Origin of the sequence: Methanolobus chelungpuianus, from assembly GCF_024500045.1 — an archaeon.
GTDB classification, from domain to species: Archaea; Halobacteriota; Methanosarcinia; order Methanosarcinales; family Methanosarcinaceae; genus Methanolobus; species Methanolobus chelungpuianus.
Genome location: NZ_JTEO01000006.1, coordinates 1 through 57,671 on the forward strand (window position 1 = coordinate 1; position 57,671 = coordinate 57,671).

53 protein-coding genes, 2 tRNA genes and 2 pseudogenes are annotated in these 57,671 nt (G+C 44.3%); 30 read left to right on the forward strand and 27 right to left on the reverse strand.

Going from position 1 to position 57,671, the window contains the following annotated elements; translation table 11 throughout:
* Window positions 1-229: 229 nt before the first annotated feature.
* The 4 genes from PV02_RS10265 to PV02_RS10280 form a co-directional block, all read right to left on the reverse strand.
* On the reverse strand, window positions 230-1,894 hold the full coding sequence (locus PV02_RS10265) for a PGF-pre-PGF domain-containing protein (RefSeq protein WP_256623328.1): 1,665 nt from the start codon (window positions 1,892-1,894) through the stop codon (window positions 230-232).
* A 65-nt stretch (window positions 1,895-1,959) separates the two neighbouring features.
* On the reverse strand, window positions 1,960-2,406 hold the full coding sequence (locus PV02_RS10270; protein WP_256623329.1) for a hypothetical protein: 447 nt from the start codon (window positions 2,404-2,406) through the stop codon (window positions 1,960-1,962).
* A 1,286-nt stretch (window positions 2,407-3,692) separates the two neighbouring features.
* Window positions 3,693-3,980, reverse strand: a complete 288-nt coding sequence (locus PV02_RS10275) for a hypothetical protein (RefSeq protein WP_256623330.1) — start codon at window positions 3,978-3,980, stop codon at window positions 3,693-3,695.
* Window positions 3,981-4,103: 123 nt separating this feature from the next.
* Window positions 4,104-4,778 (reverse strand): C39 family peptidase, encoded by a 675-nt coding sequence (locus PV02_RS10280; RefSeq protein WP_256623331.1) that lies wholly within the window; start codon window positions 4,776-4,778, stop codon window positions 4,104-4,106.
* 117 nt (window positions 4,779-4,895) lie between these two features.
* On the opposite strand from PV02_RS10280, the pseudogene PV02_RS10285 reads away from it, so the two are divergent.
* A pseudogene (locus PV02_RS10285) lies at window positions 4,896-5,338 on the forward strand (IS5/IS1182 family transposase); the annotation flags it as partial.
* A 1,307-nt stretch (window positions 5,339-6,645) separates the two neighbouring features.
* Here PV02_RS10285 and PV02_RS10290 read toward each other — a convergent pair.
* Entirely contained in the window at window positions 6,646-7,668 is a 1,023-nt protein-coding gene (locus tag PV02_RS10290; RefSeq protein WP_256623332.1) for a class I SAM-dependent methyltransferase, read from the reverse strand.
* 106 nt (window positions 7,669-7,774) lie between these two features.
* On the opposite strand from PV02_RS10290, the gene msvR reads away from it, so the two are divergent.
* Complete coding sequence (gene msvR / locus PV02_RS10295) at window positions 7,775-8,509, forward strand: transcriptional factor MsvR (RefSeq protein ID WP_256623333.1); 735 nt, start codon at window positions 7,775-7,777, stop codon at window positions 8,507-8,509.
* Window position 8,510: 1 nt separating this feature from the next.
* Here msvR and PV02_RS10300 read toward each other — a convergent pair whose 3' ends face one another.
* From PV02_RS10300 to PV02_RS10325, 6 genes are all read right to left on the reverse strand, one after another.
* Window positions 8,511-9,197, reverse strand: a complete 687-nt coding sequence (locus tag PV02_RS10300) for a DUF2110 family protein (protein WP_256623334.1) — start codon at window positions 9,195-9,197, stop codon at window positions 8,511-8,513.
* Window positions 9,197-9,778, reverse strand: coding sequence for a MarR family transcriptional regulator (locus PV02_RS10305; protein WP_256623335.1), 582 nt, complete (start codon window positions 9,776-9,778; stop codon window positions 9,197-9,199). Before PV02_RS10305 ends, PV02_RS10300 begins: the two co-directional genes overlap by 1 nt.
* Before the next feature lie 109 nt (window positions 9,779-9,887).
* Window positions 9,888-11,051, reverse strand: coding sequence for a tRNA (guanine(10)-N(2))-dimethyltransferase (locus PV02_RS10310; protein ID WP_256623336.1), 1,164 nt, complete (start codon window positions 11,049-11,051; stop codon window positions 9,888-9,890).
* 22 nt (window positions 11,052-11,073) lie between these two features.
* The gene (locus PV02_RS10315) at window positions 11,074-11,583 is read right to left on the reverse strand and encodes a cupredoxin domain-containing protein (RefSeq protein WP_256623337.1); all 510 of its coding nucleotides are present in this window, start codon (window positions 11,581-11,583) and stop codon (window positions 11,074-11,076) included.
* Between the two features lie 48 nt (window positions 11,584-11,631).
* Entirely contained in the window at window positions 11,632-12,291 is a 660-nt protein-coding gene (locus PV02_RS10320; RefSeq protein ID WP_256623338.1) for a metallophosphoesterase family protein, read from the reverse strand.
* A gap of 38 nt (window positions 12,292-12,329) precedes the next feature.
* Entirely contained in the window at window positions 12,330-13,082 is a 753-nt protein-coding gene (locus PV02_RS10325) for a TIGR00266 family protein (protein WP_256623339.1), read from the reverse strand.
* Between the two features lie 279 nt (window positions 13,083-13,361).
* Here PV02_RS10325 and PV02_RS10330 point away from each other — a divergent pair, with 279 nt between their 5' ends.
* From PV02_RS10330 to PV02_RS10365, 8 genes are all read left to right on the forward strand, one after another.
* The gene (locus PV02_RS10330; protein ID WP_256623340.1) at window positions 13,362-14,795 is read left to right on the forward strand and encodes an aminotransferase class I/II-fold pyridoxal phosphate-dependent enzyme; all 1,434 of its coding nucleotides are present in this window, start codon (window positions 13,362-13,364) and stop codon (window positions 14,793-14,795) included.
* A gap of 90 nt (window positions 14,796-14,885) precedes the next feature.
* On the forward strand, window positions 14,886-16,379 hold the full coding sequence (gene cobD / locus PV02_RS10335; RefSeq protein ID WP_256623341.1) for a threonine-phosphate decarboxylase CobD: 1,494 nt from the start codon (window positions 14,886-14,888) through the stop codon (window positions 16,377-16,379).
* On the forward strand, window positions 16,376-17,362 hold the full coding sequence (locus PV02_RS10340; RefSeq protein WP_256623342.1) for a cobalamin biosynthesis protein: 987 nt from the start codon (window positions 16,376-16,378) through the stop codon (window positions 17,360-17,362). The genes cobD and PV02_RS10340 overlap by 4 nt, the downstream gene beginning before the upstream one ends.
* 51 nt (window positions 17,363-17,413) lie before the next feature.
* Entirely contained in the window at window positions 17,414-18,010 is a 597-nt protein-coding gene (cobZ, locus tag PV02_RS10345) for an alpha-ribazole phosphatase CobZ (protein WP_256623343.1), read from the forward strand.
* Complete coding sequence (gene cobS / locus PV02_RS10350) at window positions 18,007-18,819, forward strand: adenosylcobinamide-GDP ribazoletransferase (protein WP_256623344.1); 813 nt, start codon at window positions 18,007-18,009, stop codon at window positions 18,817-18,819. Before cobZ ends, cobS begins: the two co-directional genes overlap by 4 nt.
* Before the next feature lies 1 nt (window position 18,820).
* Window positions 18,821-19,444, forward strand: coding sequence for an NTP transferase domain-containing protein (locus PV02_RS10355; RefSeq protein WP_256623345.1), 624 nt, complete (start codon window positions 18,821-18,823; stop codon window positions 19,442-19,444).
* A 76-nt stretch (window positions 19,445-19,520) separates the two neighbouring features.
* Window positions 19,521-19,865 carry a hypothetical protein gene (locus tag PV02_RS10360; protein WP_256623648.1) on the forward strand — a complete coding sequence of 115 codons (345 nt, stop codon included), beginning with the start codon at window positions 19,521-19,523 and terminating at the stop codon, window positions 19,863-19,865.
* A 189-nt stretch (window positions 19,866-20,054) separates the two neighbouring features.
* Complete coding sequence (locus PV02_RS10365; protein WP_256623346.1) at window positions 20,055-20,633, forward strand: GNAT family N-acetyltransferase; 579 nt, start codon at window positions 20,055-20,057, stop codon at window positions 20,631-20,633.
* 150 nt (window positions 20,634-20,783) lie between these two features.
* Here PV02_RS10365 and PV02_RS10370 read toward each other — a convergent pair whose 3' ends face one another.
* Both PV02_RS10370 and PV02_RS10375 read right to left on the reverse strand, forming a co-directional pair.
* Window positions 20,784-21,425 carry a TVP38/TMEM64 family protein gene (locus tag PV02_RS10370; RefSeq protein ID WP_256623347.1) on the reverse strand — a complete coding sequence of 214 codons (642 nt, stop codon included), beginning with the start codon at window positions 21,423-21,425 and terminating at the stop codon, window positions 20,784-20,786.
* Window positions 21,426-21,503: 78 nt separating this feature from the next.
* Window positions 21,504-22,352 (reverse strand): alkaline phosphatase family protein, encoded by an 849-nt coding sequence (locus tag PV02_RS10375; RefSeq protein ID WP_256623348.1) that lies wholly within the window; start codon window positions 22,350-22,352, stop codon window positions 21,504-21,506.
* A gap of 418 nt (window positions 22,353-22,770) precedes the next feature.
* Between PV02_RS10375 and PV02_RS10380 the strand changes: the two are divergent.
* A pseudogene (locus PV02_RS10380) lies at window positions 22,771-23,924 on the forward strand (ISH3 family transposase).
* Between the two features lie 420 nt (window positions 23,925-24,344).
* Here the strand turns inward: PV02_RS10380 and PV02_RS10385 are convergent.
* On the reverse strand, window positions 24,345-24,959 hold the full coding sequence (locus PV02_RS10385) for a hypothetical protein (RefSeq protein WP_256623349.1): 615 nt from the start codon (window positions 24,957-24,959) through the stop codon (window positions 24,345-24,347).
* A gap of 141 nt (window positions 24,960-25,100) precedes the next feature.
* Between PV02_RS10385 and PV02_RS10390 the strand changes: the two genes are divergently transcribed.
* Complete coding sequence (locus PV02_RS10390) at window positions 25,101-25,319, forward strand: hypothetical protein (RefSeq protein WP_256623350.1); 219 nt, start codon at window positions 25,101-25,103, stop codon at window positions 25,317-25,319.
* Between the two features lie 101 nt (window positions 25,320-25,420).
* Here PV02_RS10390 and PV02_RS10395 read toward each other — a convergent pair whose 3' ends face one another.
* The 3 genes from PV02_RS10395 to PV02_RS10405 all read right to left on the reverse strand — a co-directional run bounded on the left by PV02_RS10395 (window position 25,421) and on the right by PV02_RS10405 (window position 28,478).
* Complete coding sequence (locus PV02_RS10395) at window positions 25,421-26,725, reverse strand: ATP-binding protein (RefSeq protein ID WP_256623351.1); 1,305 nt, start codon at window positions 26,723-26,725, stop codon at window positions 25,421-25,423.
* A 441-nt stretch (window positions 26,726-27,166) separates the two neighbouring features.
* Complete coding sequence (locus PV02_RS10400; protein ID WP_256623352.1) at window positions 27,167-27,631, reverse strand: hypothetical protein; 465 nt, start codon at window positions 27,629-27,631, stop codon at window positions 27,167-27,169.
* On the reverse strand, window positions 27,618-28,478 hold the full coding sequence (locus PV02_RS10405; RefSeq protein WP_256623353.1) for a GIY-YIG nuclease family protein: 861 nt from the start codon (window positions 28,476-28,478) through the stop codon (window positions 27,618-27,620). The genes PV02_RS10400 and PV02_RS10405 overlap by 14 nt, the downstream gene beginning before the upstream one ends.
* A 128-nt stretch (window positions 28,479-28,606) precedes the next feature.
* Between PV02_RS10405 and PV02_RS10410 the strand changes: the two genes are divergently transcribed.
* From PV02_RS10410 to PV02_RS10435, 6 genes are all read left to right on the forward strand, one after another.
* Window positions 28,607-29,425 (forward strand): hypothetical protein, encoded by an 819-nt coding sequence (locus PV02_RS10410; protein WP_256623354.1) that lies wholly within the window; start codon window positions 28,607-28,609, stop codon window positions 29,423-29,425.
* A gap of 51 nt (window positions 29,426-29,476) precedes the next feature.
* Complete coding sequence (locus tag PV02_RS10415; protein WP_256623355.1) at window positions 29,477-30,247, forward strand: hypothetical protein; 771 nt, start codon at window positions 29,477-29,479, stop codon at window positions 30,245-30,247.
* 304 nt (window positions 30,248-30,551) lie between these two features.
* Window positions 30,552-33,725: an isoleucine--tRNA ligase gene (ileS, locus tag PV02_RS10420; protein ID WP_256623356.1), complete on the forward strand. Its 3,174-nt coding sequence runs from the start codon at window positions 30,552-30,554 to the stop codon at window positions 33,723-33,725.
* Window positions 33,726-33,754: 29 nt separating this feature from the next.
* Entirely contained in the window at window positions 33,755-34,387 is a 633-nt protein-coding gene (locus PV02_RS10425; RefSeq protein WP_256623357.1) for a 6-hydroxymethylpterin diphosphokinase MptE-like protein, read from the forward strand.
* A 102-nt stretch (window positions 34,388-34,489) separates the two neighbouring features.
* Window positions 34,490-35,614: a DUF373 family protein gene (locus tag PV02_RS10430; RefSeq protein ID WP_256623358.1), complete on the forward strand. Its 1,125-nt coding sequence runs from the start codon at window positions 34,490-34,492 to the stop codon at window positions 35,612-35,614.
* The gene (locus tag PV02_RS10435; RefSeq protein ID WP_256623359.1) at window positions 35,601-36,404 is read left to right on the forward strand and encodes an MTAP family purine nucleoside phosphorylase; all 804 of its coding nucleotides are present in this window, start codon (window positions 35,601-35,603) and stop codon (window positions 36,402-36,404) included. The genes PV02_RS10430 and PV02_RS10435 overlap by 14 nt, the downstream gene beginning before the upstream one ends.
* 55 nt (window positions 36,405-36,459) lie before the next feature.
* Here the strand turns inward: PV02_RS10435 and PV02_RS10440 are convergent, their stop codons facing one another.
* Window positions 36,460-37,290: an RAD55 family ATPase gene (locus tag PV02_RS10440; protein WP_256623360.1), complete on the reverse strand. Its 831-nt coding sequence runs from the start codon at window positions 37,288-37,290 to the stop codon at window positions 36,460-36,462.
* 108 nt (window positions 37,291-37,398) lie between these two features.
* Between PV02_RS10440 and PV02_RS10445 the strand changes: the two genes are divergently transcribed.
* From PV02_RS10445 to PV02_RS10485, 9 genes are all read left to right on the forward strand, one after another.
* Window positions 37,399-39,876 carry a DEAD/DEAH box helicase gene (locus tag PV02_RS10445; RefSeq protein ID WP_256623361.1) on the forward strand — a complete coding sequence of 826 codons (2,478 nt, stop codon included), beginning with the start codon at window positions 37,399-37,401 and terminating at the stop codon, window positions 39,874-39,876.
* A gap of 118 nt (window positions 39,877-39,994) precedes the next feature.
* Window positions 39,995-40,366: a DUF3467 domain-containing protein gene (locus PV02_RS10450; protein WP_256623362.1), complete on the forward strand. Its 372-nt coding sequence runs from the start codon at window positions 39,995-39,997 to the stop codon at window positions 40,364-40,366.
* A gap of 181 nt (window positions 40,367-40,547) precedes the next feature.
* Window positions 40,548-40,772 carry an LSM domain-containing protein gene (locus PV02_RS10455; RefSeq protein ID WP_256623363.1) on the forward strand — a complete coding sequence of 75 codons (225 nt, stop codon included), beginning with the start codon at window positions 40,548-40,550 and terminating at the stop codon, window positions 40,770-40,772.
* A 33-nt stretch (window positions 40,773-40,805) separates the two neighbouring features.
* Window positions 40,806-41,156 (forward strand): helix-turn-helix transcriptional regulator, encoded by a 351-nt coding sequence (locus PV02_RS10460; protein WP_256623364.1) that lies wholly within the window; start codon window positions 40,806-40,808, stop codon window positions 41,154-41,156.
* 66 nt (window positions 41,157-41,222) lie between these two features.
* Window positions 41,223-41,300, forward strand: a tRNA-Glu gene (locus tag PV02_RS10465).
* A gap of 455 nt (window positions 41,301-41,755) precedes the next feature.
* On the forward strand, window positions 41,756-42,538 hold the full coding sequence (locus PV02_RS10470) for a helix-turn-helix transcriptional regulator (protein WP_256623365.1): 783 nt from the start codon (window positions 41,756-41,758) through the stop codon (window positions 42,536-42,538).
* 44 nt (window positions 42,539-42,582) lie between these two features.
* Window positions 42,583-44,109, forward strand: a complete 1,527-nt coding sequence (locus PV02_RS10475; RefSeq protein WP_256623366.1) for a methylamine methyltransferase corrinoid protein reductive activase — start codon at window positions 42,583-42,585, stop codon at window positions 44,107-44,109.
* Between the two features lie 800 nt (window positions 44,110-44,909).
* Window positions 44,910-46,082, forward strand: a complete 1,173-nt coding sequence (locus PV02_RS10480; protein ID WP_256623367.1) for a S1 family peptidase — start codon at window positions 44,910-44,912, stop codon at window positions 46,080-46,082.
* A gap of 55 nt (window positions 46,083-46,137) precedes the next feature.
* Window positions 46,138-46,821 (forward strand): hypothetical protein, encoded by a 684-nt coding sequence (locus PV02_RS10485; RefSeq protein WP_256623368.1) that lies wholly within the window; start codon window positions 46,138-46,140, stop codon window positions 46,819-46,821.
* A 684-nt stretch (window positions 46,822-47,505) separates the two neighbouring features.
* On the opposite strand, the gene PV02_RS10490 is transcribed toward PV02_RS10485, so the two are convergent.
* The 6 genes from PV02_RS10490 to PV02_RS10515 form a co-directional block, all read right to left on the reverse strand.
* Window positions 47,506-48,243: a hypothetical protein gene (locus tag PV02_RS10490; protein WP_256623369.1), complete on the reverse strand. Its 738-nt coding sequence runs from the start codon at window positions 48,241-48,243 to the stop codon at window positions 47,506-47,508.
* Between the two features lie 147 nt (window positions 48,244-48,390).
* Window positions 48,391-49,092 (reverse strand): phospholipase C/P1 nuclease family protein, encoded by a 702-nt coding sequence (locus PV02_RS10495; RefSeq protein WP_256623370.1) that lies wholly within the window; start codon window positions 49,090-49,092, stop codon window positions 48,391-48,393.
* 65 nt (window positions 49,093-49,157) lie between these two features.
* Entirely contained in the window at window positions 49,158-49,523 is a 366-nt protein-coding gene (locus PV02_RS10500) for a hypothetical protein (RefSeq protein WP_256623371.1), read from the reverse strand.
* A 285-nt stretch (window positions 49,524-49,808) separates the two neighbouring features.
* Window positions 49,809-50,087 (reverse strand): type II toxin-antitoxin system RelE family toxin, encoded by a 279-nt coding sequence (locus tag PV02_RS10505; RefSeq protein ID WP_342765640.1) that lies wholly within the window; start codon window positions 50,085-50,087, stop codon window positions 49,809-49,811.
* 8 nt (window positions 50,088-50,095) lie between these two features.
* Window positions 50,096-50,383, reverse strand: a complete 288-nt coding sequence (locus PV02_RS10510; protein WP_256623372.1) for a hypothetical protein — start codon at window positions 50,381-50,383, stop codon at window positions 50,096-50,098.
* Window positions 50,383-50,538: a hypothetical protein gene (locus tag PV02_RS10515; protein ID WP_256623373.1), complete on the reverse strand. Its 156-nt coding sequence runs from the start codon at window positions 50,536-50,538 to the stop codon at window positions 50,383-50,385. Before PV02_RS10515 ends, PV02_RS10510 begins: the two co-directional genes overlap by 1 nt.
* A 411-nt stretch (window positions 50,539-50,949) precedes the next feature.
* On the opposite strand from PV02_RS10515, the gene PV02_RS10520 reads away from it, so the two are divergent.
* Complete coding sequence (locus PV02_RS10520) at window positions 50,950-51,741, forward strand: viperin family antiviral radical SAM protein (RefSeq protein ID WP_256623374.1); 792 nt, start codon at window positions 50,950-50,952, stop codon at window positions 51,739-51,741.
* Window positions 51,742-52,095: 354 nt separating this feature from the next.
* Here the strand turns inward: PV02_RS10520 and PV02_RS10525 are convergent.
* The 3 genes from PV02_RS10525 to PV02_RS10535 all read right to left on the reverse strand — a co-directional run bounded on the left by PV02_RS10525 (window position 52,096) and on the right by PV02_RS10535 (window position 52,978).
* A tRNA-Gln gene (locus PV02_RS10525) sits at window positions 52,096-52,171 on the reverse strand.
* Between the two features lie 67 nt (window positions 52,172-52,238).
* The gene (locus PV02_RS10530; RefSeq protein WP_256623375.1) at window positions 52,239-52,640 is read right to left on the reverse strand and encodes a hypothetical protein; all 402 of its coding nucleotides are present in this window, start codon (window positions 52,638-52,640) and stop codon (window positions 52,239-52,241) included.
* An 11-nt stretch (window positions 52,641-52,651) separates the two neighbouring features.
* Window positions 52,652-52,978 (reverse strand): DUF2551 domain-containing protein, encoded by a 327-nt coding sequence (locus PV02_RS10535; protein ID WP_256623650.1) that lies wholly within the window; start codon window positions 52,976-52,978, stop codon window positions 52,652-52,654.
* A gap of 84 nt (window positions 52,979-53,062) precedes the next feature.
* On the opposite strand from PV02_RS10535, the gene PV02_RS10540 reads away from it, so the two are divergent.
* Complete coding sequence (locus PV02_RS10540) at window positions 53,063-53,635, forward strand: hypothetical protein (RefSeq protein WP_256623376.1); 573 nt, start codon at window positions 53,063-53,065, stop codon at window positions 53,633-53,635.
* Between the two features lie 2,820 nt (window positions 53,636-56,455).
* Window positions 56,456-57,622: an MFS transporter gene (locus tag PV02_RS10545; protein WP_256623377.1), complete on the forward strand. Its 1,167-nt coding sequence runs from the start codon at window positions 56,456-56,458 to the stop codon at window positions 57,620-57,622.
* The last annotated feature ends 49 nt before the right edge of the window (window positions 57,623-57,671 follow it).

The window sequence follows — 57,671 nt, forward strand, 5'->3', positions numbered from 1 at the left end:
TATTTCGGAATCGATTATGAAATTGTGTGGGATGTTGTTGGCAATCGGCTGATTGGTTTAAGGGATTCTATCCAGGTAATTCTGATTGAGATATATGAGCAGGAAAAAACATAACCCATATCAATGGGAATTGAACGAATTATGTTTGCCTGATGGCAACATCTTAACAGAATCCTTCTTCCTTTGCGAAAAGAGTATACTATTCTGCAATGCACCATCTTAAAAAAAGTCACTGCTTCCTCTTCAGGAAGCAGGCAATCGATACTATCAGCAGTGTTACAGTGACCGAAAGACCGCGCAGGCTGTTTTCTGCCTGAGCCTCATTTCCGACTGAGCTCTTACTTTCATCCGCAGTGAATGTAACATTGGATGTACTGCGCAATGCTGTTTCATCCAGATTCACTCCTGTGATGGCGAATGGCGAAAAGCCGGGTGTTTCGGCTTGATAGAAGTAGTAGTTCGCATTATTTCCTGTCTGCGTGGTAGAAAGTGCGTTCCACTTGCCATCACTATATCTGTTAAGGACAACTGGGGCAGGGTTTATGCCCTTGTCGTTTATCCAGTTCCTGTCAACTTTGAACCCAATGACAGGATTTTCTATGTTCGTCTCTGTGGCATACCCTGTTTTACCCAGCCAGATGTTAATATGCCTGTAAATGACTCCCTCCGGGGAAGAGGCTGCAAAGGTGGACTTATCTTTCAGTATTTCTACAGTTGCTGTTATCGTGCCTGAGTTCTTCAGGGAGGTGTACTCGATATACTGAATATCATTGTCAGCATCCTTGAAATCAAACTTGACAGAGCCCTTTCCTACAAATATCGAACTGACATCCTTCAATGCAATGTTCTGGGTCTTCTCACCACTGGAACCGCTTCCTCCACTGCCACCACCGCCACCTCCACTTTTGGAAGATGAGGTTCTGGCTGCAGTTACTGTGATATTGAGTGAATCTTTCACATTTGAGTTCGCCACAGATGTGACCCTTACAGTCACATTCCCTGCTGCTTTTCCTGTCAGCAGTCCGGTCTCGCTGATGACAGCATCCTCTGTAATAGTTTCAACGGACCATATAACATTCTTATTGGTAGCATTCTCCGGGTATATGGTTGCAATCATCTGTAGCGTCTTTCCAGTCTCGACAGTGGTTGTTGCCTCTAATAATGAAATACCTGTTACGGGTATTTCGATTACTGTAACTGCTGAGGAACTTTGTACCCCTGAACCATCCTTGGATGTTGCTTTGACGGTCACAGTCCCTGCCTTTGTTCCGGTCAGGAGCCCTGCCTGATTTACAGTTGCATTACACGTACCAGCCACTACTGACCATGTTACATCTTTGTTAGTTGCATCCGCCGGTATTATTGTTGCAGTCATCTGCAGCGTTTTTCCATTCTCAACAGTGGTTGCTGCTCCCGTGACAGTAATAGATGTGACTGGAACATTCTCACCTGTACAGGTTACTGTTTTTACGGGATTGCCTATTAAGAGTCCAGTAATAATGCCTGTTGTACAGTTGTTGATGGTACCAGCGTTGTTAATGAAAAAATCGCCCTCATAATCCTCCCGCTCAATACCTGAAAGTGTTCCGGCATTATTGATAATACCTTCATTTTCATTATAAATATGTCCATAGTTACTGAAAACCATGCCGGAGTTATCGATTGTTCCAGAATTGGTAATAAAACACCAAAGGGCTAGTTCAAATCTACCTGAATTAGTAAGTGTTCCAGAATTGATAATCTCAACATCAGAAAGAGCATAAATACTGCCTGAATTATCAAAATTACCAAAGTTATTAATATAAGTATTAAGAGAGTCCATACTCCCTGAATTGGAGAATTTACCAAAGTTATCAAGTATCCACTCATTAAAGAAATAGCCGGAATTGACCATAGTGCCTGTATTGTTAATAGGGTAATAATTGTGTATACTGCTAGAATTATTAATCGTACCTGAGTTCAAGGTGCGCCCAAAAATGAGATCGCCGGAGTTTTCGATAATACCAGAGTTATCGATGCTGTTCTCACCTCAAATATTGCCAGTGTTGATGATGATGTCACTGTTATCACACTATTATGCAATGTACCAGAATTATTTATACGTCCGAAATTATTAATATGGACATATAAATCGCCGGAGTTTTTTATAAAGCCAGAGTTATCAATCTGGCCAGAACCATCTATGATACCACTATAATCACCATCAATTAGAGGAGCATATTCAATAATAAGAGTACCACCGGCTTCTATTACGAGGGTTTCACCTTCTGGAATTGCAAAACCTTCTCTGACATGTACTGTAAATGTCTCTCCGGAGTGAATTACACTGGGACCCACTATTTCCATTGCATTGGCCATCCCACACAAAGAGAGAAGCACGGCTATTAGAATGATATATTTTTTCATTTATGTACCACCAAATAATTTTGCTGAGTCATAATGGCTTTAAGGTGCATATTAAAATTTCTAAACAATGTTTCTTTTAAGTAAAAGGATATGATTTCTATCAACAAGAAAAGTTTTTCAGGGTATCAATAAAATGTGAAGAATGCATATCATTGTGGTATCTGTTGTATGGTTGTGCTTCAGCCTGTCACGTAGACAGGGCTCTTGTTGATAGGTTGATATTTTTTTATACCTGCTTGTTTTTGAACTCTCTATAATCGATTGTAAAAAGAGCAGTGCAGGATACATATATTTGTCAAATGCACATTTTTGAGATAACTGAGCATGGATTCTGCAAATACTTCAAAATAACTATTAGATCTAATTATTGCATGAATGTTGAGGATTTCTACAGAACCCTAAAAACAAAACTGGTATTTTGGAGCAGAGTTTCCCACCCGTGTGATAGAATTGCCTGTTTGAGTAAAGTCACATCATTTAACCACAACATTCTTGTTTAAATTACTAAGTTGTATACTGATTTTTATCACATCCTCTTATTTTAGATGGTGTAGATTTGCAGAGTATTTTCTCAGTCAAACATCATAAAAAAGATTGACTAAAAAGTAGGGTATGCTTTTCTCAGTATTTTTTCGCATACAATCTGGGATGTCTGGCAAAAATGGCAAATTCCTATAAACTCTGGAATAAACGCGTGAACAAAAACATAGGCATAGAATAATTTTTAACTGTTTGTTGTATAGAGTTGAATTGACAAAAACTCAGTCTTCTACTACACGGGTGGAAACTCTGTGTCGAAAATTGAAAACGGAGAGGGGAACGCATCGATGAATTAAGATATGATTCGTGTGTAAACAAGTAAAATATCGCAAGGTTTGTGATAAATCTCAACTTGCTCTGGTAATCCTTGGGTATTATCAAATGATTAATGCTGGCTTTCTGGGAACAATACTGGAAAGTATTGACGATTATCTCTTTTTACTTGACGATTACTTTACGGTTAGCATTCGATTTTTGTGGAGTATACTGAAAATTAGAAGGGATTATCAGCTTTTTCAGTTAAGATATCAATATAGAAAGAGATGATGAATTGGAGGTTTGATCGTAACATGCGAGCAGGAAACTCCTTGTTATTTTGGTCAGCAGACAACTGACCATTTTCTTGCAATCTTCGGTCAGTGACGGAAAATGAGCTAACCGGTGACCTGAGAGGGCTTTACTCTATAGCATGTGGTCCAGATGGATTACCTGGTCCGGAGATCGAGAATTGCGTATCTTTATTCAGTTCAATCCAACATCAATGCCGGATAAATGGCAGAGAACCAGAAGATCCATGCTATACTTGTGATTATTGCGATCATTATCATTTTTGCAGTATTCGGGTAGAATCGTCCATATATTATTGCTGCAAGGATTCCTGGAGAGAGCATCACAAACGGGGGCCTTAGCAAATAGGGAAGGTACATGAAAAGAAAAGCTAGTGTGTTTGTAGAAATCGTAAGAAAATGATATGTTGTTATTGTTCCTGTTATAGTAGCTAAAGCTATTATGATTTCTTTTATCGATTTTATCATATTTTCTCCAATTGTAGCAAAAACTCTGTAAATATAAATAATTTATCATACAAAAACAAGATTTTCGTCTTAAATGAAAAGTGAACCTTTTTTTATTAGGTTCACTCAATTTTCTATTTTATCTTACCCTAGGAAGGAATACCCTGTTGAAGTGGTGTCACTTGAACAAACATATTGGTAGACATTTTCTTCGTAATTGAAGAGTGTATTATCTGTATTATACCAGTACATAGTGTTTGTTCCGGACAAAGTGTTTGGATCGTTCAGTTTGAAGTATGGGTCGATAAGTGCATCGTAGTATCCTCTGAGGGCTACTGCGTGGCAGGCTCCCCATTGGCTTTCTTCTGTCAGGAAGAACGGTCTTCCTGAATCAATCATGTTCTTAATCTGGCCAATGGTGTAAGACACTGTTCCCGATCTTGTTCCTCTTTGTAGATAGACACCTTGGTCAGATAGGTAAGCCTGTGCCTCGGCTGCGTTCATGTTATCATATCCATTGTACATCCAGATTTCCCATATATCAGGATAGTTTCCAGACCAATACTCTTCAAGCATTGCAGCACTGGTTTCTCCACATGCTCGACTTGCAGCATCATAACTATGGCCATCCCAATATAATTCCCATTGGCTTCTTTGAGGAACTGTCAAGAACTTGCTGGCTTTTATTTCAACTATTGGAGTTGCACTTTCATACATGCTCATTGAGTCGCCAAGGAGACCAATCAGGCATTCTTTTCCATCAATGAGTACAATACCAACAAAACCTCCATGTCCATCTTCATAGAATTCTCCGTGCAAATTATATTTGCCTGCTTTATCGGCTCTGTAGAAAACCTATTTCCTGCTGAAAATTACTTGTTACTTTAAAAATGATAAATCCCCAAAGTGTTACTTGCTACGGAAAACACAAAGGGGATGATTAGTGTTTTGAGTAACAAGTACTTAAAGTTTGTTGATACAGCTAGCGCTATATCAGGAAACTCACATTTACAGATTTACAGTTGCAAGTATTCCAAGAGGACTTATGTGCAGCATCAACTATTGATCTTGGTTTTGTTGAAAGAGCATATGAACACATACTACAGAAGTATCGCTGAACTTGTAGAACTGACGGATAAAGTAAGATCCAAAATCGGATTAAAACAAGTTCCACACTATATTATGCTTGATAAATTCATTAGAAAAATTAATTTTGTTTATTTGAATGGATGATAAAGTAAACACTTAATTTCTTCTATTGCCATGGGGAAAGGATAGAAGCTAATGCTATTGATTCAAGTGGATTTACCAGTGTTCACTGTAGATATTATTATTTATTCAGAACAGGAAAGAAACGTAGATTATTCTTGAGAACAAGCTCTACAAAGCCGGGACTTTTAAACTGCCGGAAATGAGGGATTTTACTCCGCCAAGGACACTTAGCGATAGCCTTAGTAAATCCATATAATTCGTTTGTGGGGCTTTTATACGTGTAGGTATGGGAATATCTGAGTACACTGAAGATCGACTCGCAGGAGAATTATGTGGAATTAACAAAAACTCTAGCACACTGTTTACTTATCTTCTAAAACGATGAAACATGTAATGTCAGAAATCCTTTAAACATTGTCGACATTAAGTCTTTCATATCTACTTCTAATCCATCTGCAGCCTGTTACCAGAACAGATATAATGCAGCTGATATCTGATATTGTCAACTCTCGTGTAACCTGATGGAATGCCCACAATATCCATTGCATTCTGATTATCTTTTCTCACTTTTTTGTTAAACAGCTATTGATCCAACATCAATTATTACATCAGTGCGCCCTCACCTCCATGCTTTATGTTCATTCGTCACCGTGACTGTGCCGAAGGCACAAACGCCTGACAATAAGCAATAGGAAAAACCTGCTATAGATTAGAGTGACTTTAGCAAAAAAGTAGTGTGATTAGACTATATGTCGAGAAAAGGTTTCACATTAATCCTGTTTAAGCCACTTGCAGATAAATTCCTCTCTCACCTGTTCGGAAAATACTACTCTCTTTCTTCCGCCAATAGGTTGTAGTGGCATATATGGTTTAATCAACCTCCACTGTTCATGAGAGAGCTCTCGAATTCCTTTCACATCCCCATAATACCAGTATGGAAAATATTATTTATTGCATGACGTGAGCTCGATTACTGTTAAGCTTAAACAGAATTCAATCTGCAGCTATAAGATACTTGGATTAACGTTAACTGTTTTATCACTTTGTATCTAGTTGATTGTAAAATAAATAATATCTTAAGGTGATTTAGAACCTTTTCTCTTCATTCATTTTCTCCATCCATTTGTAATCATCCATATTCCAGCCGCCATCTTTGAAATACTCCTCCTCATCTTCCTGTTGCGCCTTCAATTTCTTCTGTTTGGCTTTTACCAGTTGTCATTGTAGATACTAGTATTCACTAAGAACAAAGAAAAAGCGTAAATCCTACCTAAAAAGAAGTAATCCTGTGTATTGCGACAAGAACATGTCCTTACACAAATTAATTGATTGTAGCTAATTCTGGATATTCCTTAATTGAGATTTGAAGGGATTAATCCCCTCATTCAACTGATTCTTTCATTTCCTTAATAATTGCCTTCTAGTATTTTTGATACGCTAATAGACAGGTTTTCTGCATAACCTCTTTCTCACATCAATATATCCACGCGTCCACAACCACGTGCCAGACGCCCGGAGAGTATTTCTTCACTTTCCTGCATTCCCTGATATCCACCTGCCTGCCCTCGCGCAGCGCTGCTTCCGTTATCCTGGCTATCGGTCTGTCATAGATCAGTGGCTCCGGTGTGGTCTCATGATAATGCAGCATGCCTCCGGTGCTCTTGATCGCCCTTATCCCATATTCAAGATACTCATGGGTTGTGCCGACATATCCCATGAGCACCCTGTCGGCGATTCCCTGCGGCGTGAGCACTGCACAGTCCCCGTTCATTGCTTCCACGATGTGCCCGACCTTGTTCAGCCGGATGTTCTCCTGCAAGTATGTGAAGGACTCGGGGTTTATCTCTATTGCGTATATCTTTGCGGGTTTTGCATGGACCGCGATAGGTATGGTAAAATAGCCTATTCCTGCGAACATGTCCACGATGAACTCCCCGGAGCCCACGGTGCTCATCAGCTTCTTTTCGTAGAGGTTGCCCTTTGAGAACATCACCTTTGTGACATCGAGCCTGAAAAGGCAGCCGTTCTCTTTATGGGTGGTCTCTGTGGATGTGCCCAGCAGTATCTCCCTTTGGGGCTGCCTGAACTGTCCCTCTATCCCGCGGTCCCGGATCACCGTATGGCACTGGGGATATATCCCAAGCAGTTTACTGGCTATGGACTGCCTATGTCCCTCGATGCGCTCATCGATACTGACAATGATTATTTTCCCCAGGACATGCCAGCCGGAAGGAACAAGGGCGAGGTCATTTTCCGGGATGGTACCCTTAAGGAGGTCTCTAAGGGAATGCTGCCTGATATAATACTCGGGGTCTGGCTGCTCAATGGTTTCCATGCAGGCGATCTCTCCGGTCACAGGGATCTCCAGAAATTCCTCTCCAAGGGTGCTGCTGACCTTTATCTTCCTGCTATGGTCCAGCATTCCCTTGCCCAGGAGTTCACTCCTCAGGGCCTCTGCCTGTGAAACCGGGACAATGACAGCTTTCCTGTGATTCATATCTTACCTGTGCAACTGGGATTCCGGCTCAAATAGTTTACGATGCCTCATTTTTATTCGTTCATCAGCGAACATTTATATAGATTGTTTATTAATTAGGTACTACATGAATAATGGAGACAGTACTGCTATTTTTTCCACAGAAGCTGGTTTCATTGCATTGAACGGTTCTGTCAAAATAAAGATACTGGATTTCTTAAAAACGGGCTCCAGGTCTTTCGATGAGATTGTCGCCCATACCGGGAAGGCAAAAGCAACCATATCCGTCCATCTCAAAGACTTAAAATCGTGTAATCTTCTTGAGGAGCAGATAGACCCCGATGACAGGCGTAAGAAGATCTATTCATTGAAATGTCATTACCTGGCATGTTCTCAGGAACCTGGTGTAAGATACTACAGCGACATGCTGGATATCATCGCCTCCAGTGATATTGAAAGGTATGGCAGCCTCAAATGCGTTTTCTATGCCGTACAATATGGTTTTCTCGCTCACGGTATCAATTGCAACCCCATAATGCGGGACATTGGCAGGGATGTGGGAAGGAGCCTTTCCAATAACCTCATTTCCAATCATCCTGACGACCTGTTCGAGGAAATGATGCTGTTCTGGGAAAAGAACAACATAGGGAGGTTTGCAGTTATCGAGAAGGATCCGCTTAAGATAGCTGTCTATGATTTTTTTGATTGCAGGTCACTACCTATAAAAGCCAAAGTGCTCTGTTCTTTTGTGCAGGGTGTTTTTGAAGGGGTTTTAAGTGACAAGTTCGAGGTGGAATGCACCATGGAAGTTGTCTCTGACTGTACCCAGGGCTGTGAAGCATGCTTTTTTGTCAGGCGCTGAATCAGGCCGCCCTGATCACGCCCAGTTCCCCTTTTACATGCCTGCCAATAGCTGCAACAATGCCGGGGCCGTCTGTCCCCTGGCGGCACGTTATCAGGTGCTCCATTAAGCCAAGGCGCTCGATACCAAATATGTCTCTTGCGTGACCCGTCTTCTTGATGGCTGCCTTTAGCTCTGACCTTGTTACGGAATTGGCTGTCACGTGGTCGTAGCCTGACTTCTTCCATCCCCAGAGGGTATCAAGCTGCCTCTTGGACAGGCGGCCTGTAGACTTCTGCGGGTCCTCTATTTCTATCTCCATGGGCAGGTGGGTTATGATCCCAAAGCGGGAGGCTACCTGTTTCGCTTCTCCTGTACCCAGTGATGCAAGGCTGGCCTGCATGACGGCAACAGGTACTCCTACATCAATAATGATGCGATCGCTCTCAATGGAACTTACAACGCCTTTACAGAGCTCGCCTTTTTTCAGTTCCTTTAATGGGGAACCATGCTTGCCGGCAAGGAAGTTGGCGGCGAACTCTTCATCCTCTCCGCTTATCTCCAGTGTGAGCCAGCCATCTTCCGATGCCAGAAAAGTGACTTCTGCATCAAGTTCCTTGAGGTCGTTATCCAGCAGGATCTGCGCAGCATGGATGGCACGCTCCCTGGTGCCATAGATCTTTATCAATAATCGGGTCTTTGTCATCATTACCCGGATTCCACTTTCTGCTTCATAACAGTATCGAATATGTCCTGTATCCGGGACAGCCTGTCCAGTGATGCGTCGTCAAGCTCATCCTGGTACTGCTCGATACTATTGATAAGAAGCTGGATGTCCCTGCTGAAAGGACCGATCTTCCTCCTCACGGAATCAGGGTCTGCACCGTTGTATTTTGTCTCCTCGAACACAGAACTTATGTTATCGTGCAGTCTTGATATCCTGTCCTCGAGGGAGCCGGGATTGAAAGCAGGCGCAGCTTTCTGCTCTTCCATTTCCTCCTCGAGGCTTTCAGCCATCTCTCCTTCAAGGGCTATTATAAGGTCCTTCAGCGCATCCACCACCTTGTAGCCGTGCTCTGTCAGCTCCACATATTTAACCCGTCCCTCAATGGAGAATCTTACCAGATCGTGCTCCTCCATCTTTGAGAGTATCTTGGTGGTATGGGCAAATGTCGAATTGATCTCTTTGGTTATTACCGACGCATAGGTCTTCTGGAAAGACCAGATAGCAAGAAGTGCAAGTACGGGTTTCTCCTGTAAAAAAAGTTGTTCTGCATATTCCTTTGTCATCAATATCCCCTGCAAGCCCAAGATAGGAGCCTATGAATATAATGCCTATTATTAGGTCATATATTATATATTAATGTATATATCATTACTGGGAAAATAGTATATATGCTTATCGGAGTGAGAACAATATATCCTCTATCTTACCGATGTCTGCGTCTGTCTTAAACGAGGTCCCGCTGAAATGTGTCCTTGATGCGGCGAATCCCCTGTCTCTCAACGCGGTAAGAAAGCCTTCGATCTCAGAAGGTGAGACTCCTATCCTTTTACAGATGATGTGCTGGTCGTAGAACATCGGGACATCAAGCTCGTCCCTGCACAGCTCTATCAGCTTCCTTGCCTGCTCCTTTGTGCCCAGGTTACGGTTCTCTATCTCATTCAGGACCATGTTGCAGAATTCAGGCTGGTGCAGGCTCCCAAGCCACAGAGGCCCTGCAAGGATCCTTTCCGAAGAACAGCGCGTGCACTCCTTCGGAATGAACAGGGCTATCCCTGAAAAGGCCTGCCTCGAACCGCAGGACGGGCAATGGGCAATGTATCCCAGCTGCTCCAGCATGCTGTCAGTTCTCTTTGCCCCCTTGTCTATCTTAAGATAGGTACGCACATAGTGGCGTGTTGCATGTGACAGCAGAGGGCTCATGGCCCTGTCATTGACAGAGAGCTCCCTGGTTATCTTTCCCAGCAGGATGCGTACTCCCATCTCGCTATGATATTCGTTGTTGAAGGGGACAGCAGAGTACTTGCGAATGCCTGAGTGCAGGTGTGCGCCACACAAAGGGGCGGTATCCGTGGCAGTGACCTCAAGCAGGTGTACTGCAGAACGTGCTGCAGCAGCCAGGAAGGGTGCAGGTGTCCCGAACGGGTCAATGTCAACAATGTTGTACCTGTTCTCATGCAGCAGTACATTGGCATTCCTGCGGGTCGCCTCGACCCTGTCTTCAAGGCCAAGGTGTCCTATGTTCTGCCTTATAAGCTGGTAAGCGTCCTCACTCCAGTCGTTCAGGGTTGCGTGGATGCCAGTCTCGTTAGCGATTCTCAGTCCTCGTATACCTGAGGCTGAAAGCGCATCGACGTAGGTTATATCGGAAAGCGCCATATTACGGCGTGCAGAGAGCTCCTTCACGAAAGCAGCCGTAGCAGCCACGGAAATGTCCCGGTTGAGTTCCATGGCGGGATTGTAAAAAACAGGAGCCTGGGAGGGTGGAAAAGAGACATCTTCCAAATGAACTGGAACGAGTACTTCAGTTTCACCCTCTCTGACAGCCCTTATATTCATCCGGTACCCAGAAGATACTTTGTTATATAACGTTAATGGTTCCCTTCATCCTTTCTTCAAAGCCCTGGATCTTATAAGTGTAGGTCCCGGTCTCGTTGAAAGTGTATACATGTCTTCCCCTGTATCCGATCGTCTGATCTTCCCATAGGTCCTCGTTGCTTATGAGCACGAAGTTCCTTGTGGGACTGTTCCTGTTGAACCACACGACCGTATCTCCTTCGTTGATAGTCAGGTTCGCGGGAAGTGCGAGGAAGTTCTCAAGATTCACGGTATACGTACTTGGTCCGGTGGACGGAATAACGGTAACTCCTCCGCTGCTTCCGTTTGTCGGGGATTCGTTGTCAACTGCAGGAGTTTCCTCATCCGTTACCGGTGTTTCATTTCCATCGGCCGGAGTACCTTCATCTACAGTTTCATTTTGTTCTCCCTCGGAAATGTTCTCGTCCGTATCGTCCTGACCATTATCTGACGTACAGCCTGCAACAAGAAGGGAGAATAATATCAGAAATACAGCAATGATTTTCAGATTCATGACATTACCTCAGTTATAATATGTTTTTTGGGGTATAATAGTTTCCTGTCAGGCTTTTATGAGCCTGATATCTATCCTTGGTCTCTCTTCGGCGTGGAGAAGGTTTTCTATGTCGATCAGGGCTGCATATCCGGATGCTGCCATCCCGGGGTTGATAACTATGGTCCCGTTCTGTTCCCTGATCCCTCTTGCCTCGTGGATGTGCCCGCATACTATCAGGCTGACCCTGCCCAGGTATCTGGCCAGCGACCTGCAGCCTACATGGTTCTCGCCAACGGTATCAAGGACCCCGTAAGGAGGGGCGTGGGTAAGGAGCACGACAGGCTGCTGCATTCTCAGTGCGTCATGCATGAGCTGATCAAGCCGTTCTCCGATATCGCACTCCTCTATCTCAAAGGGTGTGCAGAAGGGTGTTGGGTTCGACCCGCCGAACCCTGCAAAAGTGATGCCTTTGAAGTTTTCCACTTTATCATGGAGGCTGGCACAGGAACTATCAAGGAACTGTGCCATCGACAGGGGATCACAGTTCCCGGGTACGGCCATTATTTTCTGGCTGAACATCCCGATAAGTTCCGAAGCTTTCTCCGGAGGTCCAAAATTGGTGATATCTCCTGCGATAAGCACTGCATCTATGATCCCTGCCTTTTCAAGCAGGGGCAGGATGGCGGAATAGTTACCATGCGGGTCTGCGATTGCGAATAATCTCATAAGCCAGCCTCTGTCCTTTCAATAGAAGAAGTTTATCTTCAGAAGGAATTGTCTCCTCCGATCAGCCCGCCCAGGCCTCCCCTGGACTCGTCCCTGCGCTGGAAGTTTGCTGCGGCCACTATCCTGTCTGCAAGACGCGAGAACGGAAGGCTCTGCAGGTAAACTGTTCCAGGACCTTTCAGGGTCGCAAGCACCAGCCCTTCTCCTCCGAAGAGGGCATTCTTGAATCCGCCGACCAGCTGGATGTTATAGTCCACATGTTCGTCGAATGCTACTATACATCCCGTATCGACCCTGATGATCTCGCCCGCCTTAAGTTCTTTCTTGATGATGGTCCCGCCGGCGTGCACAAAGGCGAGCCCGTCACCTGTGAGCCTCTGGAGTATGAATCCCTCGCCTCCGAAAAGGCCGGCTCCTATCTTCTTGGTCAGCGCCACTTCTATATCCACACCCTTTGCAGCGCACAGGAAGGAGTCTTTCTGGCACAGGAAGCGCCCTCCAAGGGCCTTCAGGTCAAGGGGTATTATCTTTCCCGGGTATGGTGCTCCGAAAGCAACATATCCTTTTCCTGATCCCTCGTGCACGTAGCTTGTAATGAAGAAACTCTCGCCTGACAGTGCTCTTTTCAATCCTTTGAAAAGTCCTCCTCCTGTGGAAGTCTCCATTTTTATGCCAGGCCCCATGTACATCATAGCACCGGCCTCTGCCCTTACGGATTCTCCTGGGTCGAGCTCTATCTCTACAAGCTGCATATCATTTCCGATTATATTGTAATCAATCTCATCTGCCATTTTTGTTCCTCTTCCGTATAAAGTACCTTTTATTGCATGTCCCTATAGCAGGCACTTTTAGCTTGGTGAGCTGGCTTTATTAATTTATCTATAGTGAGAATAATTTCTTCCCGGCAAGCCATCCTCTCAAATCAAGGCAATTCATGCCATTTGGTTAAGTGCACAACTGAACTTGAATACCTTAATATATGTCCTGTGCGTAAACAGTTGTTGATTATTGTGTCTGAAGATGAAAACCGGTTTCCTTTTAAACACTATCTACTGGATTTATCTCCCTGTATGCGCGGAGGGCAGGCTGGTCAGCTTACCGGAGGTGAGGAAATCCCGGAATCAGATATTCTTGATTTCAGTGTGAGCCTGAATCCCCTGGGAAGCCCCTTCAGGTATGAGAGAAGCGGCCTTGATATGGTTGCTATCCTGGAAAAAGCAGTGAGGAAGCTGGAACAATACCCGGACAACAGGTATCTCGAACTAAGGTCTGCAGCCTCCAGTTTTATCGGAAGCGGTGCCGGACCGGACAATATAGTGCCCGGCAACGGTTCATGCGAATTGTTCAGGCTCGTACTTGAATCTGTCGCTGAGGAGGGGGACATGGTCATAGTCCCGATGCCCTGTGCTGCCGAATACTACCGTACCTGTGAGGCCCTCGGTGCCGTGCCTCATAAGATCCGGCTGCATGAGATGCTCCATCTGCCAAAGAGGACGCTTGAGAAGGCGAAAGTGATCTTTTTCTCCAATCCCAATAATCCCACAGGTGAACTGGTATCAAGGGACAGGATCCGTGAATTTGCCCTAAGGTGTGCAGAACAGGGAACGCTGCTTGTGGTTGACGAGTCATTCATAGAGCTGTCGGATCCCTCGCAGAGCGTTGCAGACCTTGCTGCGAACAACGATCATCTATTAGTGACCCGTTCCATAGTGAACGCTTTCTCCCTCCCGGGTATCAGGTTCTCCTATGCTGTTACATCCGTTCCCATGGCTTCACGACTGAACGCTGCAAGGCTTTCCTGGAATATCGGAGCGGTCACTGAAGAGATTGCCGGGGCTGTTCTTGGCATGGAGGGCGGTGCGAACAGCGACTACCTTGTCAGGTCGCGTAATTTTATCCGGGAGGAGCGCCAGTATATCAGTGATCGCCTTTCATCCCTGTACGGCTTTAATCCTCTCAAAAGCAGTGCCAACTTCATCCTGGTGAACATGGAAGAGCATTTCATGGATTCGGAACGCTTCACAAAGTGTTTTGCATCCCGCGGGATCCTTGTCAGGGAATGCAGCGATTTCTTTGAAGGGCAAAAGCACTTTATACGGATATCGGTACGCTCAAGGGATGATTTCGAGAAACTGATCTCCAGGCTGGACGAGGTCTACGCTGAGTCAAGCCGTGAAGAGGCCAGGGAAAAGCTTGAGGAGACCCTTGAACAAGGTCCTGAGAGGATCGCTGCGACCAGAGGAACATGCGGATACTATCCCTGCCATTTCCTTGGTCAGGACTGTACCTTTTGCTTCTGTCCCTTCTATGCATGCAATGACGAGAGGACAGGCGGGAAATGGATAGACAGTGCAACCGGCGGCAAAGTATGGAGCTGTGAGCATTGCACACTGCTTCACCAGCCACAGGTGGCGGAGAAGATACTGGATGTCCTCATGGAGGACGGAGATACGGATGAGAATATCCGCAAAGCATGGGCAGAGGTGGTCATGCCCCTTCTTTAAATTGCGGGGAGATCACCGAATTGCGATTATGAAGGTTTATAAAAAACAATGAGTTAAAATCAGGTTCATATAGTAGGGTTTGTGATCGTTGTGACAGAAAATACGCCATCTCTTCCGGTAAAAGAGCATCTGTTAAAGTTCGAGCCCAGTGCTCACGGTGGACTTATAAGAAAAAACTCCCAGAAATACGCAATTCCGGAGAGTGAGATCCTTGATGCCAGTGCAAGCCTGAACCCCTTCGGTACTCCCTTCGAGTACCCTTATACAGGCCTTGTACTCCGGAACCTGCTGGATAAAGGCCTTGAGAAAATGGAACAGTATCCTGATAACCGCTATCTTGAGTTCAAGGAGGCTGCAGCAAGGTTCACAGGCCTGGGCACAAGGCCTGAGAACATAATCCCGGGCAACGGCTCTACGGAGATTATCCGGCTTGTTGCGGAATGTGTCATCGGGAAGGGGGATGTCGTACTTATACCGCAGCCCACTTTCAGCGAATATGAGGTCCAGTGCAAGGTGCTTGGTGCGACGATCAGGTACATCCGGCAGGAAGATCTGCTGCAGCTTGACGGCAGTGTGCTTGATGAAGCAAAGATGATATTTGTCTGCAATCCCAATAATCCAACCGGGCGGCTCCTCAACCGGGAGCAGGTGAAAGCCATTGCTGATAAGTGCGCCCGCCATAGGACCATCCTTTTCCTTGACGAGGCTTTCATAGAGCTCGCTGATCCCTCCCAGAGCGTGGCAGACATGGTCGAGGGCAATGAGTATTTATTCATACAGCGCTCCCTCACCAAAGCTTTCGCGATTCCCGGGATCAGGATGGGTTTCGGAATCGCAGGCACCAGGCTTGCAAAGGTGCTTGACAATGCAAGGCTCTCGTGGAACCTTGGCTGCATAGCCGACACGGTGGCAACCGCCCTTCTCAATATGGAAGGTGGCGTGAACAGTAAATACCTGAAGGATTCCAGGGATTTCATCAGGGGAGAACGGGACTACCTGATGCAGAAGCTTAACCGCCGGGGCTTCAAGCCGATCGAGAGCACTGTGAACTACATTTATGTGGATATCTCCGGTTTCTCAATGGATTCCACGGAACTGACCGAGCGCCTGGCCGCCCATGGTGTGCTCATCCGCGACTGCAGTTCTTTCCAGGAGTCCGGGAAGGACCATATCAGGGTAGCTGTCAGGACCAGGGAGGAGAACAAGCGCATAGTTGATACTATCCGGCTGGTGGTCTCGGAATGGGGCAGCGATAAGGCTGATTCCACGCTCCATGATAATCTGGCAAAGGCCGCAGAATCCGGAAGGCTTGGCAGCAACCTCAGCTGCGATTACTATCCCTGCCACTTCGAAGGTCAGGACTGCACTTTCTGTTTCTGTCCCTTCTACCCATGCAAGGACGAGCGCACAGGCGGCCAGTGGGTAGAGAGCTCGGCCGGCGGGAAGGTATGGAGCTGCCTGTACTGTGAGATGGTCCACAGGCCGGAGATAGTTGACGATATGCTCTCTGTGCTCACAGAGAAGGGCATCAGTGAGGAAAGCGTGAAGGAAGCCTGGAAGAAAGCCATGGGGAGCCGTTTATGATAGTGCCGGTGATGCCGGGGGCAGAGGATCTCATAATCATCCTGCTCATGGCCTTTGCCTATGACCTCCTGCTCAACGAGCCTCCCTCTGCCATTCATCCCGTGGTCTGGATGGGAAGGATCATCCACAGGCTGAAGGAGGCGGCTCCTGCAAGCAACAGGAGGCTGTACGGCATATTCCTCGCGCTGTTCACGATCGGCTTTGCATCCGCCCTGGCCTACGCAGTGCTACTTGTCCTTAGCGTGGAATCAGTGCCAAGGATACTGCGCCTCCTGGTGGCTGCATACTTCCTCAAGGCGACTTTCGCGGTCAGGTGCCTGTTCGAGGCCGGGCGCAAGGTGAGCAGCAGACTTGATGCAGGCAAGCTGGATGAAGCACGCAGGGAAGTATCCATGTACGTGAGCAGGGATACCTCGAAGCTGGATGAGAACCATGTATCTTCCGCTATCATCGAGACGACATCCGAGAACTATGTGGACGGCATACTTAGTCCCCTGATGTTCTACGCCTTCTTCGGACCCTTCGGGCTGATCGCTGCCTATGTTTTCAAGGCTGCGAGCACCCTGGATTCAATGGTGGGCTACAAGAACGAAAAGTACCTGAAGCTCGGCTGGTTCTCGGCAAGGACGGATGACGTTTTCAACTGGCTGCCTGCACGCATATCTCCTATCTTTATCTCCGTTTCAGCGCTAATCGTCAATATCTTTTCAGGGGACCGGAAAAAACTGAGTGCTTCGGATGCATTCAGGCTTGGGCTGGCAGAGGGACTGATGACCCCATCGCCAAATTCCGGATATCCCATGGCGTCCACTGCGGGCGCCCTGAGAGTAAGGCTTGAGAAACCCAATACATATCGCCTGGGTGAAAGATATACGGATTACCCGGTGGCAGAGGACATCTGGCTGGCTTCGCGGCTTATCCTGACCGCTTCATTTATGGCAGTTGGTGCTTCAGCATTGGTAATCTATCTGATCTACATCTGATCCTTGGTTAAATTGATTACAGGATTATTTAAATAACTATAAGTGATGGCAATGAAATTATCGGACATACAATCTAAAAACCTCAAGGAAGGACAGCCTGAGGAGCTGGAGGGTGATATCACCCATGATATCATTGATATCCTGAATGATGAAGGTATCACCGTGGAGATGCTTGTCGATACTGCACTGGCCTTATATGCTCCGCATCCGGGTATCGAGACAAGGGAACTTGCCGAGGAAAGGTTCCTGGAAGAACTGCACATAGCCCTTTCCGATCCCAATCTCTGCATGCTTGTCTATGCGGGCGTGCTGCTTGAGAGGGAGGGTGAGGCAGGCACTCTTCCAAATATAAGCAAGAGCTCCTATGAGAAGGACCTGACCTTCCTGATAGTGGATGAGGTCCTGGGTATGAGCATTGCCAAGTACATAAGTGGTGATAAGGGCATATTCGAGTTCGTGCGCTTCGACAAGCAGAAGCCGGGCATTCTTGCCGAGCTTGGTCCTTTCATGGACGATGTGATAGGAGGGCTTATAGGCGGCGTGTCTGCCAGCATGTATACAAGGAGCATGGCAGAGGCTGCCAGGAAGGATATGGCCGGCAAGAAAAAGAGGCATGACGGCGGCCTGGGCGGTGTGATCGCAGGATGAACGACTTCTTGCTGGCCCTGCGCTCCAGTTTCGGTTTCCTTTCCACCATCCCTGTGGGGATCACCATGGAAGGTCTTGATGAGTTCTTCAAGCGGACCTACCTTCACATAGTGGTTGGGATAGTGCTCGGCCTCCTGATAGGGGCTGCGGCAGTTATCCTCCATTCCTTCCTTTCCCCCCAGCTTACTGCGGTTTTCATTATTGTGTTCGTTTATTACATGACCGGACTGAACCACCTGGACGGCATTGCCGATATGGGGGACGGCCTGACCGCCCATGGCTCCCGTGAGAAGAAGCTCAAGGCGCTCAAGGATATGTCCCTGGGGATTGGCGGTGTCTCCTATGCGGCCCTGACCCTGCTGGCATTCTATGCAGCCCTTATATCGCTTCTTACCAGTGAGTTCACGCTTCCTGAGGGTGTAAGCATAGCAACTGTCATTTTCCTCGCGCTCTTCGTTGCTGAGGTCGGCGCCATGCAGTCCATGCTTACGATCGCTGCATTCGGGAAGTCCATACATGAAGGCCTTGGCTCTATTCTTGTGAAGAACACCACCCTTCCGAAATACCTGCTGGGTTTCGCCATGGGAGTTGTGGCCTGCACCCTGGCTTTCTGGTATATCGGCCTGCCCCTGGTGGGCGCCCTGGCATTTGTAGCAGCCATAGTGTCGGCACTGGTGGTCATTAACATAAGCAACAGACACTTTGGCGGTGTCAACGGTGATATAATAGGCGCATCCAATGAGACTGGCAGGGTCATTGCACTGGTGGCTGTGTTCCTTGCCCTGAAGTACGGCCTGGGAGGTATCTGAGATGGATGTGATAATCATGGCCGGTGGCTTTGGCAGCAGGCTCGGGATGGGCGAGAAGCCCACTGTGGAACTCCTTGGAAATCCCCTCATCTCCTATGTGATCGACGCCCTTGAGAAGACTCCCGAAGTGGGGAAGATACATGTTGCTGTCTCCCCCGCAACGCCCGCCACGGGCGGTGTTGTCCTCAGCCGCTATGACGGCCGGGTGGGAGTGATAAATACCGGCGGAGGCAATTACGTTGCAGACATGGTCCAGGCAGTGAAGGATGCGGGCATAAACGAACCGGTGCTCATCATGATGTCTGACATACCCCTGCTGAACCCGGGGATAATAGGGAGCATCATTGAGAAATATGAAACCTGCGGGACTCCCGCAATGTCCGTGTTCTCTCCGATATGGGTGTGCAAAGGCCTTGGTATCAGGCCTGATACGGTCTTCAACTGGGAAGGTAAGCTCATAGTTCCTGCAGGGGTCAATATCCTGGACGGGAAGGATGTGGAAAAGGAGCAGGCCTACGTCAGCCTCATACTGGAGGATGTCGAGCTTGCATTGAATGTGAATACTGCGGCCGACCTTGAGAAATGCAAGGAGATGCTGATGGAAAGATCTGCCGGGAAGGAATAAGGGCTGACAGGTTCTTTATCCTTTCCTGTGCTATACTCATAAAGGATGTGTTCGAATAGACCGTCATATAGTGATCATGGACCGGAGATATTCTCTGGAAGCCCTCATGCTGATAACCGGTAAATTGAATCCTGAAAGTTCGGTAGAGCTTATCCCGGAAGAGTCACTCATGCTGTGTGAAGTGATAGAGCAGCCTCAGAAACTGCCTTTTTACATCGAGGCTTTCTATAACATGGATATCACAGATCCGGATGCCTTCCGTCTTTCATTGATCAGGATCCAGATAGATTCCGACCTGCGGATGAACGAGGACATCCAGAAGTACCAGCATCGGAGATATGTTGCGCGTACCATTGAGAAGCTGCTGTATTCCGATATCCTGCTTGAGCACGTTCAGGGTGTCGTTCTCGAAGGCGAGTGATATCCGGGCTTTCTGCTGCAAAGGGCATGGCCCTGTAAGCAGATCTTAAATACCGGCTATATTTTACGGATTTTTGTTCCAATCGGCTTATACCTTTTCCGTGCCAAACTTGTTTTATCATACCTGTATCCAGACTAATTTTCCTAACGGATACCTGCATAAGTACAGGATTTATGGGTTGTGGTAGAAATGGTCGATCAGCTGGTCAGTAAGGTACGCACAGGCAAAAGGCAATCTTTGAAGGCCTCAAGGCTGGCTTTTGGCAGCCTGATGACCAAAAAATGGAGAACTTCCACGGATCCTGACATAACCAGAATAAACAGTGACGTGATGGCTGGCGTCCTGAGACTCTATCACGAGAACTTCACCGAGATAAACGACAGGATGTTCACTATGTACTGCCGCTTTTTCAGCGAGACATGCTATGCATTCCTTGACCGGGGCAAAGTTGTTGGATATTGCGTCTTTTTCGTGAAACCTGTATTCTCCTATTCGCACATCTACAAAACCGCCACACTTTATTCCCTGGCAGTTGACAGCGAGTACAGAGGACACGGTATTGGTGAAAGGCTGCTTCGGAAGGGCATCCGCGAGATGAAGCTGAATTCCGTCAGTTGCATCTCTCTCTATGTGTCCACGGAAAATATGCCAGCCATCCGCCTCTACAGGAATCTGGGTTTCCGTATTCTCAGGGAGCTCGATGATGTCTGCGGCCCGGGACTCAAATGCTACGAGATGGATATGAAGCCGGGGCAGAATCCTGTTTGAGTGTTCTCTTCTGAAAACAACTTAAAACTGACTCCCTTATATCATTTGACATCCAGCAGCTCATGAGAGCATGCCGGATACGCGGTATCGAATCCTAGAAGGTCTGCAAGCATATCGCAATGGGTAATCTGCAGAACCATACTATTGATCTCAGGTTTTTTCCTTGGATTTTTTTAGTATACTCCATATTGTTGTGGGTATTGCAATCCCGAAAAACAAAGGAAGCAGCCATTCAGAAAAGTTCCGGGAGATGCTTCCGAAATAAGCATAATAAGCCGAAACAGGAATTATTCCTAATAAGCTTAAGGCAATGAATCTTTTCCCGGAGATTTTTGTAAGGCCTGCAAAACATGCCATAGTCTCTGAGACAATAGGGACCGTTTTTGAAAGGATCAGTATTCCTTCCCCCCATTTTACGAACCATTCATCCATGGCCCGCTCTTCTGTTCTGTCGAGAAAGAGTTTTGTTTTTCCCAGTTTTCTTGTTATTGCGAACCCTGTCAGTGAAGCAAGAAGAGATCCTGTGATGTTTATCAGCGTCCCTGAGTAAAATCCATAAAAAGCTCCGGAAAGAGTCATTAATACTGTGGAAGGCATTGGGAGAATAAGGTCAACAATCAGGAAGAATATTATTATGGCTGCTGCAAAAGCACCTGATCCCATAACAAAATATCTTATCTTCTCAAGAGTTATCACGCCTGAAACTTCAAATACTATGAATAAAAAAAGGAACATCGAGGCAAGTATTACAGGAATGTGCTTCCAGTTTAAGGCTTTTCTGTCTCTTTCCATATATCCATCCTCTCCCCTGTATGAACATTCTCCGTAAACGGCTTATTAGCTTCGGTATTCCTACGGCAGACTGAACGACTATAGAAAGCAACTCCAGATCGATTCCTTTGCATCATTTACATCCCGCGATAAGAGCCACAACATTTTGTCATGGTTTCTGATCTCTTCATCGGTGGCTTTAGGTTTCCATTTTTCCCAGCCGTGGATAGTATGGCCCCCGCAGATGAGGAAGAGGGTACCTGTGCCTGCAGATCCCACTATCCGGCCGATGCTGGTGTCTGTGTTCCTTACAGCCTCCTTAAGCTCCCTGCCGTGCAAGGAAGAATGGGCATGCCTGTCAATGGAGCGCAGGTGCACGGCCAGCAGGTCGGGATCCTGACCAAGGGCGCCGATCGCACTTGTGGTGGCACTGCTATCGTAATCGTCTATGTCAAGTGTGTCGGGGATGCCGTGCAGTTCTTTTACCCGGCCCCTGAAGGTTTGCGCACCCTCCGATTCGATGACAACGGCTGCTTTAAGGCCTGCATCATCAGCCCATTCAAGTATCGTTTTGATCCTGGGACGGGCAGGATCCTTTGCACGTACCCTGTAAATGTCCTGAGTGCTGTGGACATGGTGGCGCTCTGGCGGGTAGCCTGTCAGTATGGATGCTATGCAGGGCGAGGTATGCCTCCCGACGGATGAACATTCCAGCAACAGCCCATGCCTGGCAAGGCTGCTTGCAGCAGGCATGATATCCTCAAATCTCCGGTACAATGCAAAACCAAGGCTATCTGCAATGATAAGCACGACCCTCTTACAATCGTGTTCTATCGCATAGTCCCCAATCTCACTGATCACATTCCCGTCCGGCACTACCATGGGTATCGACAGGATCCTTGAGATCGTAGGCGCAATGTCTGCAAGGCTGTACAGTGGATCATTCATACAGTCAGATTGATGGTTGCACTTAAATGGATTTCTCACTCTGCTTTCATTTTTTCTGGTTTTCATCATTGTGAGATAAGACCGGTTCCAAAGTCCGGTTAAAGGGAGACGTGATAGTCATTTTGTGCAATGATGCTGTGCAAAATCTACTCTGAGGCCGGACAACAATTTACGTGTATTTTATACGTATTAATACATAGAAAAGACATCTGTAGCCAGAGAAGGTTCGTCCTCATAAAATCGGTATCAATTTTGTTCCAGCCCACAGAGAACACATTATCATGCGTCGGAAGCAGAACATAGAGCGTCACCTTCCGCAGGACCGCATCCGTTACTAAATTCAGTACTTCGCTAATTTCAACTACTTAAGTTCATCTAAGCCTTCAGATAGATTTATATGCGGCGGGAACGCCGCCATATGTCATTTCTAGCATTCAATTCAAGCACCCATTCTAAAGTCGAGTTAAGACCAAACCAATGTATTGATGCTGTTCTTAAACCTCTAACTAACAATATCGCCATTAATATCAATGGTTCACTTACATGTAAATACCTGTTTTATGCTGCTATATGTATGGCTGTAGAGAACAGTTCAGTTCATTCCATGTCAAAACACTATCAAGATCTTCCTTGTGAAACATCTACAAGATATCATCGCCAGAAATTGGACCTTGAAGAACTAATCAGGTTAAATGCAAAGATCCGACTTCAAGGTCCTATTAGTACTCTAAAGACTGAGAAAAAGTATGAGTTTGCTATTGACTTTAGAAATGACCCTTATTATGGGGGAACTAATCCATCCAATGAAAACTACGTAATACGTGGACAAGCAAAAAAGTCTACAAACTCTTTCTATTCATATATTTCATTGTCCATTATAAACAAGAATGAGAGGTTCACTATATCTGTTATTCCAGTAGAAAGAAGTGAAACAAAGACCAATTACATCGCTTATTTCATTGATCTGATAAGGAACCTTGATCTTAAGATTAAGGTTCTTTGTTTGGACAGAGAGTTTAGTTTTGTTGATATCTTTGAGTTCTTACAGAACAAAAATATTCCCCATATTACTCCTGCAGTTAGAAAAGGAAACGAGATCAAACGACTACTTATTGGCAGAAAGGCAAGGGATTCACAATATGTTATGAGGAATCCTCAGAAGAAAGAGGTTCAGCTAAATATCTTATTGATGTCAAGTACATGAAAGGTAAAAGGAATAAAAAAGGATGTGAGAGCCTTGGTTTTGTTGTTTATGGGCATAACTGGAAGCCCCGAAAAGTTAGCACGGTCTATAGAAGAAGGTTTGCGATAGAATCGTCTTACAGGATGAGGAACATAGTTAAACCCAGAACATCTACAAGAAACGTAACTTTCAGGTATTTCTTTGCATTGATATCGTTCCTGCTTAGAAATACATGGCTCTATATTCAGAAAAAGCATTTTACGATTGTAAAACAAGGTCCTCAAACAATTGATGAGGATAGGTTCAGGTTTGACAGATTTATCCTGTTTGTTGAGGAAAGGATTAGAAGAAAGTTAAGAGTTCAATTGGTTGTGCGGTGTTTGAGGTAGATAGATAGCGGTAAGGAGAAAAAGGATGGAAAATTAGTAAAGTACTGAAGTACTGACTTTATATTTCCAATAACATGTCTAAATTAATCATTGCTATTATTAATCCAGACATTAATAAAGCCCACAGTATGACCCACAAAATGTTAGCCAGAACCTTAAATCTTTTATTATTCACTTTTTCACAAACAAATGCTATAATAGTCAGCAAAATGCAACTTAATACATATACAAGAGTACTATTATTAGGACTAGGCCTCATTATAATGCTTATTGATTGCATTTGTAAAATAGCAAACACAATTATCAATATCGCCACTGATATACCAGCAACTATTGTTATTTTTTTTTGTCTCCAAGTTGGTAGGTTCATAGTTTCCTCAAAATAAAAAAAGGGAATATGCTTTAGTGCATATTTTCTTTTTATAAAGTTTTCCATCCAGTTGATGAGGACTGAAGAACTATTGTTGGAGTATAAGGGGCTGGAATAAGTGCCTGATGGACACCATCAACTTTATAGGTTCCAGGTGAATAATTCTTATATTCTGATACTTCTATTGTTTTAGTTGATGTAGCTGTTTTTGCAGCAAATCCAATTAACTCACTATTAGAATCATACAATCCGGAGTATACATATTGCTCTGTTGGAGTTACTCCATAAAAAGTTGACTTTGTTGAAAACTTAATCTTTGTTGACTCTTTTATAATAGATGATGTACCTATCATAAAACCAGCTGGTATATCTCTTGTAGACGGTTCAGTATCAATTGATTGATCAATTACATCAGATGAATTAAACCATACTTTTTCTTGTTGATAATATATACTAGTGGCTTTGCTTGGGTTTTCATCATATAACTCCGGCAATGCTATTTTAATAAATCCTCCATTTGTTATATTTGTACCTTCTAATTGAGCAATTAATTCTAATCGCTCTTCATCATCTATTATTACTGATTTTTCATCAGATGCACTCGCAAATCCTGCCATCAAGATCAACGAAGCTAAAAATACAATACTTATTCGTTTCAGATCCATTATTTTTGCTCCTTGTTTATTTTACATTGCGCGATAATGAATTTAATTACATGATATTTCATTATCTTCACAATGTGTAACTTCTTAATGATATTTATCATATATAGATATATGTATTAACAGTGTAATTAGGTCGCTTGATTGGGGTTCTTTGTTTGGGCAGAGAGTTTAGCTCTGTTGCTTATGGGCTTAACTGGAAGTCTCGGAAAGTTAGCACGTTCTATAGAAGAAGTCTTCATTCAGAAAAAGCATTTTATGATTGTAAAACAAAGTCCTCAAACAATTGATGGGGATAGGTTCAGGTTTGACAGATTTATCCTGTTTGTTGAGGAATGGATCAGAAGAAATTTAAGGGTTTAATTGGTAGTGCGGTGTTTGAGGTAGATAGATAGCGGCAAGGAAAAAAAGGAGGGAAAATTAGTGAAGTACTGAAATATCAATCAAAGACAGCCGACAGAGCTTCAGCTCAGCAGCCACTTCCAGACAGGCCTCACAATAATTTTTTTGTCACCCACCTCTATTTCATCTTCGGTGTCGTCGGTGAGTATGAGCCCCTCTTTCAGGCAAAAGGTTTCCATAGCTGCCACGAGGCTTTCAACCTCTCTTTTTCTTGTACCTTCACTGCTCATGTCCCAGCAGACCTGTATTGCATGGGTCACCTTGTTCTTCTCGCTGATAATGAAATCGACTTCTTTCTGGACATCATTTTTCCAGTAGTAGATACCCTGATATTCTCTTCGCAGATGCATGAACACTATGTTTTCAACTAGCCTGCCATGATCCTCCGAGAAGGCGAAGGAAACTGTGTTTCTAAGACCGGTGTCCAGGGAATACACTTTCCTGGGATTGAGCACCTGCTCTTTCAGAGAATAAGAGAACTTTTTTATAAAAAACAGCATGTAGGTGCTTTCAAGGTACGAAGAGTAACGTTCCACCGTATCAAGGCTTGTGCCAAGGATATTCTTAATCCGGTTGTACGAGTTCGGAGAGGATATGTTCGTCATATAGTATTTTGCGAGCTCTTCGAGTTTCTGTATGTCCTTTATGTTGTACCTTACCGTGACGTCCTTTATCAGGATGTCTCTGTAATACGTGTATAGCAGCTCTTTTTTGTTCCTTTCCTCCTTCTCGAGTACGACCTTTGGAAAGCCTCCGGTGCCGATATATTCCGTTAGCTCTTTTTTTATCGTGTGGCGCTCTGCCATCATGTCAAGGGACGTCTTTATATTCAGTTCCCGGAACTTCAGGTACTCTCTAAAATCGAGGGGAAACACTTCCGTATACAGATGACGGCCTGCCAGGACCGTCGCATACTCCGAGCTTAAAAGCTTTGAACTCGAACCTGTCACCAATACATTTATCCGGCGGTTCTCCTGCAGATATCGTGCGAATTTCTCCCAGCCGTCTATCACCTGCACTTCATCAAGGACCACGTACTGTTCTCCGGAAGTTGTTTCTACTTCTGTTAGGTATATCTCATATATACGGTTCAGCAGCTCAAGGTCCAGACCCCTGAAGCGGGGATCTTCAAAATTCACTATGAGGATATTCTCCTTCGCTATTCCCGCATCTATTTTGTCCTTCAGGTACTGGAGAATGATCGTTGATTTGCCTGTCCTTCTAGCACCGGTTATCACCATTATCTCTCTGGTCCCGGATTTCCTTTCGATCTCTTCCAGCAGTTCTTCCCTTCGCGTGCCGGTGAATTGCTCCCTGGTCCAGAAGTTCCAGTCTATAAGAAGTTCCAGTATCTCTTTTTTGTCCATGATATTAATGATATGACCTGTTTATATAAAGTTTACTTTTGCATCGGTAAGTTTAGATCAATAGTTAACTTTTCAATCGGTAAGTTTTTGGATCTGTTGAAATCCCCATCACCCGGAACATAAGTTTGAGGGTGATACCGGGATTCTGGAAAGGAGGCATGTTTATGCAGATAGTATCCTTTACATTGGTAAAGAAGCCAACAATATTGATGAAGAATAATTAGAGTTTCAGAGAACTCATACTTTTATTAATGAGGAATCTATCAAGCAGAAAATATTAGACCTAACTCCTGAAGCAGCTAGGAAGGTTGGCATTGCCTACAGAGGCACTCTGAAGAGGCTACAGGAAAAGATAAAGCAGACAGGGGATATCAACCTTAATGCTAAGTTCATGAGGGAACTTGCGGATAAGCTCATGTGAGAGCTTATTCCTCTTTTTCTTTATTTTTTGCTTAATTTATCTGATTTTTCTTTATCGTTAAATTCAGGTAGGCAGTTAAACTTTTCAACATAGGTTGCAAAGCATTCATATTCAAATTTTGCTACCTCTCCCATTATCCTTAAATCTCTAGGCTTATTTGATTTAACATCACAATTGAATGGACTAACAGAAACAAATAGTCTGTTTTGAAGATCTTGTAGGTCCTGATATTTATACATAAATCTATCAGCTCCACCATGTCTTGTTTTTCCATTAATGGTACTGTTAAACTGTTTTAAACGGCCTTTTAGTCCAGCCCGTGAGTTAGTCATACCTACATATATGATTTCACGAATCCATGTAAAATCTTGTCCAGACAAATCCGATTTATAGAGAGCTATGCAATAAATTCCCGGATATTCAATATCCGCCAAATTGTCTCTGCTCACCCATTTTTCCCATTTAGTAAAGTCATTCCCTGCCATCTTGTTTTTTCCTTATAACATCATCAAGTGTTTTGATATTTCCGCCATCTTGAATTCTCCATTCCGCCCATCCATTAGCAGTTCTGGCTAGTACAACGGAAGCAGCCATAGAAGGTGAAGAAAAGGTGAAGTCTTCCTGAAAAACATAAACACCATTTTCTTCTTTAAGTATACCTTTGTCTACAAGGTTAGCTCTAAAGGTTTTGATACTTTGTTGAATAGAGGGAGTCTCTTTTACATTTGACTTTGATCCTTTATTGACAATGAATCCTTCTTCTGTATATTCACCCACTGCATCAGCATCCTTGCTTTTGCAAAAGTACATGTTTCTCTTGCTACGTTTTACCTGCTCGAAAATAGGATAACCAAGAGTAGCCATTATAATCTTCAATTCATCAAAGAAACGTAAAACAAAGTCTCTGTCTTGATCTGTTAAAGAAGATCTGGTAGGGGTATTACAGTTTTCCAGAGCACATTTATTGATTAATTTAGCTTGCTCACATGCGTGATTTTCAAGATACTTAATATGTGCTTTGTTCAGATTATTCTTTTCTGAGACAAAACATATGGCCTGATTCCAGAAATCTTTCTCCTTGTTGTGCTTGTTAAGCCTAGTTAACAGTACTTCAGATTCGCCAATATACACCTGAGGCTTGCCAACTTCATCTTTCTCACCTATCAAGAAGTAAACTCCTGGCTGTTCAAGCTCAGATCTGTTTGAAGCATCATCTAATTTGGCTCTAGGAATGGAAACAGCTTTGACAATAGAATCAAAGAACTCACATATTTTAACTCCTTGCGGGTTGGCATCTGGCAGGTAAATTGAAATTGTTCTTCCTATTGTCATGAATCGATCCTCATAATAAGTATTTTACTGTTAAACTTCAAAACATATTCTATTTATAGCTATAAATAAGTTAATAATATATTAATGTGTGATTTTTTTTGAATCAGGATAGATAGAAGGAGAGAAAAATGAATAATCAAAGATACGTTGAATTCTATCGCATAGCACAAGCTGTACTTGGTGATAAGCTTGTAAAGCCTATTGAACATGATAACGAAATAATATCAGAATGGGTATCAAAAGAAGGTTGGTTAATGTTACCATTGCCCTCAGAATCATGCATGAGTGATGCAAAAAACCGTAGGGGGCCAAATATTTATGTTTCTGCTAGTGATGAAGAGATTATAATTGGGATTGCAGTAAATACTTTAGAGTCCGTATACCAGTTAAAAAACATTCTTCATGAATTCCACAATAAGGAAAAAAGCGATTTACTTCATGAAATTACCCGATTGGATGACTCTTTTTTAACAAAAGTAGAACGTAAAATAAAGGAGAAACATTTTAATCAAGCGCCTGAATATCAGAATGAAATTAAGATACAATCAAATAAGTTGGATAATGAGTCAATCAATGAGATTTTTTTCATCGTGGATACGATTCGAGAAGATGGATTGAATTTAAAGAAATCCCGAGGTACATCTCATCCTATTGAAACTCCTAGAATAGAACTTACAGGTACATCATTTGAAAACGATGATGAGATATTCAGACAAAAACTCATTTCTATTAAACCTATTTTTGAGACATGTATTAATATTAAAACTATAACTGAATTGAAGAAAATAGGTAAAGAGAAAATTGTAGCTATTTGTGCAAAATGCAAAGAAATTATTCCTGAAAGTCAGTATCCTCCAGGAACATTTTGTCAAAAATGTGGTTCGCTTTTAAAAAGAACTAAAATGAAGAAGATTGACGAATCATACCATTTAAGGGATGAAAATTGAATAATATGACCAATTTTTAACTCATACACTTTTGTAAAGGGGAAACAAAACATGCAAGATAACTATGTGGGAGATATTGGGGATTTTGGTAAATATGGAATGCTTAATGAGATATACAACCAGTCGAATGGCAGTATTACATTAGGAATTAATTGGTATAAAAATACAAAAGAAGAAGACAACAATGATGGGAAGCATATTGATTATTTAGAAGCTACTTTTAAAGATAGAGCTTCTTACATCCAATGTTTTCCAGAACTATATGCTAAATTAAAACATATAATCCAGAATGATAGAAGATGCTTAGAGGAAATAGAAAAGAATCAAATCTTGCCTGAAAATACTATTTTTTATTCCAAACCAATACCCTATTTAGCACCTTACTATGAAACGAGGGAAATTGAACGAATTGACTGGTTTCAAAACTTATTAACCCATTTAATGAATGCGGATATAATTTTTGTAGATCCGGATAACGGAATTGAGTGTGCTTCTATTAAAAAGACGAAAATAAAAGCAATTAAATATGTTTTTAAAGATGAAATCAAAGAATATTATCTAAATGGAAAATCAGTTGTCATTTATAATCACAAAAATAGGAAATCAAATCAAGAATATAATAAAAAAATATTAGGTTTGAAAAGTCTTTTCCAAAATGAGTGCTTGATTAGAGTTCTTAGAACCCGTAAAAAATCTACAAGAGATTATATCTTTTTGATTCAACCTTCTCATGAAAATATCATCAACTCAACTATAGATTCACTTCAAAAAGAACCTTGTAACTTTATGTTTGAAAAGTATGACTTAATGTATTATGATTAACTGTTAACAAAATCATTACTCTCTAAAATTCTGAGTATCTATTTTTCAGGATACCTATTACCCCTCACGGCACTCGAAGGGTGGGATTTGAACTCACTTACTATTTACCACCATCTCCCCTACAACCTTCCTCAAACCACAGCAACCCGTAACTTTTCCCCCAAACTACCTTCCCTCTCCCTCCCCTCCCCACTCCTCACTTCCCCAACAAAATTTAACTATAACCTGTGAGTTTCATCCATAATTATTAAATCGAATATTGCAGTAGGAATATCCATATCGAACAGAGCATGGAGACCCTTTGATGTTAGAGGAGATTACCAGTCAGTACAGCCCGGAGAAACTGGAGAGGAAGATCCAGGACTTCTGGGAAAAATCGGATGCGTACTCTAAGGTACGCGAGCACAGAAGAGGCGGGAAGAGGTTCTTTTTCGTGGACGGACCGCCATATACCACAGGGCACATACACTTGGGCACTGCATGGAACAAGATCATCAAGGACTCCATCCTGCGCTACCGCTCCATGAACGGCTGCGACATACTTGACCGTGCGGGCTGGGATATGCATGGCCTACCCATCGAGGTCAAGGTGGAGGGCGTGCTCGGCTTCACATCCAAGAAGGATATCGAGAAATACGGCGTCGGCAACTTCATCGAGAAGTGCAAGGAATTCGCGCTCAGCCAGAAGGACGACATGACCGGACAGTTCCGCATGCTTGGCGCATGGCTGGACTGGAAGGACCCCTACATGACCCTGCGTGACGAGTACATCGAAGCCGCATGGTGGACCCTCAAGCGCGCCCAGGAGAAGAACCTGCTGGAGCAGGGCAAGCGCGTCGTCAACTGGTGCCCCAGGTGTGAGACCGCCATCGCCGACTCCGAGGTGGAGTACAGCGACAGGGACGATCCTTCTATATTCGTCAAGTTCAGGCTCAAGGGCGAGGAGAACGCCTATGTGGTGATATGGACCACCACCCCGTGGACCATCCCTTCCAACATTGCAGTGGCAGTGCATCCATCTTTTGAATATTCAAGGGTAAAGGCAAAGACCTCTGACGGCAGGGAAGAGATACTGATCATAGCTTCACAGCTGGTAGAGCCGGTCCTTAAGAAGGGACGCTATGCCGGTTATGAGATACTCGGCACGATGCTTGGCGAGGACCTCACTGCACTGTCCTACGAGCACCCCCTGGCAGACAAGGTGCCAAGGCAGGCGGCTATGGGTCATGGCATCTACCTTGCCGATTTCGTGACAGCCGAGAACACAGGATGCGTGCACATCGCGCCGGGGCACGGTATGGACGATTTCGAGGTGGGCCTGAGGAACAGCCTGCCCATATTCTGTCCCGTCGGCTCTGACGGCAGGTACACAGAAGCAGCCGGCGACTACACAGGCATGCACATCCGTGATGCCAACGTTACCGTCATCGAGGATCTCAGACAGCGCGGCCTGCTCCTTGCCCAAGGTAAGATCACCCACAGGTACGGGCACTGCTGGCGCTGCAAGACCCCGATCATCTACCTTGCCACTGAGCAGTGGTTCATCAAGATATCCGACCTGAAGGAGCAGATGCTCTCCGAGATACAGCAGGTCAACTGGTATCCTTCCTGGGCGGGTTCTGCAAGGTTTAAGGACTGGATCGAAGGTGCCCGCGACTGGTGTGTTTCCAGGCAGAGGTACTGGGGCATCCCCATACCTGTATGGAAGTGCCGGACATGTGACAGCATGCACGTTGTCGGTACCAAGAATGAGCTCATGGAGATGTCAGGCCTCTCCGGCGATATCGAGCTGCACAGGCCATACGTTGATGCAGTCACTATTGACTGCCCCTGCGGCGGTAAGATGAAGCGCGTGGAAGACGTGTTCGATGTCTGGTTCGATTCGGCGGTGGCCTCCTGGGCAACGCTCAGGTTCCCGCAGAAGGCGGAGGACTTTGAAAAATGGTGGCCAGCAGACTTCATCACCGAAGGGCATGACCAGACCCGCGGCTGGTTCTACTCACAGCTTGGCGCAAGCATGGTGGCTTTCGGCAAGGCTCCCTATAAGAGTGTGCTCATGCACGGTTTCACCCTCGACGGGGAGGGCAAGAAGATGTCAAAGAGCCTTGGCAATGTCATAGAGCCCAAGGACGTCATCTCAAAATACGGTGCCGATACCCTAAGGTCCTTCGTGCTCTCGGCCAGTGCGCCATGGGACGACCTCAAGTTCAACAGTGAGGAACTGGGAACCATCAACAGGACGCTGAACATTCTCTGGAACGTCTATCGCTTCCCCTTACCCTACATGGTGCTGGACAACTTCGACCCATCAAAGGTGTCCCTGGAATCTGTCAGGGAGCACATGAGGGAGGAAGACCGGTGGATACTCTCCAGGGCACAGTCGCTCATCAACGATGTCAACAAGTCCATGGACCAGTACACCCTGCACAGGGCATTACGTTCCATCAATGAGTTCGTCCTGGAAGATCTTTCCAGATGGTATGTCCAGCTCATCAGGCCAAGGACATGGGTCGAGGCCGATGACCCGGACAAGCTGGCTGTCTACAGGGTGCTGTACGAGGTATTCGTTATAACCACCAAGGTCATCGCGCCGTTCATGCCGCATCTTGCGGAGGAAATGTACCAGAACCTTGTCAGGAACGTTTACCCGGATGCACCCGAATCCGTGCACATGAACGACTGGCCGGTTGCCGACGAATCCCTTGTGGATAAAGAGCTTGAGACCCACATGGATATGATAAGGTCCATGGTGGAGGCATCCTCCAATGCCCGTCAGAAGGCAGGCAGGAAGCTCAGGTGGCCCGTGTCGAGGATAGTGGTCGCCCCGTCCAACGAACAGGTAGCACAGGCCGTAGCAAACCTAAAATCCGTGCTCATGGACCAGACCAACTCAAAGGACATCGTGCTTACCGGCGTAGGGGAGCCCTGGGATGAGCTTGGCTATGAGGCTATCCCGAACCCCAGCACCATCGGCCCCGTGTTCAAGGGCGATGCTGGCAAGGTGCTGGCTGCAATAAAGAAAGCCGATGTGATGTCCCTTAAGAAGTCCCTGGCTTTGAACGGGCAGGCAGAAGTGGATATTCCCGGAGGCAAGGCAACTGTCACGCCGGAAATGGTCAAGTTCGAGGAGAAGATGCCGGAGGCTGTGGCAAGCGCGGAGTTCAATGCAGGCAGCGTATATGTTGACGCGAAACTGACCCGCGAACTGGAGTCCGAAGGTTTTGCAAGGGAGGTTATCCGCAGGGTTCAGGACATGCGCAAGGAGCTTGACCTGGCGGTTGATGAGGGCATCAGGGCCCACATAAAGATCACCGACCAGAGGATCCTTGACCTCGTGCTTGACCTGGAGCAGCACATTGCAAAGGAGATCAGGGCGGAAGTGCAGGTAATAGGCCTTGACGTGGATGCAAACGGGACTCTCAGCAAGGACTGGGATGTGGAGGGCGTATCCATGAGCATAGGCATATCGCCGGCCTGAGACCGGAACACCAGGGAAACCGGGAAAATATGGATTTCAACAAATGGGAGCCTGTGTATTCAGATATACTGGAGGACATGGGCTTCAGCAGGGAAGAGGATGAGCGTGCTGCTCTCCTTCTCTCCCGCATGCTCGATCCTGCAAAGACTGCAGATGTATCTGTCCTGCATGAGCTCATTGAGGGCAGGGACGTGCTTGTATGCGGCAATGCTCCCGGTCTCAGGGATGGGCTCCTGTCCGTTGACGTTAAGAGATACGTGGTCATAGCTGCTGATGGAGCCGCAGCTGTTGTGCTTGATTCAGGGACTGTGCCTGATATAATAGTTACTGACCTTGACGGTAATGTCGAAAGGGAGATAGACGCCAGCCGCAAAGGTTCTGTCATGGTAGTGCATGCCCATGGGGATAACACCGATAAACTGGAAAGATATGTCCCTTTTCTGAATAAGGTGATAGGAAGTACCCAATCGGTCCCTCTTTGTAATGTTTACAATTTCGGCGGCTTCAGCGATGGTGACAGATGCGTTTTCCTTGCAAGGGAATTTGGTGCGGCCGGTATCACTCTAGTGGGTTTTGACTTTGATGATGAGAACGTGACCCCTATCAAGAAGAAGAAACTGCGCTGGGCCAGGAGACTGATAGGTGAACTGCTCAGTGAGTAACAGGTATTGTCGTGTCTCACTTTTTATCATTGATCTGTCATCATTGTAATGATTTTATGAGAATCTATTTATATTTCCGTATCAATTAGCAAGTGGAGTTATATGGAAACATTGATCCTCTGTATAGACAGGGATGATGACCTCGGCGTAAAGGCCAATGTAAGGGGACCTGTCATTGGAAGGGAGGCTAACGTTGAAGCCGCTGTAAGGCTTGCCACAGCGGATCCCGAGGACTCGGATGCCAACACCATCTTCGGTGGTATCAAGGTACTGGATGACCTGGCTGCAAAGGGTGTTGATGCGGAACTGGTCACCCTTGCGGGAGACAAGAACATAGGCATCATCTCGGACCAGAAGATAGCGAACCAGCTTGATGCCCTTCTTAAGAATATCCGGTTCGAATCCGCTATATTCATTTCTGACGGGGCCGAGGACGAGACCCTGCTCCCCATCGTGCAGTCCAGGATAAAGATAAACTCTGTCAAGCGTATTGTAGTCATGCAGAGTGCCAACCTTGAAAGCACCTATTACATCATAAAGCACGCTTTTAATGACCCCAAGATATCCCAGACCTTCTTCGTGCCACTGGGACTGGCTTCACTTATCTATGCATTTTTCCTTATGATCGATTATCCACAGGGCGCGATCATAGGCATACTTGCCGCAGTGGGCCTCTACATGCTCTACAGGGGATTCGGTGATCCCATATCTGTTTATGGAGAGCGTATCAAGGATTCCTTCCACTCCGGGAGGATGACTTTCCTTACATATCTCGCCGCGTTCCTGATACTGGTACTTGCAACTGTGCTGGGCCTTGCCAGGGTATGGGAGCTTTACACGCGCGAAGGTATCTGGTACTATGGGGTTGTGCCGCTGGCCACAGTGTTCATAAACACCACTGTATGGCTCTACGTAAGCGCATTCCTGATAGCGGATGTAGGGAAGATCATCGACTGCTACAGGAGCCGCGTGTCCACTTTCAGGTACATCATACCCGCCTTCTTCGTGATATCCATGGGCCTGCTCTTCTGGGGAGCAAGCACATACCTCATGTCCATAAGTACCGTCATTGGCGGCAGTAGTATCGACCCTGCAGTGGGAGTACAGTATTTCGTCTATTCCATAGTGGCAGCTATTGTCATTGCCCTTGTCGGGATAAAGGTCTCCACCAGCGTGAGGATGGAAGAGAATCAGACCTTAAAGGGTAGCAACAATGCGGATACGTAGGGCAGAAGAGGTCCAGGGTTCCTGCTTTGATATCGCATTAATCGGCGGTGTGAACTTTTCCCTGCCTGGAGTTACCGGAAGCATCGTTGTGGAAACGCCTTTTGGTGTGGTCCGGGCCTATCCGTTCGATGTCCATGGCAGGAGAGGTGTTATGATACCCAGGCACGCTGACGGGCAGAAGCACCTGCCACCGCACATGATCAACTACCGGGCTATTATATGGGCAGTTACGGAACTTGGAATTGAGAGAGTCATATCCGTGAACTCTGTAGGCACAATGCGTGGCCATCCGATTGGCAGTTTTGTACTGCCGGACGATATTCTGGATATGACAAGAAGCCGGAAATCCACTTTTCATGATGATATGACAGTGCATGTTGACATGACAGATCCTTACTGCCCCCAGCTCAGGAATGGTCTAATGAATGCGCTGGTCGGAAGGGAACTTGGGTTCTCAGATGGCGGCGTATATGTCTGCACCGAAGGCCCGAGGTTTGAGAGCAGGGCAGAGATACGTATGATGAGCACGTTCGGGGATGTCGTTGGCATGACGGGCATGCCTGAGCTCGTACTGGCCAGGGAGCTCAATCTTTGCTATGCTTCCATCTGCACAGTGACCAATAATGCATGCGGCCTGGGTGATGGGAAGATCACGGCTTCAGAGGTCGTCAGGACGCTCCGGGAAAAACAGGAGAACCTGCTTGAAGTGCTGCTCAGTGTCGTACGGAGTCTTCCTGAGAAGCGTGAGTGCAACTGCATGCATGCCACGGACATCGATGCATGTCTCTAAGTGCATTTATTCTTCTAACTGGAATGCGATAGAACTTGGTGACGAACAGGCCTTTTCAGGCGATGTCCCTGGAGGTATCGATCTGCACTCCTTCGCCGATCTTGAACTTGATGATATCTGCACTTGGCACCATTCCTCTTATCTTGGGTATGGCGAGCTTGCTGACCAGTTTATCGGACCCTGTCTCAAGGCTGGACTCGAATATCACGTCGACCGTGGCAAAGACCTCATTGTCTATCCTTTCAGGGGTAGTGCCCTTGTGACCGTAAAGGTATGTAAGGCATTGCATCTCCTTTGTAACCTCATAGATAACGTTGGTCAGCTGGCGGATGAGGCCCGGATTGATGTGAAGGTTCATAAAGAAAGAGAATGAATCGATCACGAGGTTCACTTCTTCACCGTCCGAGTCATTGGCTATGTTGCGCAGGTTGTATTCAGTGAACTCGATGATCTTGGAGTCGATGTACTCGTTGCCTACGTTCTCGGACAGTTCGCCGCATGAGTTGAAGTAGTATTCACTGTACACGTCCACAAAGATGATGTTGGAAGGGTCAAAGCCAAGATTGATGATGTCCCTGAGGACGAACTTGGGCCTGCGACCGGTGGTAAAATAGAAGGTCCTGCGGGATTGAGTGAACTGGTAGAGGAACACCTCAGACATGGAACGCGGGTCGGCCGAAAAATAGGATACTGAGCCCGCCGGCAGTCCACCTCCAAGATTCCTGTCAAGGACGGATATACCTGTAGAAAGCAGCACAGGCTCGTCCAGGTATGTCACACTCGAAGCCTGTTTCTTAAGGCTGTCGTAAAGTAGGACATCTTCCTGTTCCCCGGCTGGGCCTTCCTGCATAACGGAGTTTGCTGCATAGGATTTGCTTGTTAACATTCTTCTGCCCCTTGTAAGCAAGGAATAATATATTGCTTTTTATATTTTTACTTATGCTTTCCCTAAAGCCAATACTTTTTATAGTCACTGTACTATCTGAGTGCGCAGATGACTCTCTGGATTTTAATAATAGCCGAAAGGGCAAAGATAACTGTGCTGCCGATTCGGGATAAAAAGAAAAAGCCTCTTTTTGTGGGTGAACTGGTCATGCAGACCACTGCCACAGGACCCAGGCCTCATAAGTTCAAGGTGATTCTCAATAACAAGGAAGAGTTCCATCCACCTTCTGAGCTGACAGAGTTGTTGAGGACAGCCGATCGCATCATGATAGGAAGGGACGGGGACCCTCAGCAGACGGCCACCGTCATCTCAATGTTACAGGGCTTCCAGCTAAGCGCCGATGTTGTGGATGTATGCAGGTTCTGTCTTCTGAAAAACATGTTCAATTTCCTCAACCGAAGGTCAGTGCGCTACCATCGGGAGAAGATATGCCTGGACTGCGCAAGAGATGAACTTACCAGAGTGCTTTCAAGCTCCCAGGTGACATATGGGGAGGAAGTTTGCGACAGGCTGGAAGAAGTGCTGCTTGGCACAAGGGACCTTGACAGGACATTGCTGATGCTTAATCCCGAGGAGCTTGATCACGAGCTCACACGTTTTGATGCAATAGCGGCGAGCACTGAAGTCTCGACTTCCAGGATTAAGGAACTGCCCATACACAGGAAGTTTAGGGAGCTTCTGCTACAGAAGTCTGATGTATTGCTGCCGGTGCAGTCCATCTCGGTGAAGAATGGCCTGCTCAAGGGACAGAGCCAGCTGGTGACCTCGGTGACGGCAACAGGCAAAACGCTCATCGGAGAGCTTGCCGGTATCGAGAACATACTGCGCAAAAAGGGAAAGCTGCTCTATCTTGTGCCTCTGGTTGCTCTGGCGAACCAGAAGTACGACCAGTTCACGGAGCGCTACTCCGGTCTTGGGATACAGACATCCATCAGGGTGGGAAGCGCACGCATCAAGGTGTCCAAGACGGACTCAATGCGCAGGTCCCTTGACTCTGACATCATTGTGGGCACCTACGAGGGCATTGACTATATTCTCAGGACCGGCGCCGCCGATATGCTGGGCTATATCGGTACTGTTGTGGTGGACGAAGTGCACACCATCGAGGACCAGGAACGCGGCCACAGGCTTGACGGGGTGATCGCGAGGCTCAAGTACAGCGCCCCGGACGCGCAGTTCATCTACCTGTCAGCCACCGTGGCAAAGCCTGAGATAATGGCAAAACATCTCAATGCAAAGCTTATCGAATACGAGTACAGGCCGGTTCCCATTGAAAGGCACCTGGTGCTCTGCCCGGAGCATTCGAAGATAAAGATAATGACCAAGCTTGCCAGGGACGAATATGGCAAAGTGTCATCCAAGGGGCACAGGGGGCAGACCATCATCTTCACGAACTCAAGGCGTAACTGTCACCGTATCTCCGAGGCCCTTTCGATCCCCTCAGCTCCGTACCACGCAGGCCTGACCAGCCAGGAGCGCAAGAAAGTGGAAGTGAGCTTTGCAAAGGGCAGGCTCCCGGTTGTAGTGACCACTGCAGCTCTTGCTGCAGGTGTCGATTTTCCGGCCTCGCAGGTAATGTTCGAATCCCTTGCAATGGGTATCGAATGGCTGAACATGCAGGAGTTCCTGCAGATGCTGGGGCGTGCAGGCAGGCCTGACTACCACGACAGGGGCGAGGTGGTGCTGCTTGCAAGCCCTGGCAAGAGATACACCGGCGATCAGGGTGACACAGAGGATACCGTGGCCCTGAAGCTGCTCAAGGGTGAGATGCTGCACACTAGGGTGGATTACGGGGAAGAGGAGAAGCTCGAGGAGATATTAGCGACAGCAGCAGTCACCTCCTCGGAAAAGGACCTGCGCAGGATCCATGGGAACATGCTTGCTGACTACAATGTGGACGTGCTTCTTCGCAGGCTTGAAAAGCAGAAATTCCTGCAAAGGAACAAAGGCAGTGTCGAGCTCACGAGGTTTGGCAAGATTGCCGCAGGCCATTTCCTTTCCGTTTCCAGGGCATTCCTGATCAGGGATGCGGTATTGCTTGACCAGGGCCCACTGAACATTGTAACCAACCTTGAGTTCTTCGATGGGGTATATTTCAAGTACGCTTCCAGGATATCAGCCACCCTTAACGTCAACCTTCCTTCAAGGGTCTTTCAGGGAGCGTCCCTGGATATCCTCTTTGAGGGGGAGAACATGGGCAAGCTTGATATTGCATTGAGGGAGCAGCTATTCGATTTCGCCTCTGAGTTCCTCACATGCACCTGCAAGGATTCCCCATACTGCGGCTGTGCGGAGCGCAAGTTCTCGGAGAAGATCATCACGATAAGGACTGAAGGCTATGACCCTGCAGGCATTGTCCGGAAAATAGAGAACCTGTACGGCGTAACGGCCTATCCGGGTGACGTGCTGGGATATCTTGACAGCGCCGTGCGTAATCTTGATGCGGTTGAGATGATAGCCAAGGCATACTCCAAAAAGGAGATCGCATTGGAGGCCCATCGCCTGAAAAAGGAAATTGAGGGTTGAGACTATGCCTGCGATGCCCCGGCTCATCATAATCTTTTAGAATAATGCCAACAGATATTGCATACCTGGCAGATGATCCCTGCCTGACAGGTACCATCCTTTGAAAGGAAACGTTAATATGAGTGAAAAATCAGAAGAGATAAAGGCAAAAAGAAAGGTAAGGATAGAGATGTTCAAGCCTGCTGACTTCAAACAGGTTTACTCTATAGGAGCTGTGGGGGGGCACAGCCCGTATGATTTCAGGATAGGCTTCTATAACGACACTCCTCTGCCGACTGACAAGTCCTCGGATGAGCAGGTAGTTCAGAGAAGACTTGAAACGGAGGTCATCCTTTCCCCGCTGGCCGCCGCGGAACTTGCCAGGTGGCTCAACCAGCATATCCAGGATTACGAGGCAGTGTTCGGCCCCATAAGAAGGCCGCATGAGCATGTTAAAAAGAAAAGTGATGCTGAAACTCAGGCTACCACTGAGATACAGGGTTATATGTAATGTCTTCCAGGACCCTGGCATTATATCCAAATATGCTGCGTACAGCCGGTATAGTGAAAATTCTGTCTTACGATAGGGTTAAATCGCCAGTAATAAATATTAGATTGTAATATTGTATAAGCCTATAATGGAATGGCTTCAGTGAGTTTACGATCGTTCAAAACTGATGTGAGGATTTATTTTGTTCCCGAATAAGAAAGTCCAGAAATTGATTGGATCAAAAGTCCAGGTTGAGATGAAAGGTGACCTTCACCTGCTTGAAGGAACCCTTAGCAGTGCAGATGATTACATGAACCTCCATCTTGTCGATACCGTTGAGATAGCAAACGGCGAGCGTTTGAGGTCCCTTGGTTCCGTCGTCCTTCGTGGAAACAATATCATTCTTGTCATTCCAGTGGAAGGTTAACTGCTAAAGTAGTTAATAATATGGAAAATTGATATGAGTATTGAAGAAACAGCTCTCGATGTCATTCGCGCTCAGCAGGAAGGTGTCTTCCAGAATCAGCTGTGGAAGATGCTGGATATAGATAGCCGTAAGTGCTCCAGGGTTATTTCCAAGCTGCTGGAGGACGGGCTCATTATCCGTGAGCAGGCCGTGTCCAACGGTGCCAGGACCTACCTGCTGAAAGTGAAAGAAGAGAAGAAGCCGTCCTTTGAGTTACTCATGGCCGGGGAGGTATTCTCCCCCTGCGCAGGCTGCAGGGATGCATGCCAGCCTGAAAGCTGTGAAAAGCTCACATTCTGGGTAATGAATCTTGAAAAAGATCAGGAACAGGGTGAAATATACTGATCTGGGCGAAAGCTTTAATACTGATATGTACTATGTTGGAGTCGCTCATTTGAGCGAAATCAACGTGCTCCGGTAGTGTAGTCCGGCCAATCATTCCGGCCTTTCGAGCCGAAGACTCGGGTTCGAATCCCGACCGGAGCACCAACCTCTACTCCTCTCAAAACCACAACTTGTTGCAGGTATCTGCTTTTGATATGATCCAATCATTGAAATGATTGTCATCTTACTTAGGTATATATACTTTTCTACGATCTCCATATCCTTACAGGGTTTTAACTGTACTTTGAATAAAAATAGTAGTGCAATCCAAACTGCAATCACAGGTCGCTGCTTTATATGGCAAACCATTTAAATCCTACAGGGAGATTTTATATCAGGTCATGATTTGCATTTGAGATGCTTCTCCGGTCCGGGGTACGATCTCTTTTGGTCATCTGTATTGTTTAAAAATGAAAAAGTTGAGATAAAATGAAAGTTAACGGCGTTAAGGGTAAAGTACGACCAATCACATGCAGTTCCCATCCAGTTCGTTTGCAGCAAGATCACCAGAAAGCTCTGCTTTTGTATAATCGCTACGAAACAGGACTCAAGAGGTTAGAATGAAAACAGAACTGATAAGTACAGTGTTCCTATCGGAAAAAAGAAAGAACACTCTCCTTATGTTAATGGAGCAGCCTGCTACCATAGATGATATAAAGGAATCCCTTACAGGCACCACCAGTGCTATTATGGCGCAGATGAAGATCCTTCTTGAGCAGGGCCTCATTGAACAGACCTCTGACGAATACAGACTGACCTATATAGGGAAGATAATCCTAAGGAAGATAAAGCCCCTGATGGAAGCACTCAGCGTGCTTGAGGAAAACAAGGAGTACTGGGAAAGCAGGGACATGAGTGCTATCCCCGATCCTCTTCTGGACAGGATCGGTGACCTGGGGCAGATAATGGTATACCAGCCGGATCTCAATCATCTTTTCGAGCCTCCTAAACAGCTATGTCTCAGTCTCAAACAATCAACTAAGGTATCGACATTCTATTCATATTTCTGCCCCAGTTGTCCCATGAATTACTCGGAACTTGCCAAAAAAGAAATAAACTTTGATCTTATATTGACCAGGTCTGTATACAATCGTCTAAAGGAAGAATATACAGAGCAATATGATGCAATGATCAATTCTTCAAGTTCAAATATATTCATATGTGAGGACAGTAGCATTCGTCTGGGTGCTCTCTCGATAACAGATGATCTTCTGTTGATAGCGTTCTTTAATAAGCAGGGTATATTCGACCACAAAAAAGTGATTAGCTTTGAGGAGAGTGCACGTCAGTGGGGAATGGACCTCTTCGGCAAGTACAGACAGATGGCTGAAAAGGTTAAGTGACTATCTCCTGTTGCCCGGTCAACTAACCAGCCATTCCCGGAAAAATGATCAAAGACCAGGCAGATCAGGGATATATCGATAGGTCCACGTCTTTCCCAAAAGCAAATGAGATAATGACAGATGCAGTGTGCAAACTGATAAAAAGCCTCACCGGCGACACTCTACATATAAGTAAGATCGCAGTGTGCGGGAATCCGATACAGCTTTCCCTGTTCCAGAACTCCGAGATAAGGGACCTTGCCTATGCAGGCAGGAACATGCAGAAAAGGCTGGGTGTTGAAAATGTGGAGCGACAGGCAAGGATTTTCCCCGCAGCCGATATTTTCAAAGACAGGCTTGATCTTGGGAAGTGTGATGTCATAGTACCTCCGGCGGTCCGGCATGAGATTGGTGCAGATGCGCTTGCGATGATGCTGGAAACAGATTTCCTGGGCCAGTCGGCTTCCACCCTGGTTACGGACTATGGCACTAATGCTGAAATGGCTATTAAGGTGGGAAACAGGATCATAACAGGAAGTGCTGCTGCAGGTCCGGCTATCGAGGGACAGGGAATAAGCTGCGGTATGCTTGCAGGTCCGGGTGCGATATCCGATGTCAACAGCGAAGGCAAATACTGGAGGCTCACAGTACTCGATGAGGATATGGCAGCCAGGCCTTCCCATCTGGTTGACCCCTGTACTGGTGATATTATAGAAGAGACAGGCCTTCGACCTGCAGGGATAACAGGCACCGGCCTCATTGCCTGCCTGGCACTTGCGATGCAAACAGGACTAATTGAAAGGCCCCCGAGACTCAAATACGGCAAGCTCATGCTTGGAGAAGGGATACGTATCTCCGAGAGTGATATAAAGGAAGCAGGCAAGGCCATAGGTGCGATAAGGGCTGCACAGCTGACACTCATAATAGAAGCCGGGCTTGCTTATGAAGAACTTGTGAACACCTATATGACAGGTGCATCCGGTACTTATGTTGATCCCTGGAAGGCTATGTATACGGGCTCCTGCCCCAAGTATACCAGCAGGATAGTCCAGTTCGGGAATACTTCCCTCTCCCTAGCCAGAAGGATACTGACTGAAGAATCAAAGCTTGCTGAGGTCATCGATCTTGCAGGCAGGATAAAGGTCGATCATCTGATGATGGCCACAAGCGCTACCTTTAAGAATTTCTATACCTGCGAGCTATCTTTCTGGACAGAAGGCATGGACATGGAATTGTACAACCGTTTCCTGAAGATATATAAGCTTCCGGTCCTGCCTGCGGTCTTTAACGAACCCCGGATGGAAAAGAGCGCCCGGAAAGATATTGCAGAAGCAGGATTCGAAAGCATAAGGCTTGTTGATGACATTGGTGTTACTCTTGAGGAGATTGCCCCTGGCTGTATAATGTGCCACCAGTGTGAAGATGAATGTCCCGAAAAGGCAATCTCAAGTATTGATAATGATGGTGCTCCCGTGGTGAGATACAGCACGCAGAGATGTCTCGGGACTGCCTGTAAAAGATGCGTGAAAGTCTGTCCGGTAAAAGCTATTGGATACAGGGAGATCAGGGTAGTATCTGACGGCAGTTATTGAGAACAGGAGCATGATAGATTCATGATAGATTCCAGGGACATTGATGTTGCATTCTCTTTAATACTGAAGGAATTTGACAGCGGGTTTGAAGAATATTGTTCCCGATATACGTTGTGATGGCAAATATGATTTGACAAATTTCCGTTGCTCACCAGAGAGTCTTTTGAATTCTATTTTTTTAACGGCTTAGTAAAAACTCATATGCTTATCAGGATTAATCAAAAGACATTGATTTTAGATATTCAAGAGACTATGCAAAAGGTGTGTTCTTGGCCGACATCCCTCTGATTGTACACAAAAAAATACTGAGAAAAGCATACCCTACTTTTTAGATAATCTTTTTTATGATGTTTGACCGAGAAACACTCTGTAAATTTACACCATCTAAAATAAGAAGATGTAAATAAAAATCAGTATGCAACTTGCTAATTTAAAGATGGATGTTATGAATAAGTGATGCTGACTTGACTCAAACAGGCAATTCTATCACGCGGGTGGGAAACCCCACATGTTGAGATCAGGACTGAACGTTTGGTATGTGCCATCTCCGGTAGCAAGTTCACCATTTACTATTACCCAAGTTTTCAGTTGGATGAAAGGGCCATAACTGCTTTATACATTGCTAATATTTTTTCTATTACTACATAAAGAAATGTAGCCGAAATCCAGACAGTATTATGAAGATATCGTCCTGGATTCCGGAACTGCCCTGAGGCAAGGTTATAGTTGACTTTTATGATGTTTAAAGTTTACGCAATCTTGCCTTTGGTACATTGTGAAAATAAAACAAAGGTGGATTAATGAAACAATACCTAATAATTGGTTTTGCTGCAATGCTTTGTATGCTCTTGCTTGTAAGTACTGTAGCTGGAGAAGTATCTTCTGAAATATCAACGGTGGCTGAAGACGAAAATTTAGAAGAATTTATCCTTAACATCCCAGCAATTAGCAACAAGACATTAGATAATTTAAAGGAGAACAGCAATATATTGAAAGTTCAAGGGGAAATTCCTGAACTAGAAAGTGGAAAAGAAGTATATGAATGGACAAACCACGTTGACAAAATCAGAGTCAATATACGAGAGGATAAATCTTTAGACAACTACTATTACCCATCTGGACCACTTCTTGCTTATGGAACAGATGCTAAAGGTTACTTCGTGGTCATGCTTTACGATAAAGCAGAAATAAAAGATGAAGATATTGATTCTATTGCTGAGATTATAACAAAATATGCAACTAAATCAAGCATAAAAAATGTTCCTATCGTTTTTACTACAGATGAATTAATAAGGCCTGTTAGTTCTTCTGTAAGTGCAACTAGTGCTGCTGCTATAAGAACCAATCCTTATCTTATCAGATATCGTCCAATAACAGCTGGGATTGCTCATTCTGTTTATTTCCCATTATTAGGACAAGCTCAACTTGGAACAATTGGATTTACTGCAAAGAGAACTAGTGACAACACACTAGGATACGTGATTGCTGGACACGTTGCAGGATGGCAAACGGGTCTTAGTTCATATCAGCCTATATATAATGCAACTAATTATAATGCAGCTGTCTCTGTACTAGGAGCAAATACCGATGCAGCCTTTGTTCCATATAGCAATGTAGTGGATGACCTGCATATAGGAGGAGGGACTTTTGTAGATGTATATGGAACTTATTCTGGAGGAATATCTGGCATGCAACTTACAAAATCCAGCACTGTTAGCGGTTCTGTCACTGGAACTTATCTCGCAGTCTTAACTGGACAAAATGTTTTAGGACACTTTATGGATAAGATTGAAGTAATGAGCACAGGCTGTCAGGGTGGAGATAGCGGTGGTCCAGTATATTATACAAGCAGTGGAAGATATAGAATAGTAGGAATAATATCTGCAAATGGAACATATAACGGAGCGCCTGCTACAATATACATCCCATATGGAGAAGTAGCATCCAAACTTGGAGTAGAAGCTCTTAAGTAAACCTCAATAAGAGGTTTACTTTTTACTTTTTAAAACGGGAAGGGAGTATTAATCTATGAATAAAAAAAACATCCTCGTCCTTATAAGTGCACTTTTGATAATAGGAATTACACAAGCAAGTGCGTTCAATGTCACCTATAGTAGTACTGATAATGAGATATTTGAAAGAATTACTACTTTGTCACAAAATGGGGTTAAAAACTGCACTAATCCTGAAAGTCCCATATATGACTCATCGGTTGTGAAAGCATATGGAAATGTTCCTTTTATTAATAATGCAAGCCAGCTAAATGAATTTACAGACAAATTAAGACACGTCAGAGAAAACTCATGGAAAGAAATTGATTTTTATCCTAATGGGTCCATTGTTAGATATGGTTCAGACCCGTCAAGAGGTTATTTTCTAATAGAATTATATGATAATGGGGAGGGAAATTATTCTGAAGAAGATACCAGAGAGATTTACGATATCGTAGAAAAATACGCAATAAAAAATGGAGTTGAAGATATTCCTGTTGTTTTTACACTAACAAAAGAAACAGATTTCATAGGTTTTGTGGAGTATCCTGTTTATAGATATGATATTGATAATAAGACTGTAGGAATCTCAGGTATAAACAATTCCATGAATAGTACAAATAACACAAGCCTTCATAATAGTCAAAATATACCTTTCTCAGGAATTCTAATCAGTCTTCTTATTATTGCAGTTGCATATACAATAATTAAAAAGGAATAGGATGCATTATAAGTAGACTTCTACCATCTAACGTAAGATGGAAACAATATCTTTGCTGATAGATAGTATCCTCTGATCATAAACAACAGCTCCACGTGGTTGAATCGATGGAATGTCTTTTTATCGACTTTGTAACTCTCAGCTACTTTTCCAAATCTCTGACAGCTAATTGAGAAGACAACACGAATTTTTCTCTGATCTCATAATAAAGGTGTTTTTGCAATTGATATTTACTGAAAACCGGTTATTGTATGCAAAATCTGAAATGTGATCGCATGCTTTATTAAAAGATTCCATTGTTCTCAGTAACTGGTCATGTTGTTGCTGAGTGGTTACTAATTTACTTTTAATGGTTAGGAGCATGCTATCACATAAAAGATATGGATACATATGATTTTAAAGTACAGTAAGTAGACTGAAAGTATTCGGGTTCAGATTTAAAAGAAAGGCTAATCGTTGTAGTTAACGGAATTCCTCCCATAACTGAAGTTATGGGTATCCTTCCTCAATTCATCGTGAACAGTCCCATCGGCGTCTCTGAATACCAGCTGATGCAGTCACGACCGGAAAATTAGAGATCAAGCCCTCCTTCTATTGAAGAGATTGAAGAGGAACTTATGAAGGGAGAGGAAAAAAGAGGATAATATGCAGATGGGAAACCCTACAATTTCCCCAAGTCACAGCTTACTCATTCAGATATGTGCCCTCTCCTGTGACAAGCCCACCATTTACTATTACCCATCCATCCTGAGGTCCGGAGAAATCAGTTATAATTAATTCTCTATAACTGTTAGACTGCGCTCCTCCAATCCACCATTCGTTCTGTGCTTCCAGCTGAATGTAAATCTGGACGTTTGCATCGGGCGAGGCTTCGTAGTGAGCGTAAATACGGCTGTCATAGCTATAGGAGATTGCATTCCTATAATTGGTGATCGTACCCAGGTTGGTGCTATTGTATCTAGGCATAAGAACTTCTGCATTGCCTACTGGGTTCCTTGTATCGATCGTGTCATTTGAAAAAACTATAATAGCAAAGTCCACAGCTCGTGGATATGTATCTGGTCCATCTCCCCTCAAAGCAAATTTAGGCTCTATCTTCTCAGTTCTCATCGAAAGCATAGGTCCGTGTTCTGTTTCTACAAAGGTGGTTTCCCATTTAACCCTCTGATTGTCATAAGTGGAATTTATGATATTCTGTCCTACAGAAGAAGTATTGTTCAGCATAGGCAGTGGCATATAAAAAGTGACATTGCTCAGGGGCGAGTCGGTTGTGATTTGAATAAGGTAGTAATAGCTTTCCTTGGATGTACTATTGTACACTTCCAGCTTTTTCTCTTCCCACCAGAGAGACAGCAGACCAGCTGAAACGACTAATATCAAGATAAAGACAATCCAGATCTTGAGCAGAGTTTTCATTCTCATTTTTCGCCACCTGATATAATTGTGAGATGTTTTATAAGGCATATAATTGTTTTCAGAAACTAACTCTAAGATGCTATCACCAAAGCACATCAACAAAGAAAGGAGATGCTCCCAGGGGCATCTCATTATGCAGGAATCTCAATTTTATCACAACATTATATAATCATATAATCCGTGATTGTATCTTGCTGTCTTCTGAACGCACTGCGCAGTATAGTAATTCAAGGTTATATCTGTCCTCCAGGTAGAGCTGGTTGTCATTTTGTTTTTGATATAATCGTAATACTGAGCACTATAATCAGCATTATCTTCAACTGCCTGTTCTGGATTCGTGACTGTGATTTTCTGAGTATTTCCTGAAACATATGATTTGAAATTATATCCAGTACTCCAATTACTGCTTACGTGGCTTTCATATGTATTGTGGATAGCAGCATTGAACAAAGCATCTACGAATCCACCAAGGTAGTCTGTGGCCCCTTTACTATGGAACGGAAGACCTACATCCGATAAATAGTGGCTTGAGTATCCAAATCTCTGATGAGCTGTGGCATAATACCCATTATTTATTGCAAATATTGCAGAATCCGCGAATTCATCACATCTGCTTGGTGCGCCTCCAATTCCCCAAAAAGCATCTTCGTAATGATTGTAGTACCTATATGCATAAGGATCAAAACCACTCGCATCTGGGTCGTCAGCAGCATCACGAGCATAACTTCTATAGGATGAACCATCACAAGAGTAGTTAGCAAAATCTTTATGTGGGGTACTATACCATTTAATTTCGATGGACTCGCTTTTTTCCTTTATAAAACGTTCTTCCATTATCTTGCTTACATTGCTCAATGCAAGATTATCCTCAGCTGTAAACTTCTCCGGGTATCTGTTCCAGATATCCTGCAAATCAGCTTTTAGTTTTCTTTGTCTTCCTTCCCGAGATTAGATTCATCAACTGCAGCCATATAAGCAGCTTGACTTTCTTTATCAGTTGCTGCAAAGGCAATCCAGCTGTAAGGAGATGCTTTCACAACATCCGGTAAAGAGGCCTGTAGATTCAAATAATCTTCAACCTTTTTCATTCCTTCTTCGCCCAACTCAGCTTCCAAAGCTTCCATTTGTAATTGAGAAGCATCTTTGATATGAGAAGCATCATTGATTGAGGTTGCCACTTTTTTTTCTTTGGTCGCAGCCATTGCTGATGGTGTAAGACAGAGACACAACAGCAAAGCAATACATAGCAATGCACTGTATTTTCGATTCATTTCTTTAAACCTCATTTTCCTTCTCCTGAGGCAAGAAACGCAAAGCTTAAACTAAATAAAAGCTAACATTACCATGCCTCAGGGCAATTCAGGAATCCAGGACGATATCTCCATAATACTGTCTGGATTTCGGCTATATTTCTTTATGTAGTAATAGAAAAATAGTAGCAATGTATAAAGCAGTTATGGCCTTTTCATCCAACTCAAATTTGTGCTAACAATCAGCCTATCAAGTTAAGCAGGAGAGACGAACCACTCTGTGGAATGAAGTAGGAAACCATTAGTTATAACGAGTGTAATTTACCAATTATAGGCATCATCGTGGTGAGAGAAATGTACAAGCGAAACTGTCCTCTGTTTCATATCCACTGCCAAGATAAGCACAAAGCTAGTCATAATGTGTACCCTATAATAGCCAGCAAGCTCGTTACGTAGGGGTTTAAATCGAGTTGGATTTTCGAGAATTTCGCTAATCTTCTTTTCAAGCACATTCTGCAAATGAGGATTTTTCTTCGTAAGCCTCTTGATATCCTTCTGACACTCTGGCAAGATGTAAAGGGAATAACTCACATCAATCACCAAAAAAGTTATTTGAATATGTCAGATATGTCTTTGACAGGTACAGCCGTGTTCTTATCTGATCTCAGGATCCTTTCGATCACTTCTTCCTTTATTGGCAGTTCATCAGCAGGATGCCAATCTATCATCTCACAAAACTCAGCATCCTCCTCTGAAATGCTCTTATCCCGGATATAGACTTCAAGTATCTTTCGTTTCTGTATTCCATCCTGTGCGACCTTAGACCACTTTACCCATGAAAGTGCCTGAATCTTATCGTAAAGTTCGTCATCAATTGGAATAGTTAATGTAGCCATTAATTATCACAGTTCCTTTGAAAACGTTCAAATTCATCAAGCATCTCAATCTTCTTCTGAATGCTTTCTTTTGCGACCTGAACCCAGTTAATATCCGGCAACGAGTCCATCTCGTTCTTGAGCTCTTCTGGAATGGCTATGGTAAACCTTTTCATGAATAACACCAATTGCATAGGATTATGCATTTGCACATATATTTAGTTAATGCGTAGGGGGGACGACAATTGAAGGGAACACGAATCTACAGAAAAGACGGCTTTTTCTCCCGGTAAATGCAAAAAAGAAGGGCTATTAAAGCTGTATTATGTTACGAAATGACTTTTTTGAGCAATATCTTATATTGTGCCTCTGATTTGTAATAGAAGGGTGATTCCTCGAGTTAATTGACAAATGAAGGACAATTAATACTTTCTCACTCATGCTATCAATATAGAAAGATATTTTGATATCAAGATGTCTATGCAATTTGATATCAAGAAATGGCTGTTATAACAGAACCAGCTCAGTGCCAGTAAAATTATACAAAACAGAAGTATATTTAATGTATGTATAATATATTGGCAAACATGAGGATAAGATCAGCAAACTGGCATCTGACCATGGCCTGCAATTATAGCTGCAGGTTCTGCTTCTACAAAAACATGAAAGGAGAGTTTAAGGGCTGCGAAAGAGCCAGACATATCCTTGAGGTCCTGAAAGCCAGGGGGATCGAGAAGATCAACTTTGCCGGTGGAGAGCCGCTTCTGCACAAGGACCTGAACTGCTTCCTGAAGCTGGCAAAAGAGATGGGGTTTGTGGTCAGCATTGTCACGAATGGTTCGTTGCTAAATGAGAATAATCTCAGGGAAATGAGCGAGTATGTTGACTGGGTAGGCATCTCGGTGGATTCTGCAGAAGAGAAAATAGAAAAACAGCTGGGAAGAGGTTATGGGAACCATGTGGAACATGTACGGAGAATGTGCAGGCTTGTTCATGATAATGGGATGGGGCTTAAGATCAATACAACTGTCACCAGACTGAACTATTCTGAAGATATGAGGCCTTTCATATCCTCGCTGGCTCCTGCCAGGTGGAAGATCTTCCAGATGCTTTCCATGAAAGGCCAGAACAGCGATGCTTTGGATCCGCTCCTGACCTGTGATGAGTTTGAGATGTTCAGGGACATCAACAAAGGATTGGTATTGAGTAATGGAGCTGCTCCGACATTTGAGTCCACTGACGATATGCTGGAGTCTTATCTGATCATCGGCTTTGACGGGAACATTCTCCTGAGCAGGGGCAACCAGCGTTCGACAATTCCTTTGGAGGAACTGAACTGTCTGGAATTAGCAGACCTGGTGGACAGTTGCGAATACTAAGAGAAACCTAACATCTTTTTTTCAGTTCGAGAAAGCGGCCATAAACCCTTGATAATATAAAATGCTACAACTTTTTAGAATATAATGGTTGGATAGAAGATGAAAATAGATAGCTTTACAGAAGTATATATGGCTGTGGAGGAAGCATCTCTCTATGCATTAGGATTTGGTAAGATTTCAGAAAGGTTCAGATTACATATTTGACCGCATATCTGAAAAGAAACTCTGCACCAATTTTGCAGAAGGCAGCATTAAGTCTCTTGAATTCAATTATTGCTGCTGAGACTCGGTGACGTCTTAAGTTTTGTGTTCTGAACAAAAAGCACTCAATAAATAGAAATATATAAAGTATTTTGGTAGCCCGGCACGGATTCGAACCGAGGTTGCGGGATCCAGAGTCCTGCATGATTGACCACTACACTACCGGGCTGCTACGAAAGTATTCCTTACATTGCAATAGTAAGATATTAAGATATCGGTCGATGGTTCATGGGTTTTTAAAGGTTTTCCGGATTCTCGTTCAGGACAGCTGTCCACCACCATCTGGCCATATCAAGAAGATCCTTGCTGAACTGGCCTGAAAGGCGATACTCACCGTTACGATTCGATATCAGACCCGCACCTAGCAGCTTGTTGCGCATGGCGTAGAATGAGGCACGCCCGATATCAAGCTCCTCGAGCATTTTTTCCCACTCGCTGGTCTTGATAGGGTTGCCACTCTTCTGGCGCTCTTCAACCATGATAAGGAATTTCTGGCCGCGCACGGCAGTGGCTTCTTCCTGGAAGAGCCGTCTCATCAGGTTATAATAGGGGTCCCTGGAGTGAGTTATGCGCGCATTTGCATCGGAACGTATAACGATGGTAGTAGACGTGCGTGGCGCATTCTTGACTATAGACATGACCCGTTACCTTAAACGGCCAGCTGCTGAGTGCTGCCGGATTCAAGCGCACTTCTGATCAGGTCCGCATATTCTTCTTTGAGTGAATACACAATAGGTGTCTTATAGGACTCCTTGTGGGACCTCAGTATCCCGATCTTGGAGTATATGTATCCGACCATTGACGCAACAGCGCTGCGTGAGATCTCATACTTTTCAGTGATAGATGCATGTAATTCATCTACGGTGGTTTCCTTTACGCTGAGGAACTTTGATAATATGTGGCTGCGAAGACCATTGACATCAAGTTCGATAAAGCGTTGTAGTCTCCGTTTTATTTTTGATCGAATTGATTCTATAGTCACACCTCTTACTATATTGATATAGCAGTTTTTATATGAATTTCTATCTATAAATAGGTTTTTAAAGTTTCAGATCATGAGATGCTAAAGGCATACTGGAGTTCTGCACAGGTATCATATGCCTCTGCCTATCTCTCAGTTTCCGAGGTGGCCATGTCCTATACTTACGACCTGCAAAACAACACATTGAAAGCCGACGACATTGAACTTCCTCTTGATAATCTTGAGCAGAATCTGGTTGGTACCTGCAGCAAGTGTAATGCCGATGTCGTCAGTATAAGTTATCATCTGCTTGACAGGCGGACAGTTGTTGCTTCTCGATGCTCTGCATGCGGTCGGATGTATGCTATCCTTTATGATGAGTACTGGATATGGCTTGGAGAGCATCCTCTCCTCAGCGTGGCTGATCCTCCCAAACAGGCCAGCCTGGATAACCTGGATGCAGAGATAAAGGAAATAGCAGAACCTTCTGAAGAGCTGCTGGCTTTACAGGCAATCCCTCTTAAAAAACTGGAAACCGTGTTCACCCAGGCAGAGATCAAGACCCTGTTTGCAAGGGCAAGCGGCAAGAAATATGTCCGTCAGTATCTTTATCGCGCCCGCAAAAAATATCCCGAGTTTGGAGAGCTATTTGATATCTACCTGAATATCTGAAAAGATTATAATTTTGCCAGCAGTTGCATCATGGATCGCAGTTTGGATAAAGTTGGAGATGTAAATTTGTTCTAAAGAGCTCTTATTCAGTCCCGCATATACTTTAAAGTGTATATTTAAAAGTAACAGAAAAGTGTTATATTAAATAGAAGCAAATATATATTATTAATTTTATTTAGTTTATATTATTTTAGTTTAATTATAAAAATAGAAAATATATCCAGTTTTGTTCGTAGCAATGCGGCCATATTTTGCCTGGAAGGCTCTACAAATAAGTGAGAGTTATTGTAATAATGAGGAGGATTTTAATGCAAGTAGGTTATTTAAAAGGTTTTCTTAAGTTTTTCTCGTTTAAAATATGCGTATTTTTATATTAATATAATTGGCCTCTTGAGGGTACACTCAGCATATCAAAAAAGTCCTAATAAATATAGGGTGCAAACAGAATACTGTGCATGAAAAATTAGATAAGTTATCCATTATTTAGCTCAGTTGCCTTATATTAATTGTCCTGTATGCAGCAATTATTTCTTCCAGAAAGTTCCTCCTTCAATTAAACGAGGTGAATTGGCTATTGTCTCAGAAAGCCGCCGCCGCTTCCTGTTACATATAGTATGTGAATGAAGAGTTTATGGAATAAGGATATGTGAATTTCCTATCTTTTTTTGCAGATCATCATAGGGTTGAAGGTGGAGAACCCTCCATTCATATAGTCTATGAAACATCCGAGTTGAGAAAAGTATAGGGTTTGAAAAATCGGCAAAATCCGTTCTTATAGTTTATAGCAATATCTAGCATTGTAAATTTTTTGCGCTTTTCGTTATGCAGCAATATAACTAAAAGTTATTTTAATAAATTGCATTATTATGGATTTGAAAATTTGCTGACTCTTATAGAACTACATTACTTAAAGTTATAATTGAGGCTTATTTTATTACAAAAGTAACCCTTTTATCAAATCAGGACCAATACTAGAACTATATACAGAAAGTGGAATTGAATTTTTATTAAGCTATTTTTATATTAACTTTTTTAATGCGGAGAGTCTATCATAAACAAGCCTAAAAGGTTAATATAAAAATATCATTAATAAATTATTAATGCTCATATTTGTACACCGACTGTATTTAAAAATAAAGTTTTGTTTATAAATTTTTACTCTAGTAAATAAATTAGTAGGTAATCGTTCGTAACTAGACTAACGGGGAAGCATTATACACTAAACTATATGCAAAACAAGTAGTTTAAAATGTAACTTATTATAGTTACACATAGTTACAAATTAAAATTATAGAGATCTTCCATAGTTCTCATAGTTTCCTTCACCTCAGCAACCCGGCCTATTTTGGACCAGGCCACTAGCATTGAGCAAAAGACTTGCTCCTGTCGTTAGCATCAAGATAATAGAATTACGCTCCTTTGCTTTCCTCTCCTGTAGCAAAGCAGTACACAACTACAGAACCAGTTAAAAGTGGGGATCGATATATATCCAGATGCCATCTAACCAGAAAACGGTTTTAAGCCCAATTAAATTAACTGTGTGCGGGCACCGCGAACTGAGCGGTGCCCTCGGTTGGTGCTTATTGGTTATGTTTTTATGTGGCATATTAGTTTCTGGCATTAAGGAATATACTCTTGTTGAAACTGACTTTTTAATATAAGTGCCGGAGTTTAATTATATTAAAGAAAGAGCAGCACATCTTTAGCGCGTTCTTACATAGATTCTTACTCTTTAACTGGTTCAGGTTAATCCCACATTCAGATTTGTGAGAATACTTTCAGGAAACATATAAGAAACATATAATGACTTGGAGGAACGGGCACCGTCGCATACTACAGTGCCCTTATAATGACGTGGGGCCTGTTTCCTGAACCACTTGGCACTATCTTGTAGCATATTATATACGGGTAATGAAACACTATTTCATATCAAAAATATGGCCACAAAAGAGAGGGCGTCGAAACTTGTCGCTACCTCGGTTGCTTATTTAAATTCTTTCATTTGCGCATAATGATTATTGAATAAGATATTTATCTTTATTGAAAGTTTCCTACTTTAAAAAGGAAGATAGTACTCTCTTTTAAGTGAATACTGATGTTCAAGAATGAAAAACACCTTCCATGCATCACTTTCTGTGCTTCCGGAGCCATTCTTCATACGGTCTGATGAAATGCCTTGCATTGCTTCTTGATCCGCTGCAAACCAGGGAGGAAATGTGACATATTTCAAAGCAGTTTCAAAACAATTTCAAAGTTTCTCCACTATTAACCTGTAAAGTTTTAATATTAGGATTGTATCGAACTAATTAAGACCAGAGGATAGAGGAATTTGTAAAGCTGACTCTCATTTTTTGGAAAGGTAGTATGCACAGTTTGAACATACATATTATAGGGTTAATTTATTTTTAAAAGCGGATTTAATATAAGGATATTTTTATAATTAACTTCCGCTTTTGTCGACTATAGAGGCTGTGATCAGAAAGTATAATTATACATATAGCATTATAATTAATATGAAAAGCCAAGAATTTTTTTAGTTAACATCATTATCTTTATATATTATATTAAATTTTTATATTTGCATTTACCATATAACTTGTGGTATATGCTATAATCATAATAAAATGGCATAGATCAACATCATTAAAATTTATGCAGGCCGTGTATCCTATGATGTACTCACGGTATCTTACATGAGCTTGAACATTTGCTTTTTGTAAAAGGCATATCTTCTTGAATCTGAAAAAGTGAGAGTTGGATGAGGATTTACAATAAAGGATATTAAGTTCCACATCAATCTGGAATGGTGACAAAAGGAGTATGGATAAAAACCGATTGCTGCTCTATATGACAGTATTCCTGATAATGGGGCTGTCAAACTCGGTCATTCCGGTATTACCGGAAATGGCAGCCTTGTGGCAGGGAAACGGCGGAGTGCTTGCATCGAGCCTGCTGTTCTCAGGGTATTTTATCGGAGCTTTGCTTACAATGCTGCCTTTCGGGATGCTCTCTGACAGGTATGAAAAGCGGAGCCTCATACTCATAGCAATCACACTGACGCTCGTTTCCGGCGTGGTGCTCCTGAGAAGCGGTAATCTCTATATGCTTGTACTTGCGAGGCTGGTAGAAGGAGTAGCCTGCGGGGCCTTTTTTCCGGTAGCCTACGCAGTGCTCTCGGAATATCCTCAAAGGAACCGGTACATCGGGGAGTTCAACTTCCTGCTGAATGCCGGACTGGCAGTCGGGGTTGCGCTGGCAGGTTACCTGGCGGAGTGGAGTATCAGGGGCGGTATCCTTGTCTTCACCCTGATGGCAATGGTCGTACTGGCAGCCGGGATCTCTGCTCTCAGGCGGGAAGATACAGGAACGGGCAGGACTCAAATCAAGCCAAAAAAAGTGAGAGTTGACAGGCGGCAAGACAAAATGCCTTCCCCCGGTAAGATCGCGGGTCACTTTGCAGATAGAGATTTCTATCGCATATGGATCATATCTTTCCTCCTTTTTGGAATAAGCGGTGTCCTGACGGCATTCTATCCGGAGTACAGCCAGGACATGCTGAGTAAAGCGGCACTTGGCCTGTCTATCGCAGCAATGTATGTCAGCGCCATGGCAGCAAACATAGTTGTAGGAAGGATGGACATACATTACAATGTTCTTATCAGGGGCGGAGTGGTGATCGCAGTAGGCGGCGCTCTCTTAGCTATAATTTATCCATTGCCCGGATTTGCACTGATAGGTACAGGCTCCGGCGCAGCCATGATAGGTTTACCGGTGGCGGTCGCCCATATGAGGATCCCAAGAGGGCTTGCAATGGGCATCTTCAACACATACACTTACGCAGGAATGGGACTGATGCCTGTAATTGCAGGTATTTTACTGGCATTCTCCGGGTTTGAGATCGTCTTTGCAGTTTGCGCGATCGTATTACTATTGTCGCTGTTTCTCAGGGACAGGCTGGAAAGTGAGAGCCGAGAACTGAATAACTGAGAGTTCCTTTCATCTGATTATAGCTCTTTTTATAAATATAGGATCTGAA

What these genes read in the sequence shown, in the direction of transcription:
- PV02_RS10265 (WP_256623328.1), bottom strand. Translation starts at nt 1,894, where the DNA reads ATGGTCAATTCCGGCTATTTCTTTAATGAGTGGATACTTGATAACTTT.
- PV02_RS10270 (WP_256623329.1), bottom strand. Translation starts at nt 2,406, where the DNA reads ATGAAAAAATATATCATTCTAATAGCCGTGCTTCTCTCTTTGTGTGGG.
- PV02_RS10275 (WP_256623330.1), bottom strand. Translation starts at nt 3,980, where the DNA reads ATGATAAAATCGATAAAAGAAATCATAATAGCTTTAGCTACTATAACA.
- PV02_RS10290 (WP_256623332.1), bottom strand. Translation starts at nt 7,668, where the DNA reads ATGAATCACAGGAAAGCTGTCATTGTCCCGGTTTCACAGGCAGAGGCC.
- msvR (WP_256623333.1), top strand. Translation starts at nt 7,775, where the DNA reads ATGAATAATGGAGACAGTACTGCTATTTTTTCCACAGAAGCTGGTTTC.
- PV02_RS10300 (WP_256623334.1), bottom strand. Translation starts at nt 9,197, where the DNA reads ATGATGACAAAGACCCGATTATTGATAAAGATCTATGGCACCAGGGAG.
- PV02_RS10305 (WP_256623335.1), bottom strand. Translation starts at nt 9,778, where the DNA reads ATGACAAAGGAATATGCAGAACAACTTTTTTTACAGGAGAAACCCGTA.
- PV02_RS10310 (WP_256623336.1), bottom strand. Translation starts at nt 11,051, where the DNA reads ATGAATATAAGGGCTGTCAGAGAGGGTGAAACTGAAGTACTCGTTCCA.
- PV02_RS10315 (WP_256623337.1), bottom strand. Translation starts at nt 11,583, where the DNA reads ATGAATCTGAAAATCATTGCTGTATTTCTGATATTATTCTCCCTTCTT.
- PV02_RS10320 (WP_256623338.1), bottom strand. Translation starts at nt 12,291, where the DNA reads ATGAGATTATTCGCAATCGCAGACCCGCATGGTAACTATTCCGCCATC.
- PV02_RS10325 (WP_256623339.1), bottom strand. Translation starts at nt 13,082, where the DNA reads ATGGCAGATGAGATTGATTACAATATAATCGGAAATGATATGCAGCTT.
- PV02_RS10330 (WP_256623340.1), top strand. Translation starts at nt 13,362, where the DNA reads ATGCGCGGAGGGCAGGCTGGTCAGCTTACCGGAGGTGAGGAAATCCCG.
- PV02_RS10340 (WP_256623342.1), top strand. Translation starts at nt 16,376, where the DNA reads ATGATAGTGCCGGTGATGCCGGGGGCAGAGGATCTCATAATCATCCTG.
- cobZ (WP_256623343.1), top strand. Translation starts at nt 17,414, where the DNA reads ATGAAATTATCGGACATACAATCTAAAAACCTCAAGGAAGGACAGCCT.
- cobS (WP_256623344.1), top strand. Translation starts at nt 18,007, where the DNA reads ATGAACGACTTCTTGCTGGCCCTGCGCTCCAGTTTCGGTTTCCTTTCC.
- PV02_RS10355 (WP_256623345.1), top strand. Translation starts at nt 18,821, where the DNA reads ATGGATGTGATAATCATGGCCGGTGGCTTTGGCAGCAGGCTCGGGATG.
- PV02_RS10360 (WP_256623648.1), top strand. Translation starts at nt 19,521, where the DNA reads ATGGACCGGAGATATTCTCTGGAAGCCCTCATGCTGATAACCGGTAAA.
- PV02_RS10365 (WP_256623346.1), top strand. Translation starts at nt 20,055, where the DNA reads ATGGTCGATCAGCTGGTCAGTAAGGTACGCACAGGCAAAAGGCAATCT.
- PV02_RS10370 (WP_256623347.1), bottom strand. Translation starts at nt 21,425, where the DNA reads ATGGAAAGAGACAGAAAAGCCTTAAACTGGAAGCACATTCCTGTAATA.
- PV02_RS10375 (WP_256623348.1), bottom strand. Translation starts at nt 22,352, where the DNA reads ATGAATGATCCACTGTACAGCCTTGCAGACATTGCGCCTACGATCTCA.
- PV02_RS10385 (WP_256623349.1), bottom strand. Translation starts at nt 24,959, where the DNA reads ATGGATCTGAAACGAATAAGTATTGTATTTTTAGCTTCGTTGATCTTG.
- PV02_RS10395 (WP_256623351.1), bottom strand. Translation starts at nt 26,725, where the DNA reads ATGGACAAAAAAGAGATACTGGAACTTCTTATAGACTGGAACTTCTGG.
- PV02_RS10400 (WP_256623352.1), bottom strand. Translation starts at nt 27,631, where the DNA reads ATGGCAGGGAATGACTTTACTAAATGGGAAAAATGGGTGAGCAGAGAC.
- PV02_RS10405 (WP_256623353.1), bottom strand. Translation starts at nt 28,478, where the DNA reads ATGACAATAGGAAGAACAATTTCAATTTACCTGCCAGATGCCAACCCG.
- PV02_RS10410 (WP_256623354.1), top strand. Translation starts at nt 28,607, where the DNA reads ATGAATAATCAAAGATACGTTGAATTCTATCGCATAGCACAAGCTGTA.
- PV02_RS10415 (WP_256623355.1), top strand. Translation starts at nt 29,477, where the DNA reads ATGCAAGATAACTATGTGGGAGATATTGGGGATTTTGGTAAATATGGA.
- ileS (WP_256623356.1), top strand. Translation starts at nt 30,552, where the DNA reads ATGTTAGAGGAGATTACCAGTCAGTACAGCCCGGAGAAACTGGAGAGG.
- PV02_RS10425 (WP_256623357.1), top strand. Translation starts at nt 33,755, where the DNA reads ATGGATTTCAACAAATGGGAGCCTGTGTATTCAGATATACTGGAGGAC.
- PV02_RS10430 (WP_256623358.1), top strand. Translation starts at nt 34,490, where the DNA reads ATGGAAACATTGATCCTCTGTATAGACAGGGATGATGACCTCGGCGTA.
- PV02_RS10435 (WP_256623359.1), top strand. Translation starts at nt 35,601, where the DNA reads ATGCGGATACGTAGGGCAGAAGAGGTCCAGGGTTCCTGCTTTGATATC.
- PV02_RS10440 (WP_256623360.1), bottom strand. Translation starts at nt 37,290, where the DNA reads ATGTTAACAAGCAAATCCTATGCAGCAAACTCCGTTATGCAGGAAGGC.
- PV02_RS10445 (WP_256623361.1), top strand. Translation starts at nt 37,399, where the DNA reads ATGACTCTCTGGATTTTAATAATAGCCGAAAGGGCAAAGATAACTGTG.
- PV02_RS10450 (WP_256623362.1), top strand. Translation starts at nt 39,995, where the DNA reads ATGAGTGAAAAATCAGAAGAGATAAAGGCAAAAAGAAAGGTAAGGATA.
- PV02_RS10460 (WP_256623364.1), top strand. Translation starts at nt 40,806, where the DNA reads ATGAGTATTGAAGAAACAGCTCTCGATGTCATTCGCGCTCAGCAGGAA.
- PV02_RS10470 (WP_256623365.1), top strand. Translation starts at nt 41,756, where the DNA reads ATGAAAACAGAACTGATAAGTACAGTGTTCCTATCGGAAAAAAGAAAG.
- PV02_RS10475 (WP_256623366.1), top strand. Translation starts at nt 42,583, where the DNA reads ATGATCAAAGACCAGGCAGATCAGGGATATATCGATAGGTCCACGTCT.
- PV02_RS10480 (WP_256623367.1), top strand. Translation starts at nt 44,910, where the DNA reads ATGAAACAATACCTAATAATTGGTTTTGCTGCAATGCTTTGTATGCTC.
- PV02_RS10485 (WP_256623368.1), top strand. Translation starts at nt 46,138, where the DNA reads ATGAATAAAAAAAACATCCTCGTCCTTATAAGTGCACTTTTGATAATA.
- PV02_RS10490 (WP_256623369.1), bottom strand. Translation starts at nt 48,243, where the DNA reads ATGAGAATGAAAACTCTGCTCAAGATCTGGATTGTCTTTATCTTGATA.
- PV02_RS10500 (WP_256623371.1), bottom strand. Translation starts at nt 49,523, where the DNA reads ATGAGGTTTAAAGAAATGAATCGAAAATACAGTGCATTGCTATGTATT.
- PV02_RS10510 (WP_256623372.1), bottom strand. Translation starts at nt 50,383, where the DNA reads ATGGCTACATTAACTATTCCAATTGATGACGAACTTTACGATAAGATT.
- PV02_RS10515 (WP_256623373.1), bottom strand. Translation starts at nt 50,538, where the DNA reads ATGAAAAGGTTTACCATAGCCATTCCAGAAGAGCTCAAGAACGAGATG.
- PV02_RS10520 (WP_256623374.1), top strand. Translation starts at nt 50,950, where the DNA reads ATGAGGATAAGATCAGCAAACTGGCATCTGACCATGGCCTGCAATTAT.
- PV02_RS10530 (WP_256623375.1), bottom strand. Translation starts at nt 52,640, where the DNA reads ATGTCTATAGTCAAGAATGCGCCACGCACGTCTACTACCATCGTTATA.
- PV02_RS10540 (WP_256623376.1), top strand. Translation starts at nt 53,063, where the DNA reads ATGCTAAAGGCATACTGGAGTTCTGCACAGGTATCATATGCCTCTGCC.
- PV02_RS10545 (WP_256623377.1), top strand. Translation starts at nt 56,456, where the DNA reads ATGGATAAAAACCGATTGCTGCTCTATATGACAGTATTCCTGATAATG.